The sequence below is a fragment of the Parapedobacter deserti genome, from assembly GCF_042646065.1.
In the GTDB taxonomy this organism is placed as follows: Bacteria; Bacteroidota; Bacteroidia; order Sphingobacteriales; family Sphingobacteriaceae; genus Parapedobacter; species Parapedobacter deserti.
Map to the genome: position 1 here is coordinate 1,038,084 of NZ_JBHRTA010000038.1, position 56,259 is coordinate 1,094,342.

General features: G+C 52.0%; 57 protein-coding genes and 2 tRNA genes (2 of these 59 running past the window's edge). 31 read left to right on the forward strand and 28 right to left on the reverse strand.

Annotated elements, in window-relative coordinates:
- Positions 1–402 carry the 3' portion of a hypothetical protein gene (locus tag ACFOET_RS16995; RefSeq protein WP_379024848.1) on the forward strand. 21 nt of this gene lie to the left of the window's left edge, so only the last 402 of its 423 coding nucleotides appear in the window; its start codon lies off the left edge, out of view; it ends in the stop codon at positions 400–402.
- A gap of 159 nt (positions 403–561) precedes the next feature.
- On the opposite strand, the gene ACFOET_RS17000 is transcribed toward ACFOET_RS16995, so the two are convergent.
- A complete protein-coding gene (locus ACFOET_RS17000; protein ID WP_379024850.1) occupies positions 562–1,326 on the reverse strand; it encodes a MerR family transcriptional regulator in 765 nt (254 codons plus the stop codon).
- A gap of 171 nt (positions 1,327–1,497) precedes the next feature.
- Complete coding sequence (locus ACFOET_RS17005) at positions 1,498–1,722, reverse strand: hypothetical protein (RefSeq protein WP_379024852.1); 225 nt, start codon at positions 1,720–1,722, stop codon at positions 1,498–1,500.
- A gap of 396 nt (positions 1,723–2,118) precedes the next feature.
- Between ACFOET_RS17005 and ACFOET_RS17010 the strand changes: the two genes are divergently transcribed.
- Positions 2,119–3,183 (forward strand): NADH:flavin oxidoreductase/NADH oxidase, encoded by a 1,065-nt coding sequence (locus tag ACFOET_RS17010; protein WP_379024854.1) that lies wholly within the window; start codon positions 2,119–2,121, stop codon positions 3,181–3,183.
- 11 nt (positions 3,184–3,194) lie between these two features.
- On the opposite strand, the gene ACFOET_RS17015 is transcribed toward ACFOET_RS17010, so the two are convergent.
- Complete coding sequence (locus tag ACFOET_RS17015) at positions 3,195–3,692, reverse strand: energy transducer TonB (RefSeq protein WP_379025136.1); 498 nt, start codon at positions 3,690–3,692, stop codon at positions 3,195–3,197.
- Between ACFOET_RS17015 and ACFOET_RS17020 the strand changes: the two genes are divergently transcribed.
- Together ACFOET_RS17020 and ACFOET_RS17025 are read left to right on the forward strand one after the other, a co-directional pair.
- Positions 3,580–4,635: a VWA domain-containing protein gene (locus ACFOET_RS17020; protein ID WP_379024856.1), complete on the forward strand. Its 1,056-nt coding sequence runs from the start codon at positions 3,580–3,582 to the stop codon at positions 4,633–4,635. The genes ACFOET_RS17015 and ACFOET_RS17020 overlap by 113 nt on opposite strands.
- Entirely contained in the window at positions 4,565–5,335 is a 771-nt protein-coding gene (locus ACFOET_RS17025) for a YfbK domain-containing protein (RefSeq protein WP_379024858.1), read from the forward strand. Before ACFOET_RS17020 ends, ACFOET_RS17025 begins: the two co-directional genes overlap by 71 nt.
- A 150-nt stretch (positions 5,336–5,485) precedes the next feature.
- Here ACFOET_RS17025 and ACFOET_RS17030 read toward each other — a convergent pair whose 3' ends face one another.
- The 4 genes from ACFOET_RS17030 to ACFOET_RS17045 all read right to left on the reverse strand — a co-directional run bounded on the left by ACFOET_RS17030 (position 5,486) and on the right by ACFOET_RS17045 (position 8,398).
- Positions 5,486–6,274, reverse strand: coding sequence for a 3-methyladenine DNA glycosylase (locus tag ACFOET_RS17030; protein ID WP_379024860.1), 789 nt, complete (start codon positions 6,272–6,274; stop codon positions 5,486–5,488).
- Positions 6,275–6,417: 143 nt separating this feature from the next.
- Positions 6,418–6,987: a YdeI/OmpD-associated family protein gene (locus tag ACFOET_RS17035; protein WP_379024862.1), complete on the reverse strand. Its 570-nt coding sequence runs from the start codon at positions 6,985–6,987 to the stop codon at positions 6,418–6,420.
- Between the two features lie 302 nt (positions 6,988–7,289).
- Positions 7,290–7,796, reverse strand: a complete 507-nt coding sequence (locus tag ACFOET_RS17040; protein WP_379024864.1) for a pyridoxamine 5'-phosphate oxidase family protein — start codon at positions 7,794–7,796, stop codon at positions 7,290–7,292.
- 80 nt (positions 7,797–7,876) lie between these two features.
- On the reverse strand, positions 7,877–8,398 hold the full coding sequence (locus tag ACFOET_RS17045; RefSeq protein ID WP_379024866.1) for a GNAT family N-acetyltransferase: 522 nt from the start codon (positions 8,396–8,398) through the stop codon (positions 7,877–7,879).
- 118 nt (positions 8,399–8,516) lie between these two features.
- Between ACFOET_RS17045 and ACFOET_RS17050 the strand changes: the two genes are divergently transcribed.
- On the forward strand, positions 8,517–9,356 hold the full coding sequence (locus tag ACFOET_RS17050; protein WP_379024868.1) for a phosphodiester glycosidase family protein: 840 nt from the start codon (positions 8,517–8,519) through the stop codon (positions 9,354–9,356).
- A gap of 38 nt (positions 9,357–9,394) precedes the next feature.
- Here ACFOET_RS17050 and ACFOET_RS17055 read toward each other — a convergent pair whose 3' ends face one another.
- Positions 9,395–10,306 carry a DUF6528 family protein gene (locus ACFOET_RS17055; protein WP_379024870.1) on the reverse strand — a complete coding sequence of 304 codons (912 nt, stop codon included), beginning with the start codon at positions 10,304–10,306 and terminating at the stop codon, positions 9,395–9,397.
- 206 nt (positions 10,307–10,512) lie between these two features.
- On the opposite strand from ACFOET_RS17055, the gene ACFOET_RS17060 reads away from it, so the two are divergent.
- Complete coding sequence (locus ACFOET_RS17060) at positions 10,513–10,965, forward strand: hypothetical protein (RefSeq protein WP_379024872.1); 453 nt, start codon at positions 10,513–10,515, stop codon at positions 10,963–10,965.
- Positions 10,966–10,987: 22 nt separating this feature from the next.
- Here ACFOET_RS17060 and crcB read toward each other — a convergent pair whose 3' ends face one another.
- The 3 genes from crcB to ACFOET_RS17075 all read right to left on the reverse strand — a co-directional run bounded on the left by crcB (position 10,988) and on the right by ACFOET_RS17075 (position 12,384).
- On the reverse strand, positions 10,988–11,362 hold the full coding sequence (gene crcB / locus ACFOET_RS17065) for a fluoride efflux transporter CrcB (protein ID WP_379024874.1): 375 nt from the start codon (positions 11,360–11,362) through the stop codon (positions 10,988–10,990).
- A 2-nt stretch (positions 11,363–11,364) separates the two neighbouring features.
- Positions 11,365–11,508, reverse strand: coding sequence for a hypothetical protein (locus ACFOET_RS17070; RefSeq protein ID WP_379024876.1), 144 nt, complete (start codon positions 11,506–11,508; stop codon positions 11,365–11,367).
- 93 nt (positions 11,509–11,601) lie between these two features.
- Entirely contained in the window at positions 11,602–12,384 is a 783-nt protein-coding gene (locus tag ACFOET_RS17075; protein ID WP_379024878.1) for a sulfite exporter TauE/SafE family protein, read from the reverse strand.
- 133 nt (positions 12,385–12,517) lie between these two features.
- Between ACFOET_RS17075 and ACFOET_RS17080 the strand changes: the two genes are divergently transcribed.
- The 14 genes from ACFOET_RS17080 (at position 12,518) to ACFOET_RS17145 (ending at position 27,474) form a co-directional block, all read left to right on the forward strand.
- Entirely contained in the window at positions 12,518–12,805 is a 288-nt protein-coding gene (locus ACFOET_RS17080) for a YgaP family membrane protein (RefSeq protein ID WP_379024880.1), read from the forward strand.
- Positions 12,806–12,854: 49 nt separating this feature from the next.
- Positions 12,855–14,426 (forward strand): lipopolysaccharide biosynthesis protein, encoded by a 1,572-nt coding sequence (locus ACFOET_RS17085; protein ID WP_379024882.1) that lies wholly within the window; start codon positions 12,855–12,857, stop codon positions 14,424–14,426.
- Entirely contained in the window at positions 14,419–15,366 is a 948-nt protein-coding gene (locus tag ACFOET_RS17090) for a glycosyltransferase family 2 protein (protein ID WP_379024884.1), read from the forward strand. The genes ACFOET_RS17085 and ACFOET_RS17090 overlap by 8 nt, the downstream gene beginning before the upstream one ends.
- An 11-nt stretch (positions 15,367–15,377) precedes the next feature.
- On the forward strand, positions 15,378–16,442 hold the full coding sequence (locus ACFOET_RS17095; protein ID WP_379024886.1) for a glycosyltransferase family 4 protein: 1,065 nt from the start codon (positions 15,378–15,380) through the stop codon (positions 16,440–16,442).
- Positions 16,439–17,644 (forward strand): glycosyltransferase family 4 protein, encoded by a 1,206-nt coding sequence (locus ACFOET_RS17100; RefSeq protein WP_379024888.1) that lies wholly within the window; start codon positions 16,439–16,441, stop codon positions 17,642–17,644. The genes ACFOET_RS17095 and ACFOET_RS17100 overlap by 4 nt, the downstream gene beginning before the upstream one ends.
- A complete protein-coding gene (locus ACFOET_RS17105) occupies positions 17,631–18,821 on the forward strand; it encodes an O-antigen ligase family protein (protein WP_379024890.1) in 1,191 nt (396 codons plus the stop codon). Before ACFOET_RS17100 ends, ACFOET_RS17105 begins: the two co-directional genes overlap by 14 nt.
- The gene (locus ACFOET_RS17110) at positions 18,821–19,822 is read left to right on the forward strand and encodes a glycosyltransferase family 4 protein (protein WP_379024892.1); all 1,002 of its coding nucleotides are present in this window, start codon (positions 18,821–18,823) and stop codon (positions 19,820–19,822) included. Before ACFOET_RS17105 ends, ACFOET_RS17110 begins: the two co-directional genes overlap by 1 nt.
- Positions 19,819–21,369: a right-handed parallel beta-helix repeat-containing protein gene (locus tag ACFOET_RS17115; protein ID WP_379024894.1), complete on the forward strand. Its 1,551-nt coding sequence runs from the start codon at positions 19,819–19,821 to the stop codon at positions 21,367–21,369. The genes ACFOET_RS17110 and ACFOET_RS17115 overlap by 4 nt, the downstream gene beginning before the upstream one ends.
- Positions 21,366–22,274, forward strand: coding sequence for a glycosyltransferase family 2 protein (locus ACFOET_RS17120; protein ID WP_379024896.1), 909 nt, complete (start codon positions 21,366–21,368; stop codon positions 22,272–22,274). The genes ACFOET_RS17115 and ACFOET_RS17120 overlap by 4 nt, the downstream gene beginning before the upstream one ends.
- Before the next feature lie 155 nt (positions 22,275–22,429).
- Positions 22,430–23,140: a sugar transferase gene (locus ACFOET_RS17125; protein WP_379024898.1), complete on the forward strand. Its 711-nt coding sequence runs from the start codon at positions 22,430–22,432 to the stop codon at positions 23,138–23,140.
- A 52-nt stretch (positions 23,141–23,192) separates the two neighbouring features.
- Positions 23,193–24,143, forward strand: a complete 951-nt coding sequence (locus ACFOET_RS17130; protein ID WP_379024900.1) for a LuxR C-terminal-related transcriptional regulator — start codon at positions 23,193–23,195, stop codon at positions 24,141–24,143.
- A 113-nt stretch (positions 24,144–24,256) separates the two neighbouring features.
- Entirely contained in the window at positions 24,257–24,850 is a 594-nt protein-coding gene (locus ACFOET_RS17135; RefSeq protein WP_379024901.1) for an NADPH-dependent FMN reductase, read from the forward strand.
- A 3-nt stretch (positions 24,851–24,853) separates the two neighbouring features.
- Positions 24,854–26,107, forward strand: coding sequence for an MFS transporter (locus ACFOET_RS17140; protein ID WP_379024903.1), 1,254 nt, complete (start codon positions 24,854–24,856; stop codon positions 26,105–26,107).
- 41 nt (positions 26,108–26,148) lie between these two features.
- A complete protein-coding gene (locus ACFOET_RS17145) occupies positions 26,149–27,474 on the forward strand; it encodes an MATE family efflux transporter (RefSeq protein ID WP_379024904.1) in 1,326 nt (441 codons plus the stop codon).
- Positions 27,475–27,793: 319 nt separating this feature from the next.
- Here the strand turns inward: ACFOET_RS17145 and ACFOET_RS17150 are convergent.
- Positions 27,794–27,865, reverse strand: a tRNA-Arg gene (locus ACFOET_RS17150).
- 285 nt (positions 27,866–28,150) lie between these two features.
- On the opposite strand from ACFOET_RS17150, the gene ACFOET_RS17155 reads away from it, so the two are divergent.
- Complete coding sequence (locus ACFOET_RS17155; protein ID WP_379024905.1) at positions 28,151–28,324, forward strand: histone H1; 174 nt, start codon at positions 28,151–28,153, stop codon at positions 28,322–28,324.
- Between the two features lie 59 nt (positions 28,325–28,383).
- Here the strand turns inward: ACFOET_RS17155 and ychF are convergent, their stop codons facing one another.
- From ychF to ACFOET_RS17170, 3 genes are all read right to left on the reverse strand, one after another.
- A complete protein-coding gene (gene ychF / locus ACFOET_RS17160; protein WP_379024907.1) occupies positions 28,384–29,484 on the reverse strand; it encodes a redox-regulated ATPase YchF in 1,101 nt (366 codons plus the stop codon).
- A 218-nt stretch (positions 29,485–29,702) separates the two neighbouring features.
- Positions 29,703–30,590, reverse strand: a complete 888-nt coding sequence (locus ACFOET_RS17165) for a fructosamine kinase family protein (RefSeq protein ID WP_379024909.1) — start codon at positions 30,588–30,590, stop codon at positions 29,703–29,705.
- 5 nt (positions 30,591–30,595) lie between these two features.
- Positions 30,596–30,973 (reverse strand): winged helix-turn-helix transcriptional regulator, encoded by a 378-nt coding sequence (locus ACFOET_RS17170; protein ID WP_379024911.1) that lies wholly within the window; start codon positions 30,971–30,973, stop codon positions 30,596–30,598.
- Between the two features lie 129 nt (positions 30,974–31,102).
- Between ACFOET_RS17170 and ACFOET_RS17175 the strand changes: the two genes are divergently transcribed.
- The gene (locus ACFOET_RS17175) at positions 31,103–31,864 is read left to right on the forward strand and encodes an SDR family NAD(P)-dependent oxidoreductase (protein WP_379024913.1); all 762 of its coding nucleotides are present in this window, start codon (positions 31,103–31,105) and stop codon (positions 31,862–31,864) included.
- A 90-nt stretch (positions 31,865–31,954) separates the two neighbouring features.
- Here the strand turns inward: ACFOET_RS17175 and ACFOET_RS17180 are convergent, their stop codons facing one another.
- The 4 genes from ACFOET_RS17180 to ACFOET_RS17195 form a co-directional block, all read right to left on the reverse strand.
- Positions 31,955–32,176 (reverse strand): DUF1456 family protein, encoded by a 222-nt coding sequence (locus ACFOET_RS17180; protein WP_379024915.1) that lies wholly within the window; start codon positions 32,174–32,176, stop codon positions 31,955–31,957.
- Positions 32,177–32,190: 14 nt separating this feature from the next.
- Positions 32,191–33,498 (reverse strand): DEAD/DEAH box helicase, encoded by a 1,308-nt coding sequence (locus tag ACFOET_RS17185; protein ID WP_379024917.1) that lies wholly within the window; start codon positions 33,496–33,498, stop codon positions 32,191–32,193.
- Positions 33,499–33,702: 204 nt separating this feature from the next.
- Positions 33,703–33,784: transfer RNA gene (locus ACFOET_RS17190), tRNA-Leu, on the reverse strand.
- A gap of 125 nt (positions 33,785–33,909) precedes the next feature.
- Positions 33,910–36,183 carry a glycoside hydrolase family 95 protein gene (locus ACFOET_RS17195; protein WP_379024919.1) on the reverse strand — a complete coding sequence of 758 codons (2,274 nt, stop codon included), beginning with the start codon at positions 36,181–36,183 and terminating at the stop codon, positions 33,910–33,912.
- Positions 36,184–36,408: 225 nt separating this feature from the next.
- On the opposite strand from ACFOET_RS17195, the gene ACFOET_RS17200 reads away from it, so the two are divergent.
- Positions 36,409–36,831: a VOC family protein gene (locus ACFOET_RS17200; protein ID WP_379024921.1), complete on the forward strand. Its 423-nt coding sequence runs from the start codon at positions 36,409–36,411 to the stop codon at positions 36,829–36,831.
- Between the two features lie 11 nt (positions 36,832–36,842).
- Here ACFOET_RS17200 and ACFOET_RS17205 read toward each other — a convergent pair whose 3' ends face one another.
- From ACFOET_RS17205 to ACFOET_RS17220, 4 genes are read right to left on the reverse strand one after another with little or no spacing between them, the layout of a single operon-like run.
- Positions 36,843–37,718, reverse strand: a complete 876-nt coding sequence (locus tag ACFOET_RS17205) for a metal ABC transporter permease (RefSeq protein ID WP_379024923.1) — start codon at positions 37,716–37,718, stop codon at positions 36,843–36,845.
- Positions 37,715–39,013, reverse strand: a complete 1,299-nt coding sequence (locus ACFOET_RS17210; RefSeq protein ID WP_379024925.1) for a metal ABC transporter permease — start codon at positions 39,011–39,013, stop codon at positions 37,715–37,717. Before ACFOET_RS17210 ends, ACFOET_RS17205 begins: the two co-directional genes overlap by 4 nt.
- A gap of 12 nt (positions 39,014–39,025) precedes the next feature.
- A complete protein-coding gene (locus ACFOET_RS17215) occupies positions 39,026–39,817 on the reverse strand; it encodes a metal ABC transporter ATP-binding protein (RefSeq protein ID WP_379024927.1) in 792 nt (263 codons plus the stop codon).
- Positions 39,814–40,743, reverse strand: coding sequence for a metal ABC transporter solute-binding protein, Zn/Mn family (locus ACFOET_RS17220; RefSeq protein ID WP_379024929.1), 930 nt, complete (start codon positions 40,741–40,743; stop codon positions 39,814–39,816). The genes ACFOET_RS17215 and ACFOET_RS17220 overlap by 4 nt, the downstream gene beginning before the upstream one ends.
- A 134-nt stretch (positions 40,744–40,877) precedes the next feature.
- Between ACFOET_RS17220 and ACFOET_RS17225 the strand changes: the two genes are divergently transcribed.
- The 6 genes from ACFOET_RS17225 to ACFOET_RS17250 all read left to right on the forward strand — a co-directional run bounded on the left by ACFOET_RS17225 (position 40,878) and on the right by ACFOET_RS17250 (position 47,455).
- A complete protein-coding gene (locus tag ACFOET_RS17225) occupies positions 40,878–42,053 on the forward strand; it encodes an acetyl-CoA C-acyltransferase (protein ID WP_379024931.1) in 1,176 nt (391 codons plus the stop codon).
- 46 nt (positions 42,054–42,099) lie between these two features.
- Positions 42,100–42,996, forward strand: a complete 897-nt coding sequence (locus tag ACFOET_RS17230; protein WP_379024933.1) for a hypothetical protein — start codon at positions 42,100–42,102, stop codon at positions 42,994–42,996.
- Positions 42,997–43,125: 129 nt separating this feature from the next.
- Positions 43,126–44,730: a peptide MFS transporter gene (locus ACFOET_RS17235; protein WP_379024935.1), complete on the forward strand. Its 1,605-nt coding sequence runs from the start codon at positions 43,126–43,128 to the stop codon at positions 44,728–44,730.
- A gap of 112 nt (positions 44,731–44,842) precedes the next feature.
- The gene (locus ACFOET_RS17240) at positions 44,843–45,574 is read left to right on the forward strand and encodes a polyprenol monophosphomannose synthase (protein ID WP_379024937.1); all 732 of its coding nucleotides are present in this window, start codon (positions 44,843–44,845) and stop codon (positions 45,572–45,574) included.
- Positions 45,575–45,629: 55 nt separating this feature from the next.
- Entirely contained in the window at positions 45,630–46,652 is a 1,023-nt protein-coding gene (ruvB, locus tag ACFOET_RS17245; RefSeq protein WP_379024939.1) for a Holliday junction branch migration DNA helicase RuvB, read from the forward strand.
- Between the two features lie 74 nt (positions 46,653–46,726).
- Positions 46,727–47,455, forward strand: a complete 729-nt coding sequence (locus ACFOET_RS17250) for a hypothetical protein (protein ID WP_379024941.1) — start codon at positions 46,727–46,729, stop codon at positions 47,453–47,455.
- Here the strand turns inward: ACFOET_RS17250 and ACFOET_RS17255 are convergent.
- Positions 47,439–48,011, reverse strand: coding sequence for a hypothetical protein (locus ACFOET_RS17255; RefSeq protein WP_379024943.1), 573 nt, complete (start codon positions 48,009–48,011; stop codon positions 47,439–47,441). The two genes, ACFOET_RS17250 and ACFOET_RS17255, sit on opposite strands and share 17 nt — an antisense overlap.
- Before the next feature lie 178 nt (positions 48,012–48,189).
- On the opposite strand from ACFOET_RS17255, the gene ACFOET_RS17260 reads away from it, so the two are divergent.
- Positions 48,190–49,050 (forward strand): bestrophin family protein, encoded by an 861-nt coding sequence (locus tag ACFOET_RS17260; RefSeq protein WP_379024945.1) that lies wholly within the window; start codon positions 48,190–48,192, stop codon positions 49,048–49,050.
- 47 nt (positions 49,051–49,097) lie between these two features.
- Here the strand turns inward: ACFOET_RS17260 and xylA are convergent, their stop codons facing one another.
- Positions 49,098–50,429, reverse strand: coding sequence for a xylose isomerase (xylA, locus tag ACFOET_RS17265; RefSeq protein ID WP_379024947.1), 1,332 nt, complete (start codon positions 50,427–50,429; stop codon positions 49,098–49,100).
- Between the two features lie 70 nt (positions 50,430–50,499).
- Positions 50,500–51,999, reverse strand: a complete 1,500-nt coding sequence (locus ACFOET_RS17270) for a xylulokinase (RefSeq protein WP_379024949.1) — start codon at positions 51,997–51,999, stop codon at positions 50,500–50,502.
- Positions 52,000–52,133: 134 nt separating this feature from the next.
- Here ACFOET_RS17270 and ACFOET_RS17275 point away from each other — a divergent pair, with 134 nt between their 5' ends.
- Entirely contained in the window at positions 52,134–53,168 is a 1,035-nt protein-coding gene (locus tag ACFOET_RS17275) for a LacI family DNA-binding transcriptional regulator (RefSeq protein WP_379024951.1), read from the forward strand.
- Here the strand turns inward: ACFOET_RS17275 and ACFOET_RS17280 are convergent.
- Positions 53,147–55,306, reverse strand: coding sequence for an alpha-glucuronidase family glycosyl hydrolase (locus ACFOET_RS17280; RefSeq protein WP_379024953.1), 2,160 nt, complete (start codon positions 55,304–55,306; stop codon positions 53,147–53,149). The genes ACFOET_RS17275 and ACFOET_RS17280 overlap by 22 nt on opposite strands.
- Positions 55,293–56,259, reverse strand: partial view of a LacI family DNA-binding transcriptional regulator gene (locus ACFOET_RS17285; protein ID WP_379024955.1) — the 3' portion only. The gene runs 89 nt beyond the window's last position; only the last 967 of its 1,056 coding nucleotides appear in the window; the start codon falls outside the window, past its right edge; the stop codon is at positions 55,293–55,295. The genes ACFOET_RS17280 and ACFOET_RS17285 overlap by 14 nt, the downstream gene beginning before the upstream one ends.

Consider the following 56,259-nt stretch of genomic DNA (forward strand, 5'->3'; position numbering starts at 1 on the left):
CTGTTAGCGTTCATAGCGGCACTATCATGTGATCATGCCGAATCAAAGGGGGATTGTCGATCGGTGGCTTGTACCGAGGTGTTTATGTCGGTCAGCGTAAACGTGACCGACACGGGAGCGAATCCGGTAGCATTGGATAGCATCAAAGTAACTCGGTTACCGGGCAATGAAGATTTAACCCGGGAATATGACAACGAAAGCTGGAGCCTATTTAGGCAACAGGGGGTGTACCTTGTCGCCGACGATTCGCACGCCAAACGGTTGCCGCGCCATACCGATATCAAGCTGAATTTCCGGGGATATATCGGGAGCCGAGAAGTGGCCAATGCCGACTATGTGGTCACCTTCGACTGCTGCCACATCAGCCTGGTATCTGGAGATACAGAACTGGTGATTGAATAATCCATAGCGTCGATTGGATGATGGCATCGGAAATGCTATCCGGCATCAACAGCTTGTATGATATATGCCTCCAGGAAAGTTTCGATAGGCAGCAGCTACCGGTTTTGGCAACAATTAATCCTCGCCCGGGCATAAGGGCGTGGATTAATTGTTGTGGCGCTATCGTGTCAACAGCTGCGTATCCACGTAATGGTGGATGGCGCGTTGCAGAAAGCTGCCGAACGTTGCGGCTGATACCCCGTCTACCTGCGTATACCGAGGATCGTTGGCATACAGATCACCAAGACCCCGGTACGCTTCTGCCGCGTCGCTTGCCTTACCCCAGAATTTTAGGATGTACTGATAATGCTTGGCTATTTCCGCCTGGACATCGGGGCTCTGGGGATCCTGTAGTGACATCGTGGCCAAACGTTCAATGTTTTGCTTAAAGTCCCGTTGCAGCGCATGGAAGTCGGCCTTGCTCATTTTCATCAGCTCGCGTTCTCCATGTGCCACCTGTTCCGGCCACCTTTCTTTAGCCTCCTGACGCCATGCTTCAGCATGCTCTTTGGGCAGGCCTTCGTATAATTCTTCTGGATTCATCATCATTTTGTTTTTTAAGTGAAACATTGTTTTTTCAAGTGTAGCCACGAGTTGGTCTATGCGTTTACGCCGTGACAGCAATAGCCGCTTTTGTCCTTCAAGCGCTTCAATAAGGTCAAAATCAGGGCGGTTAATTAGCCGGTCTATGGTCTTCAGCTCAAAATCGAGTTCTTTGTAAAACAGGATTTGCTGGAGGCGAAGCAGCTCTGCCTCCCCATACTGGCGGTACCCTGCGGCGGTACGCTCGGTTGGTTTGAGTAATCCAATCTGATCGTAGTGGTGGAGTGTGCGCACACTCACGCCAGCTAACTTGGCCAACTTTTTAACGCTATAGTACTTCATCGCAACACGGTATTATTGTTACCGGCAACAAAGGTAGGCTATGACGTTACGTAAGAGTCAAGAAAAATTTTCACTTTATTGAAAAATGCCGTTTGCGTGTCATCTAGCTCCAAAACCACAAGCAGGTTAGAAAGGTCCAAAGGAAACTTATGACGCGGAATGGAGGGGGCGTTATCGTTCCTTAGCGCTTTCTAACCTCACCACATAAACCGGAAACGGTGTGCCAGACGTGCACGATTCAGCGATCTTTTGAAAATCGATGATGTTGGGGGCAAAATACACGAGCGTCCAGACGCTAACGCCGATGTGCAGGGCGAGTAGGAGAAGCAACCAATTTCTGACCGGATCGATTTTCCAGCAGAAAATGAGCGCAAGCAAGAACGTGATCTCTTGCACGAGTGTGTAACGATATAAAATGCCTTAAAATCAAACGGTATTCTCCGCGGAACATGGCAAGTGACTCAGGCGGGGACGCTGTCCACTTGGGTACAATAACGGCTGTTTCAAACAGCTGTGCTCCATTCATAATAAAATAGGCAAGTGTGATGATAAAAAGCCATACCTCGGCTCAAATATCTGCTCGTGATGTTTTCATGTTAATCGCTGTTTAATTCTTGGGTTGTTTCATCCAGGAGCTGTATGGCACCTTGGAAGTACTTTCAAACACTTTAAGCTCTCCCCCGGAAAAGGAGGCAAGAAAAGCAGTTGTTTTCTGATCCTCTCCCGGGAACCAGGCATAGTATGCTACACTAGCTTTATCCGTATATTTGTACTATTAAACCCTACTGAGATATGTCAACACTATTTAGCCCCATGGTCATACGGGGAGTCAGGTTAAAAAACCGGATAATTGTATCCCCCATGTGCCAGTATTCGTCGGTGGACGGATTTGCCAATGACTGGCACCTGGTGCATTTGGGAAGCAGGGCGGTGGGCGGAGCCGGCCTGGTGATTACGGAGGCTACTGCGGTGTCTCCCGAAGGCCGGATATCGCCGCAGGATTTGGGTATTTGGAAGGACGAGCACATGGAAAAGCTTCTTCAGATCACTACTTTTATCAAGGACCAGCAAAGTGTGCCGGGAATACAGCTCGCGCACGCGGGCAGGAAGGCCAGCACGGCCACGCCCTGGAGGGGCAGGGGTGGGATTGCTGTTGAAGATGGCGGATGGACGACGGTTGCCCCCTCAGCGATTCCGTATGCGGATGGCTATCCCATGCCGGTTGAACTGGACCTGGAGGGCATTCAACAGGTCGCTGCTGACTTTGCCATGGCCACGGAAAGGGCATTGCATGCGGGGTTTCAGGTAGCTGAAATCCATGCGGCACACGGCTATTTGCTGCATCAGTTCCTATCGCCTTTGAGTAATCACCGGACTGATGACTATGGCGGAAGTTTTGAAAACCGTGTCCGGTTGCTGTTGGAAGTCGTTGAACGGGTGAAAGCGGTCTGGCCGGATGACCTGCCGCTTTTTGTGCGGATTTCGGCGACTGATTGGGCGGATGCGGGGTGGGATATTGATGAATCGGTACGCCTGGCCGCTTTGCTGAAATCAAAGGGGGTGGATGTGATAGATGTATCAACCGGCGGGTTGGTCAACCACCAACAGATTACGGTGGGCTACGGATACCAAGTGCCTTTTGCCTCGCGGATAAAAAGGGAAACGGGAATATTGACCTCCGCGGTGGGCTTAATCACCGACGCGGTACAGGCGGAAACGATATTGGCCAATGGCGATGCCGACATGATCATGATGGCCAGGGAACTGCTGCGGAATCCTTATTTTCCGTTGCAGGCTGCCGGTGAACTGGATGATGACGTGGCCTGGCCAATCCAGTATGCACGGGCGAAACCCTAAAACTTGACCTTTTATTCAACCTGGCGATCGCCGCGTTTGCCGGGCTGCCATTTCGGACCCTCACGCACGAGGTGGATGGCCTGCTCGCTCAGCGCTGCATCCGTTGTGCGGACGACCCGTATGCCGGTGGGAGTGCCGTTGTCATCAATGGTGAAGGCCAGTGTGACCACCCCTTTGGGACCCTCGGCCTGCTTGATCCCCCGTTTGAGATACCGGTTGTACGCCCGCCAGCCTTTAGCGGGTTTGGGCTGACCGGCGGTTGGGCGTTTGCTGTCATAACCGACAACAACAATTTCGTCTAGCCGGGCCGTCGCGGGCTGCAGCGCGATGATGACGCTGTCGAGGCCGGCAATGAGGACTTGCTGTTGCTCATAGCCGAAATAGGATGCCGTTAGCGTGTGGGAAGGGATCTCCAAGGTAAACGCTCCGCTGGAATCAGTGACCGTGGTGTGGTTGTCCGCCAGTTGCAGGACGACACCCTGTAGCGGTATCTGGGTCTCGTGGTCAATAACTTTGCCCGTGATCGCTTTCGGCTATGAAACCAAGCGGCTAAAAGTAGGTAAGCAAGATAAGCTGGATGTGCGGCTTGTGCCATCAGCGGTATCGTTGGATGAAGTGGTGGTGGTCGGACACGGTACGCAGGAGCGCGCGGCGCTGACCGGCGGGGCACGCATCATGATCAGGGGTGGCTGGCCGCCGAAGCCGGCACATACCGAATCTTATAAAAGGTTTGCTGAAAACCGCTTCTTCAACCCGCTGGAGGAGCCGCTATCGACCTTTGCAATCGATGTGGATGCCGCCTCGTACAGCAACTTCCGCCGTTTTATCAACAGTGGGCAGTTGCCGCCAACCGATGCGGTGCGGATCGAGGAAATGGTCAATTATTTCCGGTATGACCTGGAGGGTCCTGCCAACGGTGAGCCTGTAGCCACCCACACAGAGCTGGCGGCTGCGCCCTGGAATCCGCAGCACTGCTTACTGCGCGTAGGCCTGAAAGCGAAACCGGTGCCCAACGATAAGCTGCCGGCATCGAATCTGGTGTTTCTTATCGATGTATCGGGTTCGATGGCCGGTGAAAACCGCCTGCCACTGGCACAGGCATCGATGAAAATGCTGGTGGATCAGCTGTGCGACAATGACCATGTAGCCATTGTGACGTATGCGGGATCGGCGGGAGTAGCGCTGGAAAGTACCTCCGGAAGCCGGAAAACAAAAATCAAAGATGCGATCGACGCGCTCGGTGCCGTGGGCCTACCGCGGGCGGAGCCGGACTGGCGCTGGCGTACCGCCTCGCGCGGCAGCACTTCATTAAGGGGGGCAACAACCGCATTATACTGTCCTCCGACGGGATTTCAATGTCGGTGCCTCCAGCGACGGCGATATGGAGCAGCTCATCGCCCGGGAGCGGCAGAGCGGGGTGAGCTTGTCGGTGCTGGGTTTTGGAATGGGTAACCTGAAGGACAGCAAGATGGAACTGCTGGCCGACAAGGGCCATGGAAATTTTGCGTATATCGATAACATCACGGAAGCCCGCAAAGCGATGGTCACCGAGTTTGGCGGCACGCTATTCACCGTGGCTAAGGATGTGAAAGTACAAGTAGAGTTCAACCCTGCCAAGGTGCAGGCATACCGGTTGGTAGGCTATGAAAACCGCTTGCTCGAAAAGGAAGACTTCAATAATGACGGGAAGCTGGGCGGCGACATGGGTGTAGGGCACACCGTCACCGCATTGTACGAAATCGTACCGGTGGGTGTGAAGAGCAGTTTTCCGGGCGACGTGGATCCGTTGAAATACCAAAATGTGAAAGCGCGGCCGGCGGAGCGCAGCAGTGATGAAGTGGCGACCATCAAGTTCCGCTACAAAGACCCTGATGGGAACAAAAGCCGTATGCAGCAGGTGGCTGAAGCCGACAGGCCGCAACAGCTGGCGGCGGCCAGCGCGGATTTCCGCTTTGCCAGTGCTGTCGCGGAGCTGGGTATGCTGCTGCGCAATTCGGAGTATAAGCAGCAGGCGGATTACGACCGGCTGATAGCCCGGGCCAGAGGGGCGAAGGGTGCCGATGACGAAGGCTATCGTGCGGAATTCATCCGTCTGGCGGAAAGCGCGAAGCTTTTGGCCATGAGTAATGACGTGGCCGCGGAAGGCCATTGAACTTGCATATAGAAAGCACATTCATCATACCAGCTCCCCCGGCGCTGGTTTTTGTGGCGCTGACCAGGGAGGACACGATCCGGTTGGGGACGGGGGAGGAGGCGGTGATGTCTCCCAAATCCGGTGCCGAATTTTCTTTGTGGGGTGGGGCTATTGTGGGTAAGAACCTGTCGTTTGAACCCGGTACGAAGACTGGACAGCAAACGGTATCTTCCGGGTAGCACGCCGGATGATCCATTGTGTATGGGGGTTATCCGATGCTGACCAACCACTTATCAACGCAACAGCGGCGGTCTTATTTACCTTCAGCCAGTCCGTGAGGTGGTTGGCCACTGATTTCTTTACAAACGTTATTTCGTCTCCTTTTAATAACTCGAGCACCTCAAAAACCTGATGGGGACTGTGGTTGAAAGTGTCCAGCTTAGGGGCCCAGGGCAACTTTGGCCTTAGGCCTTCGCTTGCCAACCGTCGCAGGTGAAAATCACTTGATGTCGCCCATCCCCTGATGATGGCCAATGAAGCATCGGGGTACTTTCTAATATAGGGGCGGATGGCGTATTCGCCCGTATTGCGTCTTGTAATTTCCGAAATCGCAGCCATCGATAGCTGGAAGTGATCCAAGCCGTATTTTTCAACAAATTTGCCGATAGGCAATATCCAGTAGTAATGGGTAAACATCCCTGTTTCATTGGGATTCGGAGGCCCAAGTATATTTATGAACGTCGCTAAAGCCTCCTCGTATGTGCCGGGAAAATGGTCATGGAGCTTATCCGCAATGATTTCTACACGTTGTGTATAGGTCTTTCTCACTACTGACTCCGCTACGTCGGTTATAAATAGCTCGCTTGGAAAGAGCGGTGCGATGACTGCAATTTTATCGGCCAGCAATATGGCCAGCTCTTCTCCGAATTTTTCCGTAATACTGTAATTGCTTCCCATGTACTTTATATTGTGTGTTGCAATTGCTCGGCTCTTGCTTATGGCTTCGTTTGTGCAGACGCGCCTCCCGTATCAAACCTAAGCGTTACCGCAGCAAAGTTGCCGAAGATCGGTTGTTTAGTATTGTATAAAACGGACAAGTCTCAGAAGGGGGCAGGCTTTTTGCTTTGACCGGCCAACCGCGCGGTTTCAGCAATGCGTTTTTGTCTTGTTTCAGGGCGTTTCGCTAGTACGATCCACGTCAGGATCGCTTTCCGGGCAGATTTGCTCAGGCTGTGGAAGTAGGATCCGGCGCCTTGGTGGCCCTGAAGTGCTTGGGCCAAATCTGCAGGCACCTGCAATGCCTCAACTTCGTCCAAGATTGCCCACGAACCGTTTTCTTTCGCCGTTTCCACGCTGGCCAGTCCGGCCGGAGCCATTAACCCCTCGTGGTTCAGTCGCTCGACTTTGTCCTTGTTGATTTTCGACCATGTGCTGTGTGGTTTCCGTTTGCTGAAAAATTGTATGGTGCTTTCCTCATCAAGTTTCTTTTTGATGCTGTCTATCCAGCCGAAGCATAGGGCTTCATCCACCGCTTCACTCCAGGTGATGGTGGGTCTGCCGGTGGATTTCCTGTGTTGAACCAGCCATACGCCTTGTTTATTAGCATGGTTTTCACTGAGCCATCGCCGCCATTCCTTCCTGTTTCTTGCGTATATTTTCTCGTGTTCCATCCGGTTGAATTTTGTCGGTCCTTTACTTAAGTCCTTTATTTAACAACAAAGATAGCGCACGGTACTGACAACCCTATGTCAGGGATAGACATACTTAATTGGCTCCGCTGGATCTACCGGAGAAGGTGACTGAGTCACTTTTTTGACGATTTGGTGTGAGTAATCCGTTAGCTGCTGATCGTCTGCTATACGAATGTCGTGGCGTGGCGAGCCACTTGGTGCAGCATTCGGCGGGTCCATGAACGCGGCAATCGATTATGATCGTGGGTATCCACGGTCTGTTCTCACCGTGTGGGTTGCCACTACAAGTTCAAATCTCCTTGCCTGCCGATATCCATCTGCTTGCCAGACGCGCCGCTGGCCGCCACTTTCAGAAGGGTAACCAATTTATTGGATTTGGTGTCCCAGTAATGGGCGTCTTCGGGAATTACTTTCAAAACGCGGATATGCGGATCTTCCCGCCCCTTTTCGAACCAAGCCGCTACCATGTTGCTCCAATACTTGTCGATCCGGCCTTGGTCTTGCGATATTTCTGCCGTGCCGTTGATGCTGAGGAATTTGTAATTCCGGACATCGGAGTATAACAAGCTCGCCTTGTTGTTATGTTGGAGGTGTTTATGGGTTTCGCTTTCCGACGAAAACAGAAACCAGATATGGCCATTTTCGTCAACCTCCTGACGGCTCATTGGCACAGCGTGCGGATAGTCGGTGCCCGGCATGAAGGTGCACAGCACGCCGATGTCTATCCCGTCAACCAGATCCTTTAGTTTGTCAATGGCCTCCTGACCGTTCAAATTTTCTGTGCTCATGACGTTTCGTTTCGTTCAACTGTGTTCACTTTATCAACGAAAAGCGGCGTGTTTTGTTTGATGAGCCGCTCTCGCTTAGCCTATAGTGTGAGCTCCAGCGACTCTGCCGGGAGGCCGTCATAGTCGAAAAGCTTTGTGGAAATGAAGCCTTGGTTGATCAAAATCTTCCGTGATGCCAGGTTGGCGGGGTCAATGATGGCGGTCAGCTTTTTAAGCTGCGGTTCGGAGCGAGCTACTTCGATAAGCTGCCTGGCTGCTTCCGTGCCCAGCCCTTTGCCCCAGTATTGCGGCAATAAAATGTATCCCAACTCTGCTGATGCAGCAGCCTGTTTGGTGATCTCCAGCTTGCCGAGGCCGAGAAACGTGCCGGACGAGCGTTCCAGAAGTTTAAATTGGCCGAAGCGTTCATGCAGTGTGTTGTTGATGAGCAGTTTTCCGAAATCCGCTCTGGCCTCCTCGTAGGGAATGGCACGCTCAGTAATCTGTGCCATGATCTGTTCGTTGCCAACCAGCGTGTAATAATAAGCAAAATCCTGCGCAGTGAATTTTTCAAGCATTACCTTCCCGCACTGGTGAGGGTGTGCGGATTGGAGTGTTTGCATGGTGCTAAGATAGGGAAAAAGAAAAAAATGGTAGCTCCCGGTTTGCTGTAGATATAATGTTACTGATGATATGAAGTTGGCTTGCGGAAATGAATATAGTTCTACTAACTTTGGACGCATGAAGAAACATGTTCCCGCAATTCTCATTGGCTTTTTACTGCTAACTCAATTGGCTTGTGGACAATCGCCGGATTCACTAGCCGTGGTGACTAACCAATGGAACACCAAAACCGTCGGAAAGGGTATCATTTGGAAACACGGACATTTCGAACGGCTGTTTGGGAGCCAACAGGACGTAAACCTGGTGGAAATAGATTTGAAGAAACACCGCAGGAAAATCCGCATAGCAGCGGATGCTGTCCGGTTGGACAGTACCTCGCAGATTGCAGCCACGCATGATGCCGTGGCAGCCATCAATGGGGGATTTTTTGATATGAAAAACGGCGGATCGGTCGACTACGTGAAGGTAGCCAATCGGGTCATCAACCGTACGAAAACGCAAACTGACCGCGCAAATGCAGTATTGCTGATCTCCAGGAAGAAAACCGAAATCCAGCCGGCCGCTTCCCCGGATTACGAGCGCAGCGAGGTGCCGAACGTGCTGTTATCGGGCCCGCTGTTGATCCACGACGGGTCTGCGATCATCCTTGCTTCCAACCCTTTCAATGACAACCGCCACCCACGCAGCGCCATAGCCGTTACTGCCGACCGTAAGCTGATCTTTGTCGTCGTAGACGGCCGTAACAAGCAGGCTGCAGGCATGAGCCTCGCCGAGTTGACAAAATTACTGGGCTGGCTGGGCGCTGGTGATGCGATGAATCTTGACGGTGGTGGAAGCAGCACCTTGTTTGTCAAAGGGGCAACGGAAACGGGCGTGGTGAACCACCCATCGGACAACAAGATATTTGATCACAGTGGGCAACGCCCAGTGGCCAATATCATCTACGTTGTCAACTGAAAGGAACGGTCGGCTACCTGCGGGCGCGGGGCTCCGCTTCAGTCTACCACACGGACTTTATAGGTCCGGATGTCGGGTATTACGATCCGGAAATCTGGAGCGATGCCGTATATGTGGCGCGTCCACCAGCTTTCTTCCGCAATGGTATAAACCAACGCGCCTGTACGGGCATCATAGTTGGCCGATTTGACATTGTGGTGGTCTTTGAGCGGCTCGAAGGGGGTGAATTCACCCGTTTGGATATCCGCGAGCCAGACGTGGTGGTGGGTACTGACGAGGAGATGACCGGATTTGGTAGCAGACAGCTCATGGCCGCCTTCATCAGGCAGTGGAAACGTGCGCACCCGTTGTAGGTACGGCCGGTCGGTGTCCCAATCACGCTGGCGGTACACCAGGACGCTATCAAAGCCCAGTGCCACCAATTCCTGCCGGTCGGCGAGCCACACCGCGCCATGACCGGAATACAGGGTGTCTTTGTAGAGCACTTGCTCCGGCCACCGCTCGTCATACAGCTCCAAGCTGTTGCCCGCTGGATGCGTAGAGTTGGCAACTGCGATTCGTCCGCCTGGCAACAGGTCCGCTGAATGCGCCATGGGCGTTTTCGCGTAAAACAGGACGCGCTTGCTGGCGATGTCCAGCAGGAGGGTGGCGCCGGAGGAAGAGGTGATGAGCAACTGCGTGTTGCCGCGCACCGGCTTGCACTCATCAAGCGAGCGGAGCATGCCGAAATATTCCTCAGGGAGTTGCCCCTTTGCTTCACTGGCCTGCCATGACCAGCGTATCTTGCTTTCACCAGCGCGCGCGGCACGACCGTCATAAACGCGGATTTTGTCATCCCCGCAGATAACCAGGTCTCCGGCGTTTAGGGTGAAGCGGGGGCCATTGCCTGAGGTGAACAACGGGCCTTGCATAAGCAGGCAACCTAAAATAAATATGATTATCCGTTTCATTTGCTGTTGATTGAGAGCACCCCATCTGCTGCCCTTGCCGATTTTTGAAAGCAGTTGTTGGCGGTACTATCGGTATGTTGTCTCATGGATCGATGTCGGGTCGCCACAAAGGTAAAGGATTATTGTTACCCAAATATTAAAAATTGCAGCTGCCGGACCGCCTGTAGCGGTAAGCACGTGCATCTCGTCTTACCAAAAAATAATCTATGATGAAAAAACTATCCGTTTTTTATTTGCTGATGACCACCATGGCGATGTCTTGCGCAGAACGAACCGCCAACGACACTGACGGCACGGACGACACGTCTTGTGAGGACGTAATGTGTACCTTTCAATTTGAGACCATCACGGTTAAGGTGGTCGATGGCGATGGGGCTCCGGTGACGCTGGACAGCATAAAAGTGACCCGTGTTTCCGACAAACAGGACCTGACGGCCGGAAGCACGGGCATTGAGGGGACTTTCATGCACGAGCCGGGCGTGTATATGCTTGCCGACGACGGTTATGATGCAGACGCCATCCCCCGGTTTGAAGAAACCGAATTGCACTTTGAAGGGTTTATTGGCGATAGCCGGGTGGTCAGCGGAGACTACATGGTTACGTATGACTGCTGCCATATTTCGTTGGTCTCCGGCGAACGGGAACTGATAGTAAGGTAGCGGGTGTCTATTGCCTCCGGCCTCATCCCCGGACAATCCATATGCCGGCCCAAACGAGCGCTACACCAAATATGACGCTCAGCAACGTATAGGCGACAGCCGTGAAGACCTGCTGGTTTTGGATAAGCAGCAGGTTTTCATGGGCGAATGCCGAGAACGTGGTGTAGCCGCCGCAGAAGCCTGTGATGAACAAGAGCCGCAGGTTGGTGTTGGCGTAGGCTGAGTGGCTGAACAGGCCAGCGAGCAAGCCGATAAGAAAGCACCCACCAAGGTTGACCAACAGCGTTGGAAGGGGAAAAGTGGTGTGTACATATCGTGCGGTGAGTATGGACACCAAGTACCGGAGCATGCTGCCCACACTGCCGCCGATGCCTACCAAAATCAGTTGTTTGAGCATCGCTATTGTCGGTTATACGTGGTCGATCGGCTCGCCCAGGCCTCACCGAGGCGCACATCCGGCGGTTGGATATCCAACGATGCAAACGCCTGCGATTCTGCCTGTACGCAACGGGCGCAAATCTTATTTTTGATACCGATTTTCATCTTTTTTAAAACTTGTAATGTGGTGATGCCGGCCCATGCAACCGCACCACGAACAAATGTACTGAATCCCTCGGACTTAGTCTTCGCGGTCCGTCAAAACAACTCCCTGCTTAGGATATAAATGCCCATAATGAGTACAAACCAGCCGAAGCCGCTTCGCAGGCGGTCGGCAGAAATGCGGCGGCCAAGGGCGCTGCCGATGAACACACCGAATATGGTGATGGCCAATATTTTGAGCAGGAACGGCCAGTCAATGCTTACATGTCCGACATCCCCGATGAACCCCATGAGCGAATTGATCGTAATGATAAACAGTGAAGTGCCAATGGCCTCTTTAATGGGTATATGGATCAGTAGCACCAACGCGGGAATGATTAGAAAGCCGCCCCCGGCACCCAGCAGTCCGGTGACGAGGCCAATGCCGACGCCAAAGGCGAGCAGCGTAGGCATTCCCGATTGTTTACGTGGCGTACCCCCGTCTTGGTGACCGAGAATCATGGATACCGATGCGGCCAGCATCAAGGCGGCAAAAAACACCATGATCGCAGCGGACTTGGTAACCGTGAACGCCCCGACCTGCCAAAGCACATCAGGAATCGCCGGCAGCATATACTTCCTGACTGCAAAGACCGTCACTACTGAGCTGACGCTAAATGAGAGGCCAGCTTTGACATTGACATACCCTCTGCTGTATTGAAATACTGCGCCGCTGAGGCTGGTCAGCCCCACGATAAACAGGGAGTAGGACGTAGCCAGCGCAGGCTCAATACGAAATAGGTAGACGAATACCGGAACGGTGAGTATGGAACCGCCACCACCGATGAGGCCTAAGGATATACCAATAAAGACGGACAGGATATAACCGATAATTTCCATGTGCTGCGGACAAAGTACGTGTTATTTGTCAAAACTACAAAGCTGGGCAGGTAAATACGCTTTGCGAAAAACTAAACGGAGGAATGGTTGTTTACCTATCTGTAAGCAAAAGTTAATCAAAAGATTTAGACGTATGGAACCCAAGACCAAAGAAATACTGGACGACGTAAAAGACCGGTTGAGAGAAGCCGCGGAGCATCGCAACATTGCCGACTCTGAGCGGATATTATCGGTAGCAGCGGGCGCATTTGTGCTATACAACGGAATTACCTGTATGTTTAAGTCTCCAATCTCCGGCCTTGCAAAGGTAGCCGTAGGTGGTGGCCTGATCCTTCGTGGGGCAACAGGATATTGTCCGCTGACCGAATCGGTATGTGCCAGCCGGGAGGGAGTTATCGTAGACCGCGCTATGGAAGTATAACGGGTGGTTTTGGCCAATCGGCATTTTTGCCGATATTGGTTGGCTGAATATGCATCCCGATACGACGGAACAAACTCAGGAAACATCAGGGACGGCCAGCGCCAAACGATTGTTTTCCGGGTCCTTATGGGGCATCCTCGCCAAGGTCGTTGATGCCCTTGCAAAGTTCGTAACCATACCCATGCTGGTGGGCTTTTACGGTAAGGCAGACTATGGCCTTATTGCGCTGGCGTTTTCGCTGAATGCCTACCTGCGGCTGATGGATCTCGGTTTCAACGTGGGGGCGGTCCGGTTTTTTTCCATGTGGACCGCCGAAGGGAAATGGGAAAAAATCGCGGATGTTTCCCGTTCCAGCATTGTTTTCTACGGAACGATCGGGCTGATTAATGCGGCAATCTTTCTGGTCATGTCGGAAAACGGTGGTTACCTGTTTAACCTTACGGAAGCCCAGTTGCCCCTGTATAGGCAGATCATGTATATCCTGTCGGTTTCAACTGTGCTCAGTTGGCTTTCTAGTGTAGCCATCCAGTTGCTGAGCGCTAAGGATGAATTGGGCTTTGTAAACCGGGTGACCCTCATCAGTAGCGTGTTGCATCTTGCGGTAGCGTTTTCGGCCATACACCTGCAATGGACGCTGATCTCTTACTTTATTGGGTATACGCTTACTACGCTGATGCCGGTCGTGTTTTACGTGAAACGCCTTGGGGTCTTTCCCCTGCCGCGGGCGTCATTGCTGACGCCAAGGTGGCATGGAGCTGCATTTCGAGAAATACTGGCCTACAGCCTGGCGATATTTGCCATGGGGATATTTCAGTTGACTGCCAATAACTTGCGACCGCTCCTGCTGGGAAGATTTGCTGATGGCATGGAGGTACTTACCGATTACCGCGTGATTCAGACCATCGCCACGCTGATCATTGCGTTTGGCGGTGTATTCATGCAGGTATTGTTGCCCTCGGCATCTAAGGCGTATGCGGCAGGTGATCAGCAGCGCATAGAACGCATGGTGTTTGAAGCGACCAAATACATTTCCATCTTTTTAGGCTTTGTGGTGTTTGTACTGATCCTCAACGCAGATCAGATACTGCTGCTCTATATGGGTGAAGGCTATGGCCATCTTTCCCTGTGGCTGGCGCTGTGGTTACTCACGGTGTTGCTGTCTATGCACAACACGCCGGTAGCCAGTTTGGTGCTTTCGACAGGGAAGACGCGGTTTCTGGTATATTCTTCGGCCGTGGCCTGTGTCGTCTCGTTGCCGGTCACCGTCATCTTTGCCAGCACACTGCAAGTCGGTGCTGCGGTGGTCGGCTACCTCGTGTATATGTTGCTTCAAATCGGCTTCTTTTATGTGTACTATATACCGAAGGTGCTGCACCTGAATGGGGCCCGGCTGTTTATCCGTGCATTTTTTCCGGCGGCGCTGGGAGGCGCTTCAGCGCTGCTCGTCAGTCGGTACGCTGCGAAGCTGTTGGCCCTGCCGGACGGATATGGCACGGTTATCGCCAGTTCGGCTATATTTGCCCTGCTATATCTTGGCTACCTGTTGATGTTCGTAGTCAAACCGGCAGATATTCGTTACCTGAAAAAAACGCTAATGAGGAAAGGAAAGGACGATGCCTAAATTTTCAGTCTGCATTCCGGCCTATAAGAGCCGCTTTCTAAAGGAATGCATCCAGAGCATACTCGGGCAAACATATCCGGATTTCGAGCTGATTATCCTCAACGACTGCTCTCCCGAACCGGTGAGGCAGGTGGTTAAATTGTTCACCGACGCCCGTATCCGCTACTACGAAAATGACACGAATGTCGGTGCGGTAAGGCTTACCGAAAATTGGAACAAGTGCCTCGGGTTGGCGATAGGCGAATATACTGTGATGATGGGCGACGATGACCGGATGGGTCCTGACTACCTCGACGAGTTTTCAGCATTGATCACCGCTTATCCAGGGTTGGATGTATATCACTGCAGAAGCGTGATTATCGATGACGGCGGCAATGCCGTCCAGCTGACGCCTTCCTGCCCATCATACGAACGGGTGTGCGACCATATCTGGCACCGGCTCCGCCAGCTCCGGTCGCAATACATCTCTGATTTCGTGTACCGTACCGAAGCACTCCAAGCCCGCGGGGGATTTTACCCCCTGCCATTGGCATGGGGTTCGGACGACATCACGGCCTACCTCGCGTGCGGCGACAAGGGCATTGCTCATACCAACAAACCGGTGTTCCATTATCGGAGCAACAGCCTGTCCATCTCGTCGTCAGGCAATGAGTTGGAAAAAATGCGCGGCAACATGGCGTATTCCGGCTGGTTGCACCGGTTTTTGGAGATACATACCCCCCATGAGTCGGAGCGGGTGGTCTACGAAAACCTGCTTCGGGAACAACAGGCGCTCATGCGCGAGCGGAAGCTTTTCACCATGGCGCTGTCCATGCGCGAAAGTGCCGGGCGAAAAATGTTGATGTGGTGGCGGCACCGCCGGGAATTCGACCTCCGGTGGAGTGACATCATCATCGCGGCGGCCAAAGCCCGCGGGCTGCGGAAAAGGTTGGCAACATAGTTATTCAGGTGATGGATATTATTTTCAACCCCCCTGTTAATGAGGAGAACAAATACATCGGCTTACTGGTGGGCGAGCTGCGTGCCAAGGGCTACCGCATACATCCGTTGGATACTTTTTTCTCAAGCCGCAGACACTTCCGGTCCATCAAACTGATTCATCTCAATTGGTTCGAAAATATTGACGACAGCAACTTTTTTATCGGATTGCGCAGCTTTCTGCGCAAACTAGCCGTTATTATTGTAATCCGCTTGAGCGGTAAACCACTGGTGTGGACCATGCATAACCGTGTCTCGCATGAGAAGGGGCTTGCATTCTTCAGCCGTACCATAACCCGCCTGCTGTTGCGTTGGTCACACCGGATCATTATTCATTCCCGGCAGTCGGAAGAAATCCTTGCGGCTCACGGGGCCAAAGTGCGCCAGAAAGCGGTATACATGCCGCATCCCCACTTTATCGGGGAGTATGGAGCGGAGACAAACCCCACTGAATTGCATGGCCTGAAACGGCTGAGCCTGCTCTTTACCGGAATGGTGAAACCCTACAAAAATCTTGAGCTGCTTATCGATGTGGTTGGTGAGTTCGGTGACCAGGTGCAACTGACGATCGCGGGGAAGGCCATTGACGACGACTACCGCCAACAAGTTGCCTACCGCGCCGGGCAGGCGGGCAATGTGACCCTATTGCCTTACTTTATTCCGGATAGCGAGATGGGCGCCGTGTTGGCCGGTGCGGACGCGGTAGTATTGCCCTACGATTTATCCAGTAGCCTCAATTCTGGAACGGCCATTCTCGCATTTTCTTATGGAAAGACAGTAATCTGTCCGGAAATAGGTACCATCTCGGATCTGGGGGAGCATATGGCCGATACGTTCCACTACCAATACAGCGATCGGGAGGAACACCGGCGGGCGTTGGGGAAGCAGATCAAGCAGGCGATCGCACTGAAGCGGCGTGACCCGCAAGCGATGGACCGTATGGGACGGCGCTTGCATGCTTATGTGGCGGATGCGCATGACAGCCGCCGGATCGTGGTGACACTGGATAATATATACCGTGAACTGATTAAACGATGAAAATACTGTATATCAATGCACTTTATGATCCATATATAGCAGGCGGTGCGGAAATTTCACTCAAACTGATCGTGGAGGGGATGCAAGCCAGGGGGCATGAGGTGTCGGTACTGAGCATGAAGCCGGAGCCCGGTCTGCAGACGGATAGTGTAAACGGCATAAGGGTATACCGCGCAGGGTTGCACAACCGTTATTGGCCGTTTCAAAAGGAGCGGCCGGGGAAGTTGAGCAGATTGGCCTGGCATTTACAGGACCGCTACAACCGGTCCATGCAGACGTATGTGCGCGAGGTGCTGCGTGTGGAGCGGCCGGCAGTGGTGTCGTGCCACAACCTGGTTGGGTGGTCTGTCGCTGTATGGGATGAGGTGCGCCGTGCCGAAATCCCGGTGGTGCAGGTACTGCATGACATGTACCTGTTAAGCCCCAATAGTACGTTGTTCAGCAAGGGGCATTCCGGGCCGAAACGGAGCTTCATGGAACGTTTGCTGCGGATTGGCTATAGGCAGCGATCTAACCGCCTGACGGCGGTGGTCGGCATCAGCCGTAGCATACTGAATCGGTTTGCGTCATACGGATATTTCACGCAGACTGCACGGTATGTGGTGCACAATGCACGGGTGATACCGGAATCAAACCCGCTGCGCCTGCGCGTGGCCGATCAGCCGCTGACCGTGGGCTACATTGGTACGCTTTCCACTGTCAAGGGCGTAGCATGGCTTATTCACCAGTTCAGGCAGTCTGGCATCGATGGCACACTGCGCATCGCCGGGCGGGGAAAGGAGGAGGATGAAAGGTATCTTAACGACTTGGCAGAAGGCGATAGCCGCATTGTTTTTGCCGGATATGCAGACCCACAGCACTTTTATCGCAATATCGACGTGCTGGTGGTTCCTTCGTTATGGGAAGAACCGCTGGGTATGGTGGCGGTAGAAGGTTTGGCAAACAATTTGCCTGTAATCGCAAGCAACCGGGGCGGTTTGCGCGAAACGGTTAAGGATGGCAAAAATGGAATTCTTTGCGATCCAAGCGAATCCGATTCCCTCGGACGCGCCCTCCGCATGGTATGGCAGGACGTGGGGCTGTACAACCGGCTGGCGAAAGAGGCGAGAGCTTCCGTGGCGGAATACATCAGTGTGGAACGCATGGTAAGCGAATACGAAAACATACTGGAAACCGCGAGAACAGCATATGCAGGTAAATAGGACTATACCATTTCCGAAAGCGATGGTCGGCGAGGTGCTCTTCTGCAGTGCGCTGCTGGCTGTTTTTCTCCCGGTAAAAATCTATCCGTTCGTATTTTTGCTGGCCTCAATGTTTTTTTTATGGGATTCGCCCGCGCTGCTCCGCCATTATTGGGTGTTGTTCCTCATGATCTTTTCGGGATATGCAGCAGTGATTTTTTTGGCGGTACGGCCTGCGGACCAACAGGCGATGACCAACTTTCTCAAGCTGCCGATCAATTTTACGTTTTTATACGCTTCGGTAGGCTGGCTAGCGCAGCGCGACAACAGCCGTTTACTGCGGTTGGTAGACGTGATGCTGCATATTGCGCTTGGACTGACGCTGCTGCAGCTGCTCGTCTACCATCAGGCAACGGGATTCCGTTGGATTGCCGGCGCACCCACTTCAGCCCATGGCAGTGCGCTGTACCGGCCGTCGCATTTTTTCTGGGGGCTGGATGACAAGAACATGTTCGGCGCCCGCATTGCACTGCTTGGATTTGCGTACCTGCTGCTACCCGTGGCAAAGAGTCGTTCCATCGTTTGGTGGCGCATTTTGCTGGTACTGTTGCTGGCTTGGCTTTCTTTGTCGCGTACGCCGGTAGTGGCCCTGGTCATTGGCATCGGCTGCCTGCTGTGGGTGGCCTCTTCCATACGGTGGCGGGTGGTGCTCGGCGCTGTGGCGTTGCTAGCCGCTCCATTCATTGCACAGAAGGTGGTACGGATAGATCATATCATGGCTTCTAACGACGGCATGGGAGTACGGTTGGTATACTGGAGGGCGTTTTTTGAGCATTTTACGGCGATTTCGCCGTTGGGCAACGGATTTATGGCGGCGCGTGACTTCCTGGGCCAGTACGCGAAGTTTTACCATGGCGAGCCGCATATCCACAATACCTTCTTGACCTGTTACCTCGATTTCGGTGTTGTCGGCCTGCTTTCATATTTGCTTTTTCTGATTTATTTTTATCGGTTCTGCCTTGCAAAACAACCCAACAGCCGGGGGTTTTGGTTGATTGCCCTGCTGCCACTTCTGGCGATTATGATGATCTTGTATTCAGGCTATGACAACGATATCATCCTCTACCTGGTACTGGTGTTTCTGTTGGGGAGCACCCACCCCGAGGCTGTTTCGCGTCTGAAAGGGAGGGTCGGCTGATGGCGGTCCGCGTACTGATTGACAGCAGGTGGGACGGGGATACCGGTATCGGTAAGCTTTACCGCGAAGTGATAGCGCGTAGGCCTGCCGGGGTTTTGCCTTCGTTTATCCGGAGCCGGACGGCGTTGGGCAGTATGCTGACGCCGGTAATGCTGGCACGGGAGATTAGCAGGGCAGAAGCGGATGTGTTTTATAGTCCATCATTCATGCCGCCGTTGTATAGCCGCATTCCGTTTGTCTTTACCATACACGATTTGATGCACCTGTTTTACTACACACCTGCGCACCGGTTGTACTACCAGCATGTCATTGCCCGGTTGGCGGCAAGGGCGAAGCAGGTCATTACCGTATCGCAGTTTAGCAAGGGACAGCTGGTAGAGCTGCTTGGAATTGATGAACAACGGATCACGGTGGTATACAATGGCGTGGATAATGCGTACAGGGAAAATACAGAGGTGTTCGAAACCGAACGACCATACTTCCTGTATATCGGCAACCGCCGCAAAAATAAAAACGTCCCGGCAATGCTGGCCGCCTTTGCGCGTGCCGCCATTCCTGAAGATTTTATGTTTTTCCTTTCAGGTTCAGCGGATGGGGAGCTTTCTGCGTTGATCGCCCAGCTGGGCATCATCAACAGGGTCCGGTTTTTGGGCTTCGTACCGGAAGAAATGCTGCCGGCGCTGTACAAGGGAGCTTATGCCACGCTTTTCGTTTCCCTGATGGAAGGCTTCGGACTGCCCGTCATCGAGTCTATGGCCTCGGGTACGCCGGTGCTTACATCTGCGGAAAGTTCGCTTCCTGAAATCTCTGGAGGCGCGGCGTTGTGTGTCGATCCGCATGACATCGCATCAATTACAGCCGGCATAGAGACGCTGGTAAATGATGGCGATCGCTACAGGTTGCTACGTACAGGGGGGCTTGAACGGGCTGCGCTTTTCACGTGGGACGAGACGGCTTCAAAGACCTGGAGCGTTATCACAGAACAAAACATGAAGGTATGAAGAACGCTATTTTTCGCTATTTTTTTTTGATCCATGGTGCTGCAATGGCAATCGCCTGTGTTATGGAATCGCCCCGGCAAGCCGAGGAAATACCCGGCATAGGGCGCCGTATCGATGTAAAAGAATACGGTGCTAAGGGCGACGGCAAAACAGACGACAGCCGGGCTATACAGCTCGCGCTCGATAGTGCGTCTGTGGGTGATACGGTGTACCTCCCCAAAGGCACTTACATAGTGCGCACGATCAGGCTGGTGCCCAACGTCCACCTGGTGGCTGACGGCATCTTGAAGCAACCCCGTGAAGTGTCTGGCCAGTTTGCCGTGGAAAAGCAGCACTCGGACGCCCCGCTGTTTCGTGCCAGCCGCATTTCCAATGTATTTCTTTCATTCCAGGCTGAAACGGTCAATGAAGCGATCTATGCCTCGCAATGCAGCAATATCACTGTCGCCGACAGCCGCTTGGTGGGCGACTCGTCCAACAGGCGCTCGTTCCCTGGAATACTGTGGTACGATTGCGCTGCCTGCCGGGTGACGGGCAGTGAAGTTAGCTATTACGGAGGCGCCCGTGAATCGCCGAAGTCTTATAACCCGGGCACTGCCATCCGCGTGCTGTCCAGTAGGGGGGTGACCCTCTCGGGCAACCATATACACCACAATGGTGAAAATGGCATCTTCATCCACGATAGCGGTGATGTAGAAATAGCCGGCAACCGCATCCATCGCAACGGTATGAGCGGGATACAGGTGGCATTCAACGCCGCCGAGCGCGTGGTAAACTACCGGATCATAAACAACCGCTTGGAATACAACGCTGCTGATGCCATAGACATCAACAACCGTGCGCATGGCCGTGTGATCGCTATCAATGCGCTCATCGCGGGAAATTATAGCCGAGGCAATGGGTTTGTAAATGGCGAATCAACGCCTGATGGCTCCGGCATTGGGACACTCATCGGAATATCTGGTGTGACGCTGAGCGGAAACCGTGCTTTTGAAAACAACCGCCCGGCGATTTATGCGGAGGGATGCGGCGATATCACCGTAAACAGGAACGTCACCGATGGTGCGTTTGAACTGGTGGGGAAATGGGAACACATTAGGATGCAGGGAAACACATTTCACACGCTGCGGCTATTGGCCAATGCCGACGGACGCATGCTGTCCATCCGGCAAAGCCGTGTAAACAGTTTGATGCTGCCCAACGGTATCCGAATAGACTCGTTGCATCTGATAGGAAACGAGATCAACAGTGGCCCCATAAATATCAACATGGACGGAAACCTGATTTTTGAGCACAACCGGATGAAAAGCGGGCATGATGCTGGTGCATTGCTGCTATTTAATGTAGAAAGCGCAGTATTACGGGGCAATCATATTCTGAATACCCGAAATGCGGCGATCACCGTAAAGGAAGCGGCGCATCGGGTCTCCATAGACAGCAACTTCGTGACATCCGGAGGCGCCTGGCTGAATGACGCCGGTGGCCGGAGCATGGCCTTAGGAAACAACGAACTACAAGAACATGTCGAAATAAATGAACAGCAATGAAGGTCAACTTGTATATTCCGACATTGAACGGCGGTCAGCGCTTCTTAAAGCTCGTGGAAGCGCTGGCTCAGCAGACGCTACCGCTACAAACGCGCGTGGTGATTGACTCGGGCTCGACTGATGGTACCATAGAAGCGGCGACGGCCTGTGGGTTTGAGGTGATGGGCTTGGACGGAAACGGGTTTGACCATGGCGGCACGCGCCAATCGGCCATTGCGCGCTATCCGGATGCAGATATCTACATCTTGCTCACCCAGGATGCGGTGCCCGCCAACCCGTCGGCGCTGGCAAATATTGTCCAGGCGTTTACCGATCCGCAGGTCGGTATGGCCTACGGGCGTCAGCTCCCGCACCCCGGAGCTACGTTGCTGGAGCGCCACGCGCGGCAGTTCAATTACCCCGAGGAAACGCAGGTCCGGGGGCTTGGTGATGCCCAAAAATACGGTATCAAAACCATTTCCTGCTCCAATTCATTTGCTGCGTATCGCCGTGCGGCGTTTGAGAAAGTGAGCGGCTTTCCATTGGGCACCATTATGGGCGAGGATGTCATCACGGCCGGTAAGCTACTACTGAACGGGTGGAAGATGGTGTACGCCGCGGACGCCTGTGTATACCACTCGCATGATTACCGCATCAGAGAAGAATTTGAACGCTATTTCGATATTGGGGTGTTTCACAGCGACAACCGTTGGATATTTGATACGTTTGGACGTGCAGGCAGCGAGGGCGTGCGGTATGCCAAGTCGGAAATCAACTATGTAAGCCGCCGCAACCCATTGTACCTTCCCAAGGTACTGTGTTCTTTCGCGGCCAAATGGCTCGGATATAAATTGGGGCTTTCCTATCGTTCCTTGCCCCCCCGGTTGCGGAAGGCCTTTTCCATGTATAAAGGGTATTGGAAATAACTGTTCGCATACACCGCTCCCTAAAATGTGGAATTTTTCCCCACTTTGAGCGAGCTGCATACTACCATAAAGCGCTTATTTAACCCGGGGGGCGCTTTTTATTATTGGCACTTAATTAGCATAGATATGTTCGGATAGATTTAAGTGTTAGAGCTATGGTAAGAGAACATCAAATACAGCAGATTGCATACAACGTAGATAGTAGTATATACGAGCTGATTTCCTATCAGCCATCGCTGCGGATAGACCTCCATACTGTTAAACGGAAGTTGCTTGTTTATCAGGAAACGATGTTCCTCAAGCGGGTGTTTGACATCGCATTTTCATCGATCGTGCTTTTGGCTGGTCTCCCAGTGTATTTATTGTTGGCATTAGTGACGAAATTGACGTCACCGGGCCCCGTGTTTTACAAACAGGAGCGAATTGGTAAGGATCAGAAACCATTTTATATTTACAAGTTCAGAAGCATGCGTGTAGACGCGGAAAAAAATGGGCCGCAATTGGCGTCTGACGATGACCCGCGGATTACCAAATGGGGTAAGTTCATGCGGAAAACACACCTTGATGAGCTGCCCCAATTTTGGAACGTCTTGAAAGGGGACATGGCCATCGTAGGTCCTCGACCGGAGCGTCGCCATTTCATCGAAGCCATCAAAGAAAAAAGACCAGAATATGCGCAGCTCTTCCGGCTGAAACCTGGAATAACATCGATCGGACAGGTATATTATGGCTACGCAGAAAACGTTAATCAGATGTGTGAACGGGTCAATTATGACTTAGATTACCTTTCGACGATAAGCTTAAAAACGGATATTGATATCATCTTGCAAACTGTAAAGGCGATGGCTCAAGGAAAAGGAAAGTAAAAGATAGCGGCGTAAAATCGTTAAGTTTGCGGCGAATCGGAATCTTTTATACATGTCAGATAAGGAGTACTTCGCCACGTTATACGAAATAGCCCGTCATTTAAATCAAGAATTTTCCCTGCATGCTGCGTTGCGTAGGTCGTTGGAGAAAACCGTGGAATTGCTGGGGCTTGAAACAGGCTGGGTCTGGTTGGTCCAGCCTGATGTCAAATCGGTTTATTTAGCCGCATCGTATAACCTGCCGCCTGCGCTGCAAAACCACCCTGAGCGTCTTTCGGGGTGGTGCTACTGTATTCAGAAATATTTATCAAACGACATTTCCGAAGCGTTGAATATCAGCGAGATCCGATGTACACGCTTAAAAGATCTTACAAGCGGGACGCGCGATCTTAAATTTCATGCGACCATCCCGATTACTTCGGATGGCCACAAGATAGGCCTGTTAAACTTGGTAAGCACCGAAAACCAGCAGTTTGACGACAAGCAACTGTTTATCCTGAACACGGTTGGCAACTTGATCGGTTCGGCTGTTCAGCGTACGCGCCAATATGGTGAAGGGCCAGGCCATTCAGTTGACAATAATGTCCTTAACGTGCTTAGCGTTGTGATGAAGCCGAGAATGGAAGCGTTGCACTTAGCATTGCAGGATTTACAGGCCGACAGCGTACAAGGAGAGGATGCGGCGCTGAATCTCCGCATTGCGAAAAATCAGGCAAGCGATTTGTTGAGTACATTAAATACCGTCATCAGCGAGTCAGCACATGAGCGTGTAGATAAGCGCCCGAAACAACCTTTGTACTATCCCTCGATGTTGTCGAACAGAGAGATCGAGGTGCTGGCATTGGTCAAACAGGGTTTTACCAACAAACAGATTGCCGGGCGTTTGTTTATCTCCGAGCGCACAGTCAAATTCCACCTGACATCCATTCTTTCCAAGCTTCACGTCAGCACACGGACCGAAGCGGTCCATACGGCGCAACAACGGGGGCTTATCCTGGACTAAAACCTAGGCTTCTCTCGTACCTGTACCATCGTACAGTATGATTTCTGTGCTTTGGTCCGTTTTTTAGCCGTCATTTCCCATCGATATTTGTGCCGGAACAAAAAAAGAACAACATGAAGATTGCTATTTTATTGGGCAGTGTGCGGCAAGGCCGACAGTCCCACAAGGTTGCTCACTACCTGAAAACATTGCTCGCTGGACAAGCCGTTCAAACAGATTTGATTGACTTGGGTACAGACACATTGCCAATATACGGACACGATGAACAGGGGCATAACAATGTTATAGGGCTGGTCAGTGCTCGCCTTGACAGCGCCGATGCGCTACTGTTGGTTACGCCCGAATATCACGGTAGTTTTTCCGGCGTGCTCAAGAATGCGCTTGACCACTTCTGGGCCGAATTCAAGCGTAAGCCCATCGGCGTGGTGGCCGTGTCTTCCGGCAGAATGGGGGGCATTAGTGCCAGCACTCAGCTGCAACAGGTGGTCCTCAATCTGGGAGGCATAGCCTTACCGGGCAAGCTGGTCGTTACGGAAGTACAGGAAGCATTTGACGAAAAAGGCAACTTGCAAGATGGTGGCTTGGCTGCGCGCGCCGAAAAATTTCTGGCCGAATACCTTTGGTATGCTGATGCGATCTATCAGAAAAAAACAACGGTGAACGGTGTAACAAAAGCTGTTCAAAAAACGTCCTTAGTTGACGCATAAATCATGGATAAACAAGCACGAACTCCGTTTACCGGCTATCAAAAGACGGTAGTCGTTATCTTAGCTGTTACGCAATTTACGGTCATTCTCGATTTCATGATTATGTCTCCGTTGGGAGATATGCTGATGAAATCAATGCAGCTCAGACCGTCAGAATTTGGCTTGGCTGTATCTGCCTATGCATTCAGTGCAGGGTTATCGGGCTTCCTTACCGCCGGTTTTTCAGACCGGTTTGACCGGAAAAAGCTGCTGCTTTTTTTCTACACGGGCTTTATTTTTGGTACCGTTCTCTGCGGCGTCGCCCAGAGCTACTGGTTTCTGGTAACAGCGCGCATCATAACCGGCCTGTTCGGCGGTGTCATTGGCTCGATATCGATGGCCATCGTTGCCGATTTGTTTGCACTTCAGCAGCGCGGACGCGTTATGGGCTTCGTGCAGATGGCGTTTGGCGCAAGCCAGGTGCTGGGGATACCGATTGGGCTGTATATCGCCAACGGGTGGGGCTGGGAGGCTCCGTTTCTGATGGTAGCGGCACTTGGTATGGCTGTCGCACTATTCATCGCGCTTTATCTAAAGCCTGTTGATAGCCACCTTGGTGTCAAAAACGATCGGACGGCCTTCGGTCATTTATGGCATACGCTTAGGCAGCCTCACTACCGTATTGGCTTTCTAGCCACTGCGCTCCTTTCGGTGGGCGGTTTCATGATGATGCCCTTCGGCAGCGCTTTTGCCATTAACAATCTGCACATTTCAGAATATCAACTGCCCATTCTGTTTATGGTGTCTGGCCTCAGTACATTAGTGATTATGCCTTTTGTAGGGCGTTTTTCGGATCGGATAGACAAGTATAAATTGTTTGTTATTGCGTCGTTGTGGATGATGGCCATGTGTGTATGGTACACCCAACTGTCTGTCACACCGCTGTGGATGGCAATTTTGTTTAACATCTTGCTGATGGCTGGGGTGACGAGCCGCATGGTTCCTTCCTCGGCGCTGACCAGCGCTGTGCCTGCGTTGAAAGACCGCGGTGCGTTTATGAGCATCAACGCGTCCTTACAGCAATTGGCAGGCGGCATAGCTGCAGCGTTGGCTGGTAAAATCGTCATCCAGCAAAGCAATTTCAGTCGGCTTGAGAATTATGATGTGGTGGGCTATGTGGTGGTAGCCATTTCCATGGTTAGCTTGTTCTTGATGTACAGGGTTGATCGGTTGGTAAAAGCCGGAGTTGCAGGTCACGACAGCCGTGCAGACGGGTGACCTGTTACTTACTATGTTTGCCGTGATGAAATTTCAATAACATGTTGCGTAGTCTCGATGGCCATCTTGTGATTGCTCGGAAGGCTTTTCCAATTATTTTGGCAAATGCTTCGGTTCCGCTGCTCGGTCTCGTCGATACCGCCGCCATCGGGCAGACCGGTGGCGCGCAAGAATTGGGTGCCATCGCGCTTGGGGCTTTGATCTTCAGCTTTATTTATTGGGGATTCGGTTTCCTGCGGATGGGCACCACTGGATTCACCGCCCAATCATATGGGGCGCGGGATTACGCCGAGGTGCGATACGTCAGCTTGCGCGCCTGCCTGATGGGGGTAGGTATTGGTGCTGTGCTGATTGTACTGCAGCACGCCGTTGCGTTGTCCGCGTTTCATTTGCTGGACACCAGCGATGAGGTGAAGAAATTGATTGGGCAGTATTTTTACATCCGCATCTGGGGCGCCCCGGCGACTTTATGCAGCTTCGCTTTGCTGGGCGTACTGGTCGGGTTGGGCCAGACGCGCAAACTTCTTGGTCTACAGCTTTTTCTCAATGGCCTAAATATATTGTTGAACGTGTTTTTTGTCATCGGACTGGGATGGAGTGTGCGGGGGATCGCCGCCGGAACAGTGATTGCTGAATGGGCTGCGCTGCTGCTGGGCATATGGATGGTGCGCCGTTCGCTCAGCGGATTGATGCCCCGTGGTAGCACGCAGTCGTGGTCGAGGCTATTCGATAGAAGTAAGTTTTCGCAGATGATGCGCACCAACGGCAACATCATGCTCCGAACGCTGGCGCTGCTTTTCGGCTTTGCTTGGTTTGCAAACAGGGGAGCCGGGTTTGGGGATGAAGTACTCGCGGCAAACCATGTGTTGATGCAATTTGTATCGCTGTCGGCGTTTTTTCTCGACGGGTACGCTTATGTCGTGGAGATGATGGTAGGCAAAGCCATGGGCGCCCGGGATGAACGGGCATATCGGGTGCAATTAAAACAAGCCAATCAGCTTGCTGCGGTGACGGCAGTCTTGTTGGCCGCGTTCATCTGGGGCTTTGGCAGTCCAATAATCAGCGGACTTACCAAAGATGAAAGTGTCCGTATTCTGGCGAAGGAATACCTTCCTTACGCCTGTGTGTATATCTTGGTTTCATTCTATGCGTTCCAGCTCGATGGCGTGTTCATCGGATCTACGCGAAGCGGGGAGATGAGGAATGCAAGTTTGTTTTCGCTGCTTTTCTTTTTAACCCTCAGTTTTCTACTGAGCTCCCAAGCCAATAACGCCGGATTGTGGATAGCCTTCATTGGGTATGTCATCGTTCGCGGCCTGAGCTTGGCGTATTACCTGCCTCGCGTTTCAGCATTGTTTGGCCGGTAGCATGGATGATGATAGCAAAATTTCTAGACTTATTCAGGTAGAAGAGCAAGGAAGAATCTGTACTCCTGACGATACATCATTTATGGTGAACAAATGTAGCCTTGCTACCTTACACGGTCAAGGTGTTCAGGCATTGGACGAGTTGTCGATCAACATATTAGTTCACTTAAGTGAGCAGTAGTAGGTTAGGGATTGACTCACCTAATTTTGCGTCGCACGGTCTGGCGCGTTTACCCGCAGCGATGTACCTCAAACCCCGGCCACGGCTTCGGTTCTCATCCTTTAAAGCACAAAAGCACCTTTTTGAGGCGCTTTCTTGTGTTCCCGAAGGGATTCGAACCCCTATCTTCAGAACCGGAATCTGAAATTCTATCCATTGAACTACGGGAACGGGAGTGCAAAGATATTTAAATTTTCCGAATCGGAATAGCCCTCGTTGAAGATTTTTATTTTGAATACCATCACGTTGTCCACGTGAATTTAGCCGATAAAAGCTCCTATTTATCCAACGGACCAAACGGGCGTGGAAGCCTCAAACTTTGCCGGAGACGACACAAACAGCCCGTTGAGGAAGTGAAATCGCATGGATATCTGTTGTTTTTTTACTATACTGCCTCTAATGAAAATAAAAACACTATTATTGCGTTATTAATCCGATCATCAAAACATATTGAAAATGGAAAAGTACAATGAACTGAAGGCGCTAATCGCATCGATTGAGGAGGACGCCGTTAAATTCTATGAAAAAGGAAACAACGCTGCTGGTACCCGTGTCCGCACCGGACTGCAAAAGGTGAAGGCGCTTGCGCAGGACATTCGCAATGCGGTTACTGAAGCAAAGAATAAGTAAGTTTGCCTTTCGAAAAGTTGTAGCCTTGGAACGCTAGCGCTCCAAGGCTTTTTTTAACCTTACACATTAAACCGGAAATGCATGATATCGCCGTCTTGCACGATATAGCTTTTGCCTTCCACGCTGAGCCTGCCGGCCTCCTTTACCGCCGCTTCCGAACCGTAATTGATAAAATCTTCGTACTGGATCACCTCTGCACGGATAAACCCTTTCTCGAAATCTGTGTGAATGACACCGGCGGCCTGCGGGGCGGTGAAACCAATTTCTATTGTCCACGCGCGCACTTCCTGCACACCGGCCGTGAAGTAGGTGGCCAGATTCAATAGCTTATACGCCGCGCGGATGAGCTTGTTTACACCCGATTCGGTCAAGCCAAGGTCTTCCAGGAAAAGCTGGCGCTCTTCGTAGCTTTCCAGCTGTGCGATTTCCGATTCGATCTGTGCTGAAATGACCAGTATTTCGGCGTTCTCATCTTTGACTGCCTCGCGAACGCGCTCGACATAGTTGTTGCCAGTGGCGACAGATGCTTCGTCTACATTGCAGACATAGAGGATCGGTTTAACGGTAAGGAGGGAAAGATCACCGATAAACTCAAAATCTTCCGTTTCAATCGGTGCGGTGCGGGCCGACTTGCCGGATTCCAGGTGGCTCTTTATCACGGAAAGAATTTCATAAGTCCGCTTCGCTTCTTTATCGCCTCCGGTTTTGGCTTGCTTCTCTACCTTCTGCAGGCGTTTAACCACCGTATCCAGGTCTTTTAACTGCAGTTCCGTGTCGATGATTTCCTTGTCGCGAACCGGATCTACTGATCCGTCTACATGCACCACATTGCCATCATCAAAGCAACGCAATACATGGATGATGGCATCGGTATTGCGGATGTTGCCGAGGAACTGGTTGCCGAGCCCTTCGCCCTTGCTCGCGCCCTTTACCAGCCCGGCGATATCGACGATCTCAATCGTATTGGGAACAACACGCTGGGGCTTCACCAACTCCGCCAGTTTGTTCAATCGTTCGTCTGGTACCGTAATGACGCCCACATTGGGCTCAATGGTACAAAAAGGGAAATTTGCTGCCTGGGCTTTCGCGTTGGAAAGGCAGTTGAATAACGTTGATTTGCCTACGTTCGGTAGGCCTACAATGCCGCACTGTAATGCCATGGATGGTCGAAATTTTGAAAACGGGGCAAAGATAGCGATAAAACCATCACCATTTCTTAAAAATTAGCGTCTACGCAGGGAATGTATGCTCACACCGCTAATTGATCGTTTACCACGCACAATCTTTCGCGATGAATGATGAAACGGTTGTGCACGGAAATACTTTCATCCGGTTAGATGTGTATGAAGACACGGGTGAGGCCGCGAGACGCTTTGTGCTATGTGTATTTACTCAACCCTTGTTTCAGCGGACCGAGATATGAGCCCCCGAACAAGTTAAGATGTACCAGCAACGGGTAGAGGTTCCATAGGTCTGTCCGCCTTTCCCAGTCAGGCTGGAGCGGATAAACTTCGTTGTAAGCTGCATAAAACCGGGCGGAAAAACCGCCAAACAACTTGGTCATGGCGATATCTACTTCCCGGTGTCCGTAATAAATGGCAGGGTCGATCAATACCGGCCGACACGTGGAATTGATCAGGTAATTGCCACTCCAAAGGTCGCCGTGCAGCAATGAGGGCGGCTCCTGCGGGTATAGGTTAGTCAAACGGGCAAATAGCCGGTCAAAGCGTTCCAATAGGTGAGTGCCTTCCAGCTGGCTTTGGGCGGTCTTCAGCTGTTCACGCAATCGCTGGTTAATAAAAAAATCCGTCCAATCGGTCGAAGGCCTATTGGTTTGAATCAGCGGACCAATGAAATTATCGTGGTCGAGGCCAAAGGTGGCGTCGCGCCGCCGATGCACGGTCGCAAGCAGCCGCCCCAGTGCCTCCTGCCCGGCACCACGATGCTTGTCGGCCTCGTCGACCCAAGTCATTAACAAATAGGCTTCACCATGCGTATGGCCTACCATCAGCGGCTCAGGGATGTTTTCGGCTGACGTCGCCTCCTTTAGTAAGGTCAGTCCCTTTGATTCCGCTAAGAACATCGGCATTGCCTTTTGGCCGTTGTTCGTCTTGACAAAGTACCGGCGCTGCCGTGTGCTGAGCTGGAACGCCCTGTTGACGTCACCGCCATGAATCGGTGCAACGGATTGTATCTGATGGTCTCGCGGCGCTGCATTCTGTAACGCTGCTTCCAGTGCCTCCATGAGTGATTGCGATAAAATCATTCCGGCTATTTCCCCAGACCGCCTTCGTCTTCAACCGTTTTTCTATGCGCTTCTCCCCAATCAGAAATGCTTTGCAGCATGGGACGCATGGATTGGCCAAGCGCCGTCAATTCGTATTCCACTCTGGGCGGGACTTCCGGATACACGATGCGCAACACTAACCGGTCAGCTTCCAATTCCCTCAGCTGAGCTACGAGCATGCGTTCCGAAATGCCGGGGATTGCCTTTCGCAATTCGTTGTAACGCATCTTTCCATCGAGGATCAGCCTCCATAGTATATTTGATTTCCACCGCCCGCCGATCAGCGACAAAGCATATCCCATCCCGCAGGAGGAATTGATTTCTTTCTCATTCAAAGCGTTCGAAGATGTTTCTTTTCGCATTTCTTACTTTTTTGTAAGTACTTAACAATTTCGTCAGTACTTACAAAAGTAAGATACTGGGGGTACATTTGCAAAGCATTGATCAATTGCAATAATTAGAATAAGTGATTAACGACAAAAATAATGCAAATGGAACACAGACAGCAAAGTGGGACCTTAGTAGGCAAAGTAGCTTTCGTAACCGGGGGCAGCAGAGGTATGGGAGCGGCCATTGTAAAGCGCCTGGCTGCCGAAGGAGCAGCCGTGGCCTTCACCCATTCAGGAAACCGGACCGACAGCGCAACCGCGGTCGTCTCAGAAGTGGAAGAAGCTGGAGGCTATGCGGAAGCCATCGTGGCAGACAACCGCAACGCTCGAGATCTCAGCCTCGCTATTGAGCAGGTGGCCGACAGGTATGGCAAAATAGATATTTTGGTGAATAACGCCGGAATTTTTCTCTATAAAGGAACGCAGGAAAGTTCGCTGGAAGAGTTTGATGAACTTGTTGATGTCAATATCCGGGCTGTTTTTATTGCCATGCGGGATGCTTCCCGGCTCATGCCGGCAGGCGGACGGATTATTACCATAGGGAGTAATGTGGCAGACCGCGTAACGGATGGGAACATGGGCCTCTACGGGATGAGCAAGTCCGCCTTAATCGGTCTTACTAAGGGAATGGCACGGGAGATGGGTCCGCATAATATAACCGTCAATCTTGTACAACCCGGTCCGGTCGATACCGAGATGAATCCAGCCGACAGTGAAATGGCCTGTGAAACCGTTGGTGCCATGGCGATTTCGCGCTATGGTACAACAGGGGAAATTGCCGGCTTGGTGGCTTACCTGGCAAGCGAAGAAAGCCAGTTCATTACCGGGACAGCGATCACGATAGACGGAGGATATAATAGTTGAATACAATTCCAGATCCCTGTTGTCAGGGGTCTGGAGTTTGATTACCGGCACCCGTAATGGACATCACGGATAGCGGTACGCGACTGCAAGTTATGGTCTACGGCCACGTTTGTAAATAACCAGCCCGTTTAAGAAGTTCCGGAGCAGCTGGTCCCCGCAGGGTTTGAAATTTGGGTGATCTTCCTTGCGGAATATGGCGCCGAGCTCCGTCTTGGTGACCCTAAAATCAACTAATGCCAGGACTTCGATAATGTCGTCATCGGTAAATTTCAACGCAACCCGCAGCTTTTTCATGATATCATTGTTGCTCATCGTATTAAATCAGGTTACCGGGATACTTCTATTTTAACTCTTTTTCCTTTAATTTTCTCGTTTTTAACGCGCCGGACAACCGCCTCGATTTTATCCCGTTTAACAGCTGCATAAGCCGAGTGGTCCAACACCTCAATCAATCCAAGATCGTCTTTGGCGAGCCCGCCTTTTTGAAGCAATAACCCAACGATATCCACCTTGTTTACTTTTTCTTTTTTTCCGGCGGCAATATAGAGGGTAATCCAGTCGACGGGCGGGGGGAGTGTAGGATTTTCTGGTAAGTCTTCTTTTTCCGGCAAATCCGCTAAATAATCCGGCTTTTCATCCGGTGTCAAAAACAGGTAGGACGTGCCTGTGGCGTGCATCCGGGCTGTACGTCCGTTGCGATGTAAAAATGCTTCTTCGCTGTGCGGTAACTGATAATGCACCACATGCTCGATTTCGGGTATATCTAATCCGCGTGATGCCAGGTCAGTTGTAATCAGTATCCGGTGGCTCCCGTTTCGGAATTTGAGCAGGGCGCGCTCGCGGTCATCCTGTTCCATGCCTCCATGAAAAACACCGTGCGGCAGGTCTCTGCCCAGCAGGAGTTCGCTGATGCGATCCACCGCTTCGCGGTGATTACAAAACACGAGAGTAGGTTTGTCACTTACTTTACAGATCAATGCAAACAGCGCATCCAGCTTGTCCTCCGCCGCGGCGACTACTACCTTTTGCGTTAGGTTCGGGACGGATGCCGCGTGTGATAGAAAATCTAGTGTCTCCGGCTGGGTGATGCCGGTAAAAGCCGGGATGACATCCATATGGGTAGCCGAGGTAAGCATGCGCTTGTTTACTAATCGTAATTGCTTGATAATATAAGCCATATCTTCTTGGAAGCCAAGCTCAAGCGCCTTATCAAACTCGTCGAGGATCAGCGTTTGCACCGTGCTCGTATCGAACGTTTTTCGCCGCAAATGATGTGCAATTCGGCCTGGCGTACCGATGAGTACTGCCGGTGGTTGTGATAGGTTGTTGATTTCAATATTGACGGGATGCCCACCATAGCAGCAGTTTACCTTGAATCCGGTGCCCATGGCTTTGAAAACCTGTTCGATCTGCAGCGCAAGCTCCCGTGAAGGTACCAGTATCAGCGCCTGCACAGTTGGCGTGGCTGTATCCAGCAGGGGAAGCAGCGGCAATAAAAAGCCTAAGGTCTTCCCCGAACCCGTCGGCGAAAGCAGAATGACATCGCTCGTTTTCGCCGCCTGAATAGCGGCCTCTTGCATTTCGTTCAGGGTAGTAATTTTTAAATTTTGGAGCGCTTGTTTCAACATGTGCATGTTTGTTTGGTATCAAAGGTACATAATTACCGTGTCATCACAGCCTGCTCCCTTGTCGCTCGGATGTTGAAATACCTGGTAAAATAGATTTTTAGCGTGATGGATTAGCCACACTTTCAGGCGCTTTCATCGAATTTTCCGAAACAAAAAAGGATAATACATTTCAATGAACGTATTATCCTTATTAAAACTATTTTTTAGTTGTACCCAGGGCCGGGATCGAACCGGCATGGGTCGCCCCACTGGTGTTTGAGACCAGCGCGTCTACCAATTCCGCCACCTGGGCTTATTGCAAAGTACGATTCCCTATTCGGGGATGCAAATGTATCCATTAATCCGTATTCCGCAAAATGTTTTTTTCAAAAACGGCGTGAATTGCTGCGCAGCTGGGTGCCACGCTGATTCCGCTGATTATTCCGCTGCGTAAAAGCTGTAGCGTTTACCTTTCTTTGTTTTGAAACTATAGATATACTGTTGCGCGCCGCTTTCTGCATTCACACCCCTTGATGCCTTCAGCGCATTAGGCACGCGGATGCGGCAGTCCTCTCCGGAAAGCGACCGGATAGTAATTGACACGATTTTTCCATCCCGCCATTGCAGATCTTCGATTTCAAAGTTACCTCGTGCACGCAGCCCTCCGACGCGCCCGGTAGGCCATTTCATCGGCAATGCCGAGAGCACTTCGATCGCAGGGGTCTGGCTTTGTACCAGCATCTCGGCGATACCCGCCGTATAGCCGAAATTGCCGTCAATCTGAAACGGGGGATGGGCACAGAAAAGATTTGCATATATCCCGCCACCCTCTTTGTAGTCGATGCCCGAGCCGCCGACGGGTGTGATGAAATTCCGGAGAATCTGGTAGGCGTGGTCTCCGTCGTGCAGGCGGGCCCAGAAATTCATTTTCCAGGCCATCGACCACCCCGTGGAGGCATCGCCCCGGGCGAGCAAGCTCACTTTCGCTGCCTTTGCAAGCTCCGGCGTCTCCGATAAGCTGAATTGTCGTCCCGGATGCAATCCGAAGAGGTGCGATACGTGCCGGTGTTTGTTGTCGGGGTCGTCACGATCGGTTTCCCACTCTTGCAGCTGGCCCCACCGGCCGATTTTGGGCTTTAGCAGCCGTTCTCTCAAATCCAGTATATGATCCCGGTACGCGCGGTCAACATTGAGCACGCCGGCAGCTTCTATGTAATTTGTAAACAGATCCCATACAATCTGTTGGTCATAGGAAACGCCGTCTTCAACCGGCCCGTGTTCGGGCGACCAGCCCATCGGCGCCACCACGGTTCCGTCATCTCTGCGTTTCAGGTGGTCATCCCAAAATTCTACAACCTCTTTGATAATGGGATAGGCAAAATGGCGGAGGTAGTTCTCATCCCTCGTAAATGCGTAATGTTCCCAGATAGCTTGTGCGTACCATGCGCTGCCCGGGGTGTTCCAGGAAAAGCTCTCACCACCGAAAATGTTGTTTTCCGTGCGCACTGTCCAGCCACGAACGCCAGGATATTCTTTTTGGGTGTGCTCCTTTTTAACTTCCCGCATGCTGTTGATGTAGTCCAGGTAGGGGATATGGCATTCGGAGAGGTTGGTTGGCTCAGCCAGCCAATAATTCATCTGTACATTGATGTTGGAGTGATAGTCCGATCGCCACGGTGGGTTGTTACTGTCGTTCCAGATACCCTGCAAATTGGCCGGCAAACCGCCTTTTCTGGATGAGCTAATCAGCAAATACCGCCCATATTGAAAGATCAGTGCTTCAAGTTCGGGGTCATCTGCCCCCTGGTACCGGATTAGCCGCTCGTGCGTCGGCAGGTGACGGGCCGCCGCCGGTGTGGCGCCGAGGTCAATGGAGACACGTCCGAAGAGCGCCTTATAGTCTTTGGTATGCCGGCGCAACAGCGATTGATAGGTTTTGGGGGTGGAGGCAAGTATGCGGGCGACTTTTATCGCGGGCGCTTCGCCTTTCCATTGCTGTTCGCGTTGATTGCTGTAGTCGGTCGCTGCCGAAAGCAACATCGTAATTGCGTCGGCCTCGGCTACGTCTAAATAATATCCGCCTGTATCGTCTGGCCTTGCCGTGACGGTTCCGCCGTCGGCCTTTATGGAGAGCGTGGCCTGGTAGTCCATCCCGTTTTCAAGCCTGCCTGCGATGGTTAGTGTCGTTCCTTTGGCAGTCGTTCGTGCGTCGTGCGCATCCTTAAGCCGGATGGCAGCCGAATAGGCCGCCGCTTGGTTTGAAGTAAAGCGCAGTACCATGACGTTGTCGGGGAAATTGCAAAAATATTCCCGACGATACCGGACACCGTTGTCGGTATACGATATCCGATGGATAGCATCGGTAAGATCCAGCACCCTTTGGTAGTCTGATGGAATGGCACTTGTGGCCGCATCATCGAAATCGATGATGATATCTCCGAACGCTTGATAAGAGCCCGTATTGACTTCGTCTCCTGTCCACAGGCTGAGCTTATTGAACTGAATGCGTTCTTGCTGTATTCCGCCGAATACCATCCCGCCGATCCGTCCATTCCCTATGGGAAACGCTTCGGTCATCCACTCCACAGCCGGTTTGTTGTCCCACAGCTTAAGACCATGCCAGTCGGATGCCCGCAGATCTTGAGCGCGTAGGCCAGCTGACGGGAGCAATACGGCGTGTAGTAAGAGCAATGCTGTTGTGATGAATCTCATGTTTATCTTGGTTCGAATAACTAACGATTTACAAGTATATTAAATTGACTGGTAACTGCATTCAATTATTTAAACGACATAGTTAATTATTTTCGCAGGTATATTGGCACAAAAGCCCCTGATGATTGGCGTATCTTCCCATCACACCGCAACTTAAGAAACGCTATTTTTGTCATGGATAAAACAGTAGACGTAACTATTAACAAGGTAACAAGATAATTTCACATGACACTCAATCCTTATTTGAATTTTGATGGTAATGCCGAAGAGGCGTTCCGTTTTTATCAAACCGTTTTCGGCGGCGAACTGTCCGTCCAGCGCATGAGTGATGTACCCGGTATGGAGAACTTGCCGGACAACGAGAAAAACCGGGCTATGCATGTGTCTATCCCGATCGGTAAAGGGCAATACCTTATGGCATCGGATTGCCTTCCTTCGCAAGGCCACGTGCTGAATGTGGGCAATAACAACTACATTTCCGTTACGCCGGACAGCAGGGATGAGGCCGACCGTCTGTTCAACGGACTTTCCGCAGGAGGAAAGGTAGAGATGCCTATGGCCGACCAGTTTTGGGGTGATTATTTCGGCTCGTTTGAAGACAAGTTCGGCGTGCGTTGGATGATCAATTTCCCGACTAACGGCCAGTAATGCAATTGAGTCTAGCCGACGGGTTCTTCCCCTTCGGTTAGGCTGTGTTTCTGTGACTGGCGCCGGGAAACAAATGCCGCGATAAAGCAGAAACCTGTCATCACGGCCATGCATCCCGCGATGGATGCATTGAGCCAGTAAGCCAACCAATAGCCGGTAAATGCGATAAAAACACTCAGCCCGACCGTGATGGCCAACATGAGTTTAAGGTCGTGGGTCATCAAGTAGGCGGTGGCGGGAGGGCCGATCAGAAAGGCGATAACCAGGATCGCGCCGACTGACTCGAAAGAACTTACCGTAGTAAGTGAGACCGCTGCCATGAGCAGGTAATGCCACAACGCTGTTGACATGCCGAGGGCCGATGCAAAGGCCGGATCAAAGGAGGTAAGCTGCAGCTCTTTGTAAGCCAGTTTGATGAATAACACAACGATGAGCAACACCGCCGTAAGGACGTAAACCGGACGAGGTCCCATGACAGTCCCATCGGCAATCACCCAGAGGTCGATGGGTACGTAAGCGATCTCGCCGTAGAGGACACTGTCCAGATCCAAGTCAATTTCTCCGGCAAAAGCACTGATCAGAATAATTCCAACGGCAAAGAAAAAGGTAAATGTAACGCCAATGGAAGCATCCGTTTGCAGATTCGCCCGCCGGTGGAAGAATTCGATAAGAAAGGTGGCGACCAGTCCGGTGGTTCCTGCGCCCAGCAGCATGGGAAGCGTCTCGCGGCTGCCGCTGAGCAAAAAGGCTATCACGATGCCCGGCAGGACAGCATGACTGATGGCATCGCCCACCATGCTCATTTTGCGGAGAATCAAAAAACAGCCCAGCAGTCCGCAGGTGACCGAGACCAGTGCGCCGGTTAGTATAATCCAGAAAGCGATCATAGCGACCCTCCCTTCGGGATACGCGTATCGTGCGGATCTTTGTCGGGGTAGCCCAGCTGGTGTTCCAGTTCCCGTTCGATTTCGGGCGTAATGATGTGCTCGATGGTTTCCGCGTCGTCATGGACATGGTCTGGGGCGATGTCCATGTAGCGGGCCAGGTAGAGTTCCCACAACCGGTGAAGCCGTACTATTCTTGCAGCCTTCCGGTATCCGTCATCCGTCAACCGCCAGCCGTTGCCTTGCGGCGCCACCATGTTCTTGGAGACCAACCGGCGTAAGCTGGCCTTGAGTAAGGACTCATCGACTTCGCGGGTGTCGATTAATTCGTTAAGTCCTCTGGCCGTGTCGAAATGGCTGTACCGTTCGCCGAGGTGGTAAAACATTTTGAGTGTGTTTTCTTCAGTAATGATACGCCGGTTTTTCCGCTGAGTATACTGTTTTGGCACGATACCTTTTTGAGGTGCGAAGAAAAACGAAAGGAAAGCCACTAACGATGAAACGACGACCATCCAAGGCCCTGTGGGCATGCCAGGAGCGGTGTAGGAGATATACGCGCCGGCGATCCCCGCGAAGGCGCCGAACGCCACGGCAATCCCTACCATGCGGCGGATGTTGTCGGTCCAGTACCTGGCCGCGGCAGCCGGAGTGACGAGCATGGCAGCCATCAACACCACGCCTACCGCGGTGATGCCGGTAACGACAGCCAATACGGTAAGGCTGGTGAGCAACAGGTCGAGCCTGCGTACCGGAAAACCCAGTGCTTCGGCATAGTTCCTGTCAAAGGCTATTAGGGCAAATGCCTTGAAAAACAGGCTTACCGTAATAAGCAGGACGGTTGACAAAGCACTGAAAACTAGTAGGTCCGAACCGATTAAGGCGGCTGCGTTTCCGAAGATAAAATGGTCCAGCCCGCTCTGGGCAGCATTGCCGGACTGCTGGATATAGGTCATCATGACCATGCCCAAGCCGAAGAAAACCGACAGCACCAGACCGATGGCTGCATCTTTCCTGATTTTGGATTTGGCGGTGATGTAATCGACAGCCACCAACGCCAACCAACCGGTGGCAAAGGCGCCCCCGAGCATGAGTGCAATGTTTTTCGTGCCGGAAAAAAGGAATGCTGCACAGATGCCAGGCAACACGGCATGCGAAACGGCATCACCTACCAGCGCCTTTTTCTGGAGCAAGGTAAACGCGCCTACCATGGCCGCACTGGCTGAAAGCAGTATGTTGCCCAATACGACGTACCGTACGTTGGGATCAGCAAAGGAAAAGAAGTCCAGCAGCGTTTCCATACACTTAACCCGTTATCGATTTTCTCGGCTTGGAAATGCACGCTTTTCCATAACGTGGCCTACCTGAGAAAGAAGGCTAAGTTTCCCGCCATAGGTGTGCTGTATTTTTTCATCAGTGAAGACCTCTGCTGTAGGCCCCGCAGCGACAAGGTGCATGTTTAATAGGATAATCCAATCGAAATATTCATGGGCCGATTGCAGGTCGTGATGCACCACGACGACGGTCTTGTTTGCGGCAGCCAGGTCGCGGAGTAACCCGACAATAGCTTGTTCCGTTGTCGCATCCACGCCGGCAAACGGTTCGTCCATCAGATAGAAGTCAGCCTCTTGGGCCAATGCTCTGGCAAGGAAAACCCGTTGTTGCTGTCCGCCGGACAATTGTGAAATCTGCCGTTTGGCATAGGCTTGCATTCCAACCTTTTCGAGGCAATCCCGGGCAATCTCGCGGTCACGGGGACCAGTGCTTCGCAATAATCCCACTTTGCCATAGCGCCCCATCAGCACAACGTCAAGTACGGATACCGGAAAGTCCCAGTCTACTGATTCACGCTGCGGTACGTAGCTGACGCGGTGCCGTACATCATCTAACGGCTTGTTGAACACCTTGACATAGCCGCTTGACGGCGGGATTAACCCCATGATGCTTTTAAGCAGGGTGGATTTGCCCGCGCCGTTCGGGCCTATAATGCCTGCCACACAGCCGGTTGGAAGGGCGAAATCGACGCCCCAAAGCACCGGTCTACGCGAGTAGCTCACCGTTAAGTCGTGTACTTCCAAAACGGGTTCCTGTGTACGTATAATCATAATAGTGCCTCCACAATCGTATTTACGTTATGTTTGATCATACCGATGTAGGTGCCCTGGGGTGTGCCAGGTGCGCCCATAGCATCGGAGAAGAGCTGGCCTCCGATGCGTACGGAGCCTCCACGTTGCCGCACGCCAGCCATTACCGCCTTCAAGGCCCTGTCAGATACCGAACTTTCTAAGAATACCGCCGGAATCCGGCGTTCTACAATATAGTTAACTAATGCAGATACGTCCTGTAAACCGAATTCTGCCAACGTAGAAATGCCCTGTAAGCCTTTGACCTCAAATCCGTAGGCACGGCCGAAATAGCCGAAAGCATCATGAGCCGTGATGAGTACCCGCCGGTCTTCCGGCAGGGAATTAAGGCGCGTCCATACCCACTCATCCAGTGAATCCAACTGAGCCATGTAAGATGCTGCGTTGACTTGATAATATGCTGCATTTGCGCAATCCAGTTTGGCGAGCTGGATCGTTGCCTGAGCAGTGGCTGCCTTCCACAGCGATACGTCGAACCAAATATGCGGATCATAGCTACCCCGATTGAGTTCAATTAATCCAGGAAGGTCTTCAGCTACGGCGATAACCGGTTTTGTCCGATGTTGCTTTTCTAGGACACTCGCAAGCTTCCCTTCTAAATGCAGCCCATTATAGATCAGGTAGTCAGCGCTTAAAATTTTTACCAAATCTCCCTGGCTGGCTTTGTACAGATGGGGATCAACGCCGGGTGCCATCAATGCCTCAACGGTAGCCGAATCACCGACTATATGCTGCAGCATATCCGCAATCATTCCTGTGGTCGTCAATATATAGGGTTTACCATGCTGGAGCCTTTCGTCCGGTTGCACGCATGAAAGGCACACGACCTGGCAAAAAATGATAATGGACCATACCCTAAAACCGATTCCCATAGTAAAAGCAAACATACAAAATTTAGATTAATCTAACATTTTGACGGAAGTATTTTTTTAACGGCACATCAGTACGATTACACAGGGGTCGGTGCATGGATATCATGAGATTTTTTGTACCTTAGCCTAAAGTAATGAGGTATCCCGATATGGAAACAGTTTATATCATTTCAGCGGTACGTACGCCCATCGGGAGTTTCGGGGGTGGTTTATCGTCATTGTCGGCCACCCAGCTGGGTGGCTTGGCTATCGAAGCAGCCGTAAAACGGGCAGGAATCACAGCTGGTCAGGTGCAGGAGGTATACTTCGGCAATGTATTGTCGGCGGGCTTAGGGCAAGCACCGGCTACTCAGGCAGCCAAGCTTGGCGGATTGTCTGACATTCCAGCGACAACGGTAAACAAGGTATGCGCCTCGGGAATGAAATCCATTATGCTTGCCGCGCAGAGCATTGCGCTCGGCCAGAACGATATGGTCGTGGCTGGCGGTATGGAAAGCATGAGCAATGTGCCGTACTATTTGGATAAGGTAAGGACTGGATACCGGTTGGGGCATGGACAGGTCACCGACGGTTTGGTTAAAGACGGATTGTGGGATGTGTATAACGATTTCCACATGGGAGCGGCCGCTGAGCTATGCGCGTTGGAATGCGGTGTCAGCAGGGAGGACCAGGATGCTTATGCTGTTGAGTCATATAAAAGGGCGCAAGCGGCACAAGAGGCGGGTAGGTTCATGGATGAAGTCGTTCCGGTGGAAGTAACGGGCAGGAAAGGAGAGGTGACGACCGTCATCGATGATGAGGAAATCCACGCCGTTAAATTTGATAAAATTCCGATGTTGAAACCGGTATTTAAGAAAGAGGGCACCGTAACGGCCGCCAACGCATCCACACTTAACGACGGAGCCGCCGCCGTAGTATTGGTAAGTGAAACTAAACTCCGGGAGCTTGCGCTGCGGCCGTTGGCCCGGATAAGGGGCTACGGCGATGCGCAACAGGTGCCAGAGTGGTTTACCACCGCGCCGTCAAAGGCTATTCCCCGGGCATTGCAGGCAGCAGGGGTAAGTGCCGATGAGGTCGATTTTTATGAAATTAACGAAGCGTTTTCGGTGGTATCTATTGCCAACAACCGCGAACTCGGGCTATCGCCCGATCGGGTAAACGTCAACGGCGGGGCCGTATCGATGGGCCATCCGCTCGGTGCTTCCGGAACCCGTATTGTGGTGACGCTCCTCTCGGTACTAGCGCAAAACCAAGGGCGTATCGGCGTGGCCGGCATTTGCAACGGCGGCGGCGGGGCGAGCGCGTTGGTGCTGGAAAAAACTTAGATTGCAAAGAGATCATCTGCTAGGTTGGTTACAGAGTAAACGATTGATGAAAAAATTGTTGGTGTTGCTGATCGGACTGAGCGGCTGGGGCGGCGAGGTCAGGGCTCAGTCGTCCGATAGGCAAACTATTATAGCGTTGCAGGACAGCCTCGTGAAGTTAGGCGGCTTGATGTATAACGAACCGAGCGAACCTGAACGGTTGAAGGCTAATTTTACGTTCATCAAAACCTTCGTGTCTGCCCTGAAACAACCCCATTCCTACTCCTTCCCGTTCGACTCGCTCAACATGGTGTCCAAGCTATCAGCGCCGGACGACCGGTTCAGGATATTTTCCTGGCATATCCAGCTGAACGATGGTTCATACCTTTACTATGGTACCATTCAGATGAATTCTCCTGACGGTACCCTCAGCATGCATGCCCTGCTTGATAAAACCTATGAAATCGAGTCTCCAGAAACAGCCATTACCACGGCAAGCAATTGGTACGGTGCGCAGTACTACCGTATTATTCCGTTTAAAGGAGATTATCTTTTGTTGGGATGGAAGGGCCACACTCCCCATATGACGCAAAAGGTCATCGAGGTGCTGCAGGTGAGCACGGCTGGGGTACGGATGGGTAAGACGGTATTCGACAGCGAAAATAGCCGGAGGAATGCCCGGATGATTTACCGCTATAACCGGAATGCCAGTATGTATATGGAATACGACCCCGCGGAAAACCGTATCGTGCTGGATCACCTCGCTCCTTCGGACGAACGGTACAAAGGACATTATGAGGAATACGGACCGGATTTGACCTACGATGCCTGGGCACTTAAAAATGGCAGGTTGATTCACGCCACCGATATTCAACTGCTGAATCTGCCGGATCCGAACGACAACCTGTACAACGATCCCCACAAGCCATTGGACCACCCTAAAAGCGGTATTCCCATACAATAAATACCGATTTTGTAGATGAATAATTTCGCGGACAGGCAGCTAAAATCCAAAAAAAGTTTGTTTTCTTTGCAGCTCGTGCTTGGTTTAGACCAATCCGTACACCTAATTGAGTATACCTAATATCACGTTATGCAACAATTACAACAACAAGAAGAACAACTTAATGCGCATCTCATTAAGAATGGGGTAAGCACGAAAACGGTGTTTTCGCATCCTGTGGGATTGTTTGTGCTGTTTTTTACCGAGATGTGGGAACGGTTTAGTTACTACGGCATGCGGGCCCTGCTCACCCTTTTCCTTGTGTCGCAATTGGCGGATGGTGGTTGGCAGTGGTCACGAGAAGACGCCATGAGGTTGTATGCCTGGTATACGGGATTGGTGTATCTCACGCCTTTGATCGGTGGATTTATCGCCGACCGGCTGACCGGTTATCGTAAGGCGGTCCTTCTCGGGGCATTGATCATGACACTTGGCCATGCCTCGATGGCATTGGAAACGGCAGGGCCAACGTTTTTTTATGTCGGATTAGGACTTATGATTTTAGGCAACGGCCTATTCAAACCGAATATCTCGTCTATCGTAGGGCAGCTGTATCCGGATAACAGCACAAAGAAAGATGCTGCCTATACTATTTTTTACATGGGCATCAACGCCGGTGCATTTCTTGGCATGTTGCTTTGCGGGTATATCGGAGAAAAAGTCGGCTGGCACTACGGCTTTGGGCTGGCGGGTATATTCATGTTTTTCGGGATGCTTCAGTTTTATTTCGCACAGCGAATCTTCGGTGTGCTGGGCGAGTCACCCCAGGATAAACGTAAACGGGAAAGCGACGCGGTGGCGGGAAATCATGCCGCAAGGGACGTTGAGGAACAACTGCCCCGTAACGTGGTGCGCGACCGGTTGATCGTGATCGTCGTGCTCTCCTTGTCAACTATTTTCTTTTGGATGGCTTTCGAACAGGCGGGAGGATCGATGAACATCTTCGCCAAAGACTATACCGAGCGCGTGCTGGAGGGCAACGCTGCCGTTACCTTTAAGTGGGTGGATGCAGCACTGACGATCTTTCCCTTGTTGATCGTTTCTTGGGTATTGTTCTCATTGGCTAAAAAGATTTTTTCCGAGTATCCGGTTTCCATTCTTTTCACGGCGCTGAGCTTCGTCGTGATCTGGGGGTTGGGTATCTGGAAGGTATATCGTGAGTTCTATGCATTGGAAACCGAAGTGGCCGCATCATGGTTCCAGATTCTTAATTCATTTTTTATCATTATACTCGCCTCCCCGTTTAGCAAAATGTGGGAGAAGGCATTTAACCCGACGGGTCCGATTAAGTTTGCGTTCGGCCTTATTCTGTTGGGAATCGGTTTTGCGGTCTTGGGCTACGGCAGCCGGGATATACCCCAGGGGGCGGCGACAGCCCAGGTCAGCATGATCTGGCTGATCTTGGCTTACTTTTTCCACACGTCTGGTGAATTATGTATCTCACCTGTCGGGCTTTCTTACGTAAGCAAGCTCTCACCGAAAAAGTTCGTTGGGCTGATTTTCGGATTCTGGTTCCTTTGCAGTGCAATTGCCAATTTCCTTGCGGGAATGAGCGGAAGCTTGATCGACCGCATCAGCGAGGCTTATTCCATCTCAACGTTTTTCTTGATTTTCGCTGTGTTACCGGGGGTTGCGGGGCTGATCCTTATAGTATTTTCTCCGCTATTGAAACGGATGATGCATGGCATTAACTGATCCCTGAATAGGTAAATGCCAAAGCCGTTGCAGCGCCGGGTCGCTGCAACGGCATTTCGGTGTTCAGCCTTTTCGTGATAATCCTTACCTTTACCCGTCAAATTAGTCAATAGTGTCAGATAGCATCGTCATCATTCCTACGTACAACGAACGGGAGAATATAGAGAAGGTGGTCCGTAACGTGTTGTCGCTTCCTGAGGAGTTCCATATCTTGGTGGTAGACGACAGTTCGCCGGATGGAACCGGGGCGATCGTAAAGCGTTTGCAGACCGAGTACTCCGACCGGCTGTTTTTGGAGGAACGGAAAGACAAATCGGGCTTAGGAACCGCTTATATCCATGGGTTTCGATGGTGCATCGCGAGGGCATATGATTATATCTTTGAAATGGACGCTGATTTTTCCCACAATCCGGACGACCTGCCCCGGCTGCGCGAAGCATGCGTGTCGGGCGCGGATATGGCTATCGGTTCGCGATATATCAAGGGCGTCAATGTGGTGAATTGGCCGATGAGCCGGGTGCTGATGTCTTATTTCGCGTCATGGTACGTGCGGCTGATTACCGGCATAACCGTGCGGGATGCCACTGCCGGTTTCGTCTGTTACCGGCGTGAGGTACTGAAAACTATCCCGCTTGATAGGATCAGGTTTGTCGGCTATGCGTTTCAGATTGAAATGAAATTCACGGCAATCAAATATCGCTTCCGCGTGGTGGAAATACCCATTATCTTTACAGACCGTACCGAGGGAGTTTCCAAGATGAGTACCCGCATTTTTCGCGAAGCGTTTTTCGGGGTGATACAGATGAAAGTGAATAGTTGGTTTAGAACGTATAATCGCGAGTAGTGAACGGTATCCGTTGGCCGAAAGCTGATAGCTGATTGTCGAAAAAGCAGAGAAAATGAACGAACATTTGGATCCGAATGCCGAAAGGCTGTCAAATGCCGAGCGTGAGCTGGAAAAAGTGCTCCGTCCACAGGTATTTGAGGATTTCACGGGCCAGCACAAAGTGTTAGCTAACTTGAAGGTATTTGTGCAGGCCGCCAAGTTGCGGGGAGAGGCGTTGGACCATGTGTTGCTGCATGGCCCGCCGGGGTTGGGCAAGACTACGCTTTCGCATATCATAGCCAATGAGATGGGGTCCGGCATCAAAATCACCTCTGGTCCGGTGCTGGATAAACCGGGTGACCTCGCGGGGCTGCTGACCAACCTCGATGAAGGGGATGTGCTCTTCATTGACGAGATACACCGGCTGAGCCCGTTGGTCGAGGAGTACCTGTACTCTGCCATGGAAGATTTCCGGATAGACATTATGCTGGAAACCGGGCCCAACGCGCGTTCAGTTCAGATCACCCTCAGCCCATTTACGCTGGTCGGCGCCACTACGCGTTCCGGTCTGCTGACCGCCCCGCTGAGGGCGAGGTTCGGGATTAACGCCCGGTTGGAATACTACGATGCCAAGTTGCTTACGACGATCGTCCTCCGCTCGGCCAGTATCTTACGGACACCAATCAGCGAGGAAGGGGCTTATGAAATAGCCCGCCGGAGCCGGGGAACCCCCCGCATCGCGAATGCGCTGCTGCGACGTACACGGGATTTTGCCCAGATCAAAGGCGACGGAAAGATTGATACCGCCATTGCCGAGTATGCCCTGAACGCCCTGAATGTCGATGGTCATGGACTGGATGAAATGGACAACCGAATATTGCTCACCATCATCGACAAATTTAAAGGTGGGCCTGTGGGACTCAAAACGATTGCAACCGCAGTGGGCGAAGACGAGGGCACCATCGAGGAAGTTTACGAGCCTTTCCTGATCCAGGAGGGATTCCTTATGCGTACCTCGAGGGGTCGTGAATGCACGGAATTGGCATACCGCCATTTGGGAAAAACGGGATATCCGAAAGGGAATACACTTTTTTGAACACGACCATCTATAATGGTATACGAATTGATAACTGGATTACTTTGATCACGCATCGTTACTTTACCTCGGTTATGAAAATATGCTACATCGTTGCCTTATGCTGCATCGCATTATGGCCTTATTCTATTTATGCACAGCATGAAAGTGAGTCTCCCATCCCATACTTCCGCTATTCGGCAACCGCAGGGCTTGGGGCTACCCAGCTGCACGGCGATCTGGATAGACGGATTATCGGTCCTGCAGTATACCTCAAGGGCAACTACTTCCTCACCCATGGGATAAGCATTGGCCTGGAGTTGCAGGAAGGCCTGTTGCTGGGTAAAGATGAGCAGGAAATCGATGGTATATTGCGACAGACGGTTAATTTATACCATGCCGCGGTGTTGGGTGTCACTTTTCAACCGATCAAATATTTACAGGACGACCATTTGCGCCGCATCGAATATCGCCAATCGTTTGGCAGGCGGACACTAAACAGTGTTTATGTGGGTGCTGGTGCCGGCGTGTTGTATAGCATGCAGTGGGAGAGAAGTAGCAAAACTGTTCAGCGCACATCACCTGCGCATGAGGGAAGAGATCATGGACTAAGTTATATTCTGAGTACCAACTTCGGATTTGAAATACCGTTGCATAGCCTCAAACCTAATCTTCTTGATTCGTATATCTGGAGCCTGGTTGTCAACGGACAACTCAACTTTTCATTGGATGATGACTTAGACGGATACAGCGGTACTTATCCCGGCAATGAGAATCGCGATAGCTATGGGTTGTTTTCCGTAGGGGTTAACCTGCGTTTCTGATTTTGTGCAGTTTAGCGAGTGCTTTCTTTCCGCGGCTTTGCACGGCGGCCGATCCATCCCGCATGAGAAATTCAATCTGTCGTTGTAATTCCTCCGCTATCCAGGTGGTTTCGCTGCATATATTGAGCAGTACGTCCATGCAGTTGACCTGTACGGCCACCGGCGTGCGTGGGTCGATGAGCCAGCTGAAAACTGTTTCAATCACCAGTTCGCTGTCGACGCCAGCATACGCATCCTTATATATGGATGGGGCCTTCGTGGATGAAATTAGCATCAGAATCTTCGTGAAATGACGCTGGCAGCTTAGGTTGCGCTGTTTTGGCAACCGTTCGATGAACCTGCTGAGTATCGGAATGAAACGGGTTGGATGGTGTGTCGCGATGTGTTCCAGTACCCGGGCCGCCCTGAAAGCAACCGAAGGGTTTCCGTTATTATAAGAGACATCGTGCCATACTTCAGCCGGAAATCCCTTGTCTTCTGCTAATGCCGCGATGTATGATGACGTCATTTTGGCCGACTTGGGATCTAGTCGGCTGACGAGTGTTTGTTTATCCATAACAGTGCATCGCCACAATGATAGTAAAAAGTCAGCATCTTGGAAATAGTCTGAGCAATGCGATCGGCTGGCAAAACATCTGGGCGCTAACCGTTGTTTACCGGTGGAGAATATTTCTGTATCACAAAAATTATTGTTAGTTATGCTAATAAGGTCTCGTGGGATACCATTTCGCTACATGTTTAAAAAAGTGAGGCTTGAAGTCGGTGTGGTGTTTGCTATTGGATTATCATTCAACGCGTTAACTTATTTTGTGTCTGGTCGTTTGCCGGAAATGCCCTTGGGCGTTCCGGCGTTTTTGGGTACCGCAATTTCCATACTACTCTCGTTTAAAATGAGTCAATCTTACGAGCGGTGGTGGGAAGCAAGGAAGATATGGGGATCTATTGTTAACGATTCGCGGACGTTAGTGGTGCAGTTGCAGAGCTACCTGAGTACTGAATACCGGGAAGTCATTGCTGAAATAGGGCACCGACAGATAGCATGGTGCTACGCTTTGGGGGATTCGTTGCGCGGCCTAAATCCCTTGACCCGGGACACGGGGTGTCTGCGAGTGGAAGATATTTCCAAGCTTTCAAAACATCAGAACAAGCCGTTGGCACTGGTGCAGCAACAGGCCTTGTCCATCAAAAGCTTGGCCGAACAGGGGGCGCTGGATGTTTTCTGCCGTGTACAGTTGGATAAGACGCTCGTTCGACTTGTAGACTCCATGGGACGCGCAGAGCGCATTAATACTACCGTATTCCCGGTTACCTACCGGTTGTTTCTGCATGCTGCAATTTACCTCTTTCTCATTACGCTATCCATCGCTATACAAGATGTGCATGCCATATTTGAAATTCCTTTGCTGGTCTTGATCGCAGCACTGTTCTTTTTGGTAGATAAGACCGCTTACAATTTGCAAGACCCTTTCCGTAACCGTCCAAGCGATATTCCAGTTACGGCGATAGCACGTACGATCGAAATCAATATCCGGCAGCTGCTTGGTGAGGAGAGCTGGCCTGAGCCGGCGAAACCGAAAACGTTTTTTATACTATAATTTGCTAACCCCTTTCCGCCACAGCGGCGGAAAGGGGCATAATTTATTTATATATACCGATTTACGATGTTCTCGTAGCGCTCCTGCTTGCCGCTGATGGTTTTCGGTTCGCCAGACGCCGCCGCAATATCGCGGAGATCGGTAAGCGTCAGCTTACCATGCTCGAAGTCCTTGCCTTTTCCAGTATCAAATGAAGCATAGCGTGCCGCCCGCAGTTTGCGGTAGTCCGATTTTTGGAGGATGTTGTCGGCGGTAATGAGCGCACGGGCAAAGGTATCCGCTCCGCCGATGTGGGCGTGGAACAGGTCCTCCCTATCGGTTGAGTTGCGGCGAATTTTGGCGTCAAAATTGATCCCGCCACCGGCGAAACCGCCGGCTTCCAGAATGATGAGCATGCACTCGGTGAGTTCGTTGATGTTGTTCGGAAACTGGTCGGTGTCCCACCCGTTTTGATAATCGCCCCGGTTTGCGTCCATTGATCCAAGCAGGCCGGCATCAGCGGCTACCTGCAATTCATGCTGGAAGGTATGACCCGCCAGTGTTGCATGATTCACTTCGAGGTTAAGTTTAAAGTCGTCAAGCAAATCATACTGCCGTAGGAAGCTGATCACGGTAGCCGCATCGTAGTCATATTGGTGCTTGGTGGGTTCACACGGTTTAGGTTCAATAAAGAACGTGCCTTTGAAGCCCTGGGCGCGGCCGTAGTCCCTTGCGGCGTGCAGCATACGGGCGAGGTGTTCCTGCTCACGTTTCATATCGGTGTTGAGCAGCGTCATGTAACCCTCGCGGCCACCCCAGAAAACATAATTTTCCCCACCGAGTGCGATGGTTGCATCCAGCGCCGCCTTGATCTGCGCACCTGCGTGGGCTACGACGGCAAAGTCGGGGTTGGTTGCTGCACCGTTCATGTAGCGCTTATGCGAGAATAGGTTGGCTGTGCCCCACAGCAGCTTTACACCGCTGGCCGCCTGTTTTCCGTTGGCATACTCTACCAATGTCTGGAGCCGCTTTTCGTTTTCTCCCACATCATCGCCGTAGTCCACCACGTCGACATCATGAAAGCAGTAATACGGCATCCCGATTTTGGTAAAGAACTCGAATGCCGCATCCATTTTGTCTTTTGCGCGCTGGATGACATCGTTGCTTTCATCCCAGGGAAAAAATAAGGTCGGGCCGCCGAAGGGGTCGCTGCCATTGCCATTGAATGAATGCCAATAGGCGACGGCAAACCGCAGGTGTTCTTCCATGGTTTTGCCGGCGACAACCTTGCCTGCATCATACCAGCGGTATGCCAATGGGTTGTCTGATTCGGGGCCTTCGTACTGGATCTTTCCAATACCTTTAAAATATTCGCGTTCTCCGATAAGTACGTCTGACATGTTGTTTTATGTTAGTTGTGGATATTTGTTGCCTTTATTAAGGTGTAGCGATAATCCCAGTGCGTCTTCATCACGTGGTTCCAGTTTCGTTGCTTAATTGGTCTTCGAGAAGCTGTTTCCATTCCTGATAATATGCTTCGTAGTGCGGAGCGGCCCGGGGCTCAACGGTCCGCACGGCCTTCAGCCGGCTGAAGGCCTCTTCCGGCGAGGTAAAGATGCCCGAACCGATACCGGCTCCCAATGCGGCGCCAACGCTGCCGTCGTTTTCATAAAGCTCTACCGGAGCCCGGGTTATATCGACAAATATTTCCGTAAACAGCCCGCTGAGGAACATGTTGGCCTGTCCGGCGCGGATTACCTCCGGGTTCATGCCGTTTTCGCGGATGATGTCAAGCCCGTACCGGAAGGCATAGGCAATACCTTCCTGGGACGCACGAAAGACGTGTGAACGGCCGTGTGCATTGAAGTCAAGGTCAATGAATCGGGCCCCGAGTATCTTGTTGTGAAGGATGCGCTCAGCGCCGTTCCCGAAGGGCATGATTTTGAGTCCGTTGCTTCCGGGGCTGACCGCTTTTCCGAGGCTGTTCATTTGCGGATAAGTGAGGCCATGGCCAAAATGTTCCTTTACCCAGCGGTTGAGGATGCCTGTCCCATTGATGCAGAGCAAAACGCCTGTTCGCGGCGTTTCGGGCGTGTAGTTTACATGGGCGAAGGTATTGACGCGGGATGCCGGGTCATATACGAGCTGATCGCTTACCGCATAGATCACACCCGAAGTACCTGCAGTGGCTGCCACTTCGCCCGGTTTGAGTACATTTAGCGACAGCGCGTTGTTGGGTTGGTCGCCCGCTTTATAGCAAACCGGGATGCCGGGTTTAAGACCAAGTTGGGCGGCTACCTCCCTGCGCAGCGTTCCATGTTCGCCAAATAATGGCTTGATTGCCGGGAATATAGACTCGTCAAACCCGAAGCAACGGACCACATCGCTGGAGATCCGGTTAGCTTTGAAATCCCAGAAAACCCCTTCAGATAGCGCCGAAATGCTCGTGGTAGCCTCTCCGGTAAGCTTGAGCCCGATGTAGTCGCCTGGGAGCATGATTTGGTGGGCCCTGGTATAGGTGTCGGGCTCATTCGCCTTCACCCAGGCCCATTTGGAAGCTGTGAAATTGCCAGGTGAATTGAGGAGGTGCGCTAAGGCGTGCTCCTGTCCGATTTTGTGGAACGCCTCCTCGCCGATTTCCACGGCACGGCTGTCGCACCAGATGATGGAGTTCCGCAAGGGATTTCCCGCCCGGTCAACCACCACCAGACCATGCATCTGATAGGCGATACCGATGGCCGCGATGTCCTTCGTCCTGAACGAGGCATTGTCGGTGAGTTTGCGAATAGCCAGCGACACCTGTTCCCACCACATGTCGGGCGATTGCTCCGCCCATCCCGGTATGACCGAGAGAATGTTGTTTTCATGGTCGTCCGGATAGCGTGCCGAAGCAACGCTGGTCTGCGTTTCGGCGTCCACTACCGAAACTTTGATGGATGATGTGCCGATATCAATACCTAACAGTAACATGGCTAATTTCGATAGGTTCCATGGATGGTGCTAACGTTGGCATAAAGGTAGAGCTAATCCTTTTAATTTCCAAAGCCAATTGTTATTTTTGTTCGATTTCCACGGAATCTTTAGCTATTTAACCTCATTTCAGCTTGAAAAAAATCACGATATTAGATATAGCAAAGGAGCTTAACATCACGTTTTCCACGGTGGCCCGTGCACTCAATGACCATCCGGCCATCAGTGCTGCCACCAAGCAGGCCGTACGGGAGACCGCCGACCGGCTGGGTTATCGTCCCAATAAGGTGGCCTCTTCCCTGCGGTCGGGCAAGACTAGGATCATCGGCGTGTTGGTCCCGCGGCTAGATGTCAGTTTCTTCAGTTCGGTTGTGCATGGGATTGAGGGGGTTATGAATGAAAATGGGTATACCATTTTGCTCTACCAATCGCAGGAGGCTATCAAACAGGAAAACAAGGGTATTGAAACATTTCTCCGCTCGCGGGTGGATGGGATTATCGCATCCATTTCCCTGGAGACAGAAACCGTTGGGGGGTATGCCGAGATCCGCGACCGGAATATTCCGCTGGCCTTTTTTGACCGTGTGCCGGCGGGGCTTGACGTGCCGTCGGTGACCATAGACGATTACCATGGCGGCTTTATGGCCACAGCGCACCTGATCGAATCCGGGTACCGCCGCATTGTGCACATCAACCAGTACCGGAACATTAACATTTTCAACGAGCGCCTGCGGGGATACCTCGATGCCCTCAAGCAATACGGGCTGCCTGTCGATGAACAGCTGATCATCAAAGGTGACTTTTCTTTGGAGTTTGGCCGCCAATGCGTCAGGGACCTGTTGGCCCGTGGTATTGCTTTCGATGCGGTATTCACGCTGGAAGACTTCACGGCGATGGGTGTCGTACAGCAACTGAAGGCGCAGGGGATACGCATTCCGGAGGAAGTCGGTGTTGTTGGCTTTGCGAATGAAGCATTTACCAGTTTGGTAAGCCCGGCCATTTCTACGGTTGACCAGCGTACGGTGGAGATGGGAGAGGAGGTAGCCCGTCTGTTTCTTAAGCTGCTCAAAAAAGGCGATTATTATAAGCACAGGCCGGAAAAACTGGTGCTTGAGCCCAAGCTGCTCATACGGGAGAGCTCATCCCGTCAGATGCCCGGCACGAAGTGAAATTTCAGCTGCTCGTAGTATTCCAGGGGATGTTCCGGCGGCTCCAACCCTTCTGGGATAGGCATGTCCGAAAATTGCTGGAAGTATAGCACGCATGCATCGCGCCACAGCTTGGCTTCCTTGTGCTGCATGGCCAGCAAATCGGTTACTTCCCGAAAAATCGTGTCATTTACTTTACCCCGCTGCGCTTCCCATACAGTCTGCATTGCCGCCACCTCTTCCACGCCATTATAGTAGTGGCGGCAGAGTGCTTCCCAGAGTGTTTCGTCCGATTTCATACGGAAGTCCCAGGGTAAGTGGTGAAACCAGAGCAGGTATTCATCAGGGCAGGTTTGCGGGTTTTCGAATAGCGCCCTGACTTCAGAAGAGTATTGGCTTAATGCATTGCTGCCTGTGGCCGTCCGGTCAAAGCCGATGCCATCTTTACTGGCATTGTGATAATATACGGATGTCCAGTCGGCGCGCGGCTTATCCCTGATCCATGGGCCCGGGCCAAAATGGTGATCCCAACCCATTAGGTGGTGAAGGCCGAGTGGCGTCATGTAGTTGACCGTCGTCTCGCGCGATCGCATCATGATGGGCAACAGCGCATTGATGAACGATGCATCATTTCCGAAGGTAAGGCGCAGCCATTCTTCGGCGATACCGGCGGCGTCCAGATCAGGGTCCCATGCAAGGCGTCCATAGGCATACCAATTAGCCTGTGCAAAGGGATGTCCGGTCCAATTTATAGCCGTACCGGTATTCGCGACGCCGGCGATGGCTGTGATTGCCTGTCCGTTCAGCGAGCCGTCTACAATTCGGGCAACGGTTGAACCGGGTCCGTCGGCATACGTATCGGCCTGCAGGGTTTCGCTGAATAACGTGCCAAGGTAGACCAGGTGCGTAGCGAAGCCGAGGTATTCCTGTGTAATCTGGAACTCCGTCATCAGTTGCGAACGGGGCATAGCTCCAAAAAGCGGATGAAACGGCTCCCTTGGCTGAAAATCGATTGGGCCGTTTTTAACCTGGATGATCACATTATCGCGGAACGTGCCGCCAAGCGGCTTGAATTCATTGTAGGCTTGTTTGGCGCGGTCTTCAGGCTCGGTATCTTCGTAGACGAAAGCACGCCACATGACCACGCCGCCATGAGGCTTGAGTACGTCTGCCAACAGGTTAGCCCCATCGGCATGGCTACGGCCGTAATTCTGCGGGCCGGGCTGCCCTTCCGAGTTGGCTTTTACGAGAAAGCCCCCAAAGTCAGGAATATGTCCGTATATTTCAGCTACTTTATCCGCCCACCAGCGTTGTACCGCAGGATTAAGCGGGTCGGCATTTTCGAGGCCGCCGAGCTCCACGGGCGCACTGAAACGGGCTGACAGGTATACGCGGATACCGTACGGGCGAAAAACATCTGCCAGCGCTGCGGCTTTTTCAAGATATGCGGTTGTCAGCATCAGCGCATTGGCGTTTACGTTGTTTAGTACGGTGCCGTTGATACCGATGGACGCATTGGCGCGTGCATAATCGGTATAGCGGGGATCGCGGTAGCCGGGTAGCCGGTGCCAGTCCCATAGCGAAAAGCCGGCGTAACCGCGTTCCACGGTGCGGTCGAGGTTGTCCCAGTGGTTGAGCAGGCGGAGCTCAACCTTCGGTTGGGACGTGATAGCCAAACTGGAGATGTCCTCGTTGCGTTGCAATAAACCGATGAATGCATAGGTGCCGTATAGTATTCCGTTTGTGGTATTGGCCAGGATGACGGTAGCCGGTTTTTCCAGAACGGTTATGCTGTAAATGCCGTATCCTTCGGTGCCCATCAGTGGGAGGTGCGCGGCAACAGCTTCCCGCGCCAGATGAGGGAGGGTAGAAGGGGTACCTATCAAAATGGTTCCCTCCTCTTGGATTGCGTCTACCTGTTTCGGGGTATGACCGATCAAACCATTCAGTGCAGACAGCAGTTCTTGCTTGGCGATGCTGTCCATTTCGTTTGTAACGGGAAACAGCAACGCGGAGAGCTGCTTTTTATAACTGGCTGAACGTTCACCGGAAGCAGGTTTAACGCCAAGCCACAGCCCGTATCCCGATTGAGCGTTGCCCTCGCCGGCGCACAGGCTCAACGCAAGAATAAGCAACGTGCCGTAATTAAGTGCTCTCATGTTCAGTCGTTTTTTGTTGTGTAGAGTCTCTGACGATCAGCTGATGGCGCAGCACAATGGTGGCAGCGGCTTGCTGTTCGTTGGCGCCGTTGAGTAAATTGATGAGCGTTTTGGCCGCCACTTCGCCCATCTCATGTCCTTTATACGCAATAGTAGTGAGGTTAGGCTCGACTACCGTTGCTATCGGGTCGTTATTGAACCCGGCAACAAGCATGTCGCCCGGGACGCGCACGCCGTTGCGCCGAAGTTCTTGCATGCAGGCGACGGCGCACGTGTCGTTGGCCGAAAATATCGCATCCGGCTTCTCGGCGTAGGTGAGCACATGCTTAGCCGCCAGTACGCCGTCTTCCGCTCCCAGGTCGTTGATGATGAGCCACTCTTCCTTAAACGGAATGCCGTGGTCCGCAAGGGCATCTTGGTATCCCTTTAAGCGCATGGCATACACGTTTCTATTGAGGTTGCCCGCGATATGCACGATGCGGCGGCACCCCTGCTGGATGAGGTGCTCGGTCATTTCATAGGCCGCCGTGCGGTTGTTGATCACAATAGTTGGGCAATGGGGATGCTCGAAGACCCGGTCAAAGAAAATCAAGGGGATGTTTTTGTCAATAAACCGTTTGAAATGGTCGATCTCCGTCGTTGTATAGGCGAGTGATACCAGCAGGCCATCTACACGGCTGTTGAACATGGTGGTCGCGTTTTTCTTTTCCTTTTCCATCGTTTCCAGCGACTGGCTGATGATCAACTCATATCCGGCTTCATTAGACACCTTTTCCATGCCCGCCAGTACGCTTGACATAAACATGCTGTTGAGCCGGGGAACAATGACACCGATGGTATAGGTGCGCTTGGCCCGCAAGTTGCGTGCGAAGGTATTGAACCGGTATCCCATGCGTTCGGCTTGGGCGAAAATTTTGTCTTTGGTAGCCTTCTTAATGGCCGGGTGATTTTTT

Excerpts from the sequence above, each read along its gene's own strand:
- ACFOET_RS17000 (WP_379024850.1), bottom strand. The coding sequence starts at position 1,326 with ATGAAGTACTATAGCGTTAAAAAGTTGGCCAAGTTAGCTGGCGTGAGT.
- ACFOET_RS17010 (WP_379024854.1), top strand. The coding sequence starts at position 2,119 with ATGTCAACACTATTTAGCCCCATGGTCATACGGGGAGTCAGGTTAAAA.
- ACFOET_RS17025 (WP_379024858.1), top strand. The coding sequence starts at position 4,565 with ATGGAGCAGCTCATCGCCCGGGAGCGGCAGAGCGGGGTGAGCTTGTCG.
- ACFOET_RS17030 (WP_379024860.1), bottom strand. The coding sequence starts at position 6,274 with ATGGGAAGCAATTACAGTATTACGGAAAAATTCGGAGAAGAGCTGGCC.
- ACFOET_RS17035 (WP_379024862.1), bottom strand. The coding sequence starts at position 6,987 with ATGGAACACGAGAAAATATACGCAAGAAACAGGAAGGAATGGCGGCGA.
- ACFOET_RS17040 (WP_379024864.1), bottom strand. The coding sequence starts at position 7,796 with ATGAGCACAGAAAATTTGAACGGTCAGGAGGCCATTGACAAACTAAAG.
- ACFOET_RS17045 (WP_379024866.1), bottom strand. The coding sequence starts at position 8,398 with ATGCAAACACTCCAATCCGCACACCCTCACCAGTGCGGGAAGGTAATG.
- ACFOET_RS17050 (WP_379024868.1), top strand. The coding sequence starts at position 8,517 with ATGAAGAAACATGTTCCCGCAATTCTCATTGGCTTTTTACTGCTAACT.
- ACFOET_RS17055 (WP_379024870.1), bottom strand. The coding sequence starts at position 10,306 with ATGAAACGGATAATCATATTTATTTTAGGTTGCCTGCTTATGCAAGGC.
- ACFOET_RS17060 (WP_379024872.1), top strand. The coding sequence starts at position 10,513 with ATGATGAAAAAACTATCCGTTTTTTATTTGCTGATGACCACCATGGCG.
- crcB (WP_379024874.1), bottom strand. The coding sequence starts at position 11,362 with ATGCTCAAACAACTGATTTTGGTAGGCATCGGCGGCAGTGTGGGCAGC.
- ACFOET_RS17070 (WP_379024876.1), bottom strand. The coding sequence starts at position 11,508 with ATGAAAATCGGTATCAAAAATAAGATTTGCGCCCGTTGCGTACAGGCA.
- ACFOET_RS17075 (WP_379024878.1), bottom strand. The coding sequence starts at position 12,384 with ATGGAAATTATCGGTTATATCCTGTCCGTCTTTATTGGTATATCCTTA.
- ACFOET_RS17080 (WP_379024880.1), top strand. The coding sequence starts at position 12,518 with ATGGAACCCAAGACCAAAGAAATACTGGACGACGTAAAAGACCGGTTG.
- ACFOET_RS17085 (WP_379024882.1), top strand. The coding sequence starts at position 12,855 with ATGCATCCCGATACGACGGAACAAACTCAGGAAACATCAGGGACGGCC.
- ACFOET_RS17090 (WP_379024884.1), top strand. The coding sequence starts at position 14,419 with ATGCCTAAATTTTCAGTCTGCATTCCGGCCTATAAGAGCCGCTTTCTA.
- ACFOET_RS17095 (WP_379024886.1), top strand. The coding sequence starts at position 15,378 with ATGGATATTATTTTCAACCCCCCTGTTAATGAGGAGAACAAATACATC.
- ACFOET_RS17100 (WP_379024888.1), top strand. The coding sequence starts at position 16,439 with ATGAAAATACTGTATATCAATGCACTTTATGATCCATATATAGCAGGC.
- ACFOET_RS17105 (WP_379024890.1), top strand. The coding sequence starts at position 17,631 with ATGCAGGTAAATAGGACTATACCATTTCCGAAAGCGATGGTCGGCGAG.
- ACFOET_RS17110 (WP_379024892.1), top strand. The coding sequence starts at position 18,821 with ATGGCGGTCCGCGTACTGATTGACAGCAGGTGGGACGGGGATACCGGT.
- ACFOET_RS17115 (WP_379024894.1), top strand. The coding sequence starts at position 19,819 with ATGAAGAACGCTATTTTTCGCTATTTTTTTTTGATCCATGGTGCTGCA.
- ACFOET_RS17120 (WP_379024896.1), top strand. The coding sequence starts at position 21,366 with ATGAAGGTCAACTTGTATATTCCGACATTGAACGGCGGTCAGCGCTTC.
- ACFOET_RS17125 (WP_379024898.1), top strand. The coding sequence starts at position 22,430 with ATGGTAAGAGAACATCAAATACAGCAGATTGCATACAACGTAGATAGT.
- ACFOET_RS17130 (WP_379024900.1), top strand. The coding sequence starts at position 23,193 with ATGTCAGATAAGGAGTACTTCGCCACGTTATACGAAATAGCCCGTCAT.
- ACFOET_RS17135 (WP_379024901.1), top strand. The coding sequence starts at position 24,257 with ATGAAGATTGCTATTTTATTGGGCAGTGTGCGGCAAGGCCGACAGTCC.
- ACFOET_RS17140 (WP_379024903.1), top strand. The coding sequence starts at position 24,854 with ATGGATAAACAAGCACGAACTCCGTTTACCGGCTATCAAAAGACGGTA.
- ACFOET_RS17145 (WP_379024904.1), top strand. The coding sequence starts at position 26,149 with ATGTTGCGTAGTCTCGATGGCCATCTTGTGATTGCTCGGAAGGCTTTT.
- ACFOET_RS17155 (WP_379024905.1), top strand. The coding sequence starts at position 28,151 with ATGGAAAAGTACAATGAACTGAAGGCGCTAATCGCATCGATTGAGGAG.
- ychF (WP_379024907.1), bottom strand. The coding sequence starts at position 29,484 with ATGGCATTACAGTGCGGCATTGTAGGCCTACCGAACGTAGGCAAATCA.
- ACFOET_RS17165 (WP_379024909.1), bottom strand. The coding sequence starts at position 30,590 with ATGATTTTATCGCAATCACTCATGGAGGCACTGGAAGCAGCGTTACAG.
- ACFOET_RS17170 (WP_379024911.1), bottom strand. The coding sequence starts at position 30,973 with ATGCGAAAAGAAACATCTTCGAACGCTTTGAATGAGAAAGAAATCAAT.
- ACFOET_RS17175 (WP_379024913.1), top strand. The coding sequence starts at position 31,103 with ATGGAACACAGACAGCAAAGTGGGACCTTAGTAGGCAAAGTAGCTTTC.
- ACFOET_RS17180 (WP_379024915.1), bottom strand. The coding sequence starts at position 32,176 with ATGAGCAACAATGATATCATGAAAAAGCTGCGGGTTGCGTTGAAATTT.
- ACFOET_RS17185 (WP_379024917.1), bottom strand. The coding sequence starts at position 33,498 with ATGCACATGTTGAAACAAGCGCTCCAAAATTTAAAAATTACTACCCTG.
- ACFOET_RS17195 (WP_379024919.1), bottom strand. The coding sequence starts at position 36,183 with ATGAGATTCATCACAACAGCATTGCTCTTACTACACGCCGTATTGCTC.
- ACFOET_RS17200 (WP_379024921.1), top strand. The coding sequence starts at position 36,409 with ATGACACTCAATCCTTATTTGAATTTTGATGGTAATGCCGAAGAGGCG.
- ACFOET_RS17205 (WP_379024923.1), bottom strand. The coding sequence starts at position 37,718 with ATGATCGCTTTCTGGATTATACTAACCGGCGCACTGGTCTCGGTCACC.
- ACFOET_RS17210 (WP_379024925.1), bottom strand. The coding sequence starts at position 39,013 with ATGGAAACGCTGCTGGACTTCTTTTCCTTTGCTGATCCCAACGTACGG.
- ACFOET_RS17215 (WP_379024927.1), bottom strand. The coding sequence starts at position 39,817 with ATGATTATACGTACACAGGAACCCGTTTTGGAAGTACACGACTTAACG.
- ACFOET_RS17220 (WP_379024929.1), bottom strand. The coding sequence starts at position 40,743 with ATGTTTGCTTTTACTATGGGAATCGGTTTTAGGGTATGGTCCATTATC.
- ACFOET_RS17225 (WP_379024931.1), top strand. The coding sequence starts at position 40,878 with ATGGAAACAGTTTATATCATTTCAGCGGTACGTACGCCCATCGGGAGT.
- ACFOET_RS17230 (WP_379024933.1), top strand. The coding sequence starts at position 42,100 with ATGAAAAAATTGTTGGTGTTGCTGATCGGACTGAGCGGCTGGGGCGGC.
- ACFOET_RS17235 (WP_379024935.1), top strand. The coding sequence starts at position 43,126 with ATGCAACAATTACAACAACAAGAAGAACAACTTAATGCGCATCTCATT.
- ruvB (WP_379024939.1), top strand. The coding sequence starts at position 45,630 with ATGAACGAACATTTGGATCCGAATGCCGAAAGGCTGTCAAATGCCGAG.
- ACFOET_RS17250 (WP_379024941.1), top strand. The coding sequence starts at position 46,727 with ATGAAAATATGCTACATCGTTGCCTTATGCTGCATCGCATTATGGCCT.
- ACFOET_RS17255 (WP_379024943.1), bottom strand. The coding sequence starts at position 48,011 with ATGGATAAACAAACACTCGTCAGCCGACTAGATCCCAAGTCGGCCAAA.
- ACFOET_RS17260 (WP_379024945.1), top strand. The coding sequence starts at position 48,190 with ATGTTTAAAAAAGTGAGGCTTGAAGTCGGTGTGGTGTTTGCTATTGGA.
- xylA (WP_379024947.1), bottom strand. The coding sequence starts at position 50,429 with ATGTCAGACGTACTTATCGGAGAACGCGAATATTTTAAAGGTATTGGA.
- ACFOET_RS17270 (WP_379024949.1), bottom strand. The coding sequence starts at position 51,999 with ATGTTACTGTTAGGTATTGATATCGGCACATCATCCATCAAAGTTTCG.
- ACFOET_RS17280 (WP_379024953.1), bottom strand. The coding sequence starts at position 55,306 with ATGAGAGCACTTAATTACGGCACGTTGCTTATTCTTGCGTTGAGCCTG.